This is a genomic window from Paenisporosarcina sp. P5_A11, from assembly GCF_056400705.1.
This window is the reverse complement of the sequence record NZ_JBFUKT010000008.1, coordinates 1-47,083: the sequence shown is the minus strand read 5'-3', so window position 1 is coordinate 47,083 and position 47,083 is coordinate 1. Positions and strand designations below refer to the sequence as shown.

The following is a 47,083-nucleotide window of genomic DNA, read 5'->3' as shown; positions in this document are numbered from 1 at the left end:
GTATTCAGTTGTCTTATGTCATTCTTCGAATTGAAAAATACGCCTTGAGAATCATCTTTTGAATTATATTCTCTTTGTTGTTCCTGCATGTAAATCCCTCCAATTTTTAATATACTTTTTTATTAAATGATCCATGGTCTAATTTTTCGCATACAAACGATTCTTATACTCTTGGCGACGACGATGGAGAATAGGCTCAGTGTAGCCACTTGGTTGATTTTTCCCTTGAAAAATAAGTTCACAGGCAGCTTGGAAAGCAATAGATCGTTCAAAATCTGAAGACATTGGGTGATACGCTGGGTCTTCACTGTTTTGTTCGTCCACGACTTTGGCCATTCTCTTTAATGTTTCCAATAGTTGATTTTCTGTGCAAATCCCGTGATGAAGCCAATTTGTCATATGCTGGCTTGAAATCCGTAGCGTTGCTCGATCTTCCATTAACCCTACGTTGTGAATATCAGGCACTTTTGAACAGCCAATGCCATGCTCAACCCAACGAACCACGTATCCCAGTAGTCCTTGCGCATTATTGTCGAGCTCTTGTTGGATATCACTTGTAGACCATTTTTCAGTGGATATTGGTAGTGTTAAGATTTCAGTACTTCTGTCTCGAGTTTCGTGTTTCAGAATTTCTTGCACTTTCAAAACAGACAATTGATGGTAATGAAGAGCATGTAAAGTTGCCGCTGTTGGGGATGGTACCCACGCTGTATTTCCGCCCGCTTTCAAATGACCTACTTTTTGCTCCATCATATCCTTCATACGATCCGGCATTGCCCACATACCTTTACCGATTTGAGCAAGACCAGGTAGACCACAAATTAATCCTGTATCAACATTTGATTTTTCATAGGCCTGAAGCCAATTTGAATGTTTCATTTCATTTTTACGAATGACAGGACCTGCTAGCATCGAGGTGTGGATTTCGTCACCTGTTCGGTCTAAAAAGCCTGTATTAATAAAAACAATCCTATCTTTTACTTCCCGAATACAATTTTCAAGATTAAGAGAAGTTCTTCGTTCTTCATCCATGACACCAATTTTCAATGTATAACGTTCTAGTCCAAGTATATCCTCCACTCGGTTAAACAACTCATTAGCAAAAGCTACTTCTACTGAACCATGCATTTTGGGTTTTACAATATATACAGAACCCTTCTTAGAGTTACGTATATTTCCTTTTCCTAAAAGGTCATGCTTTGCAAGTAAACTGGTCATTACTGTATCAATAATTCCTTCTGGTACTTCCTGATTATACTGGTCTATTATCATATTAGATGTCATTAAATGACCAACATTTCGTACAAGTAAAAGCGATCGACCTCGTAAAGTAAGCTCTTCTCCACTTACCGTTTGATATTTTCTGTCTCTGTTTAACGTTCTTACTACTTCATGTTGACCTTTTTTAAAAGTCGCCTTGAGAGTTCCTTTCATCAAACCAAGCCAATTTCGATAGACGACTACTTTGTCCTCTGCATCAACCGCAGTCACTGAATCCTCGCAATCCATAATCGTCGATAAAGCAGATTCAACAAGTAAGTCTTTTATTCCCGCTAAATCAGTCATGCCAATCGGATGATGTCGATCAAACTGAATTTCCACATGCAACCCATTGTTTTGAAGGAGAATCGCAGTTGGCGAGGAATGATCTCCAATGAATCCAATAAATTTCGACGGCTCACGCAAAACGGTCTGATTGCTTCCTTGAACGATGATAAGTTGATTTTGTTCAAATCGATATGCAGTCGCAAGAGCATGCGAGCCCAGTTCTAATGGTGCAATTTGATCTAAAAAATTTCGTGCATACTCAACAACCTTGTTCCCTCTTTGCGGATTGTAAGTCGTTCCTCTTTCAGTACCGTGATGTTCTTCGATTACATCTGTACCATAAAGTGCATCATATAAACTTCCCCATCGTGCATTTGCTGCATTAATTGCGTAACGAGCATTATTGACTGGTACGACTAGCTGTGGCCCTGGTTGAATGGCAACTTCATCATCTACATTTGAAGTTGTAATGCTAAAAGGTTTCGCTGTTGGTTCCCAGTAGCCAATGTCTTTTAAAAACGTTTCATATTTCACTCGATTTTCTGACCAGTTGTTCTGTTCATGCCACTGATCAATTATTTCTTGAAGCTGATTTCTTCGGCTTAACAAATCTCTATTTTTTGGAACCATTACTGAGATCAGTTGACTGAACCCTTTCCAAAAATCCTCACTTGAAACATCACTACCTGGTAAAGCTTCATCTTCAACAAATTGATACAGGTCATTGGCAATTTTCAAACCGTTAAGTTCAATCACTTAATCACCCTTCCGTTGTTATATAACAGATATTATATTGTATATTGTATTAGAACACAACGTTTTTTGTGTAGTTTTTTAAAAAATTTTTTTTTAAAAAAACCCTTATATTTTCTGGATTTATTACAGGATTCAAATTAACAAAATTCTCTTATGCAGAATAAAAAAATGAATTAAGTCCATCCTAAATCAATCATCAAAAAATGGAGGGATTTAAACTAATGAAAAAAATATGGATGTTACTGTCAGCTACTCTTCTATGTATTGCATTAACGGGATGTGGCAATAAAGATAATAATGATACCGCTACTAACACAGATAATAATGATACAGCCACTAACACAGATAATAATGGAGATGTAGCTGAAAAAGATAAGGATATCGCAACAGATGATAAGAATTTAGAACTTGCTCAAGATGCTTCGGCTAAGATTGATGAATTAGAAGAAGTGGATAGCTCCACTGTTATAGTTACAGAAAACAACGCCTATGTAGCAATTGTATTAAACAAAAACCCAGACGGATCAGAAATAGCAGAGGGTTCAAAAGAGCTCGAACAAATCGAAGATAAAATTGGAGAAAAAGTAAAAGAGGTAAACGCCAATGTTGATAACGTTTATGTTTCTATAAACCCTGATTTCGTCAGTCGTATGGACGAATATCGTAAGAAGGTTGAACAAGGTAAACCTGTAGAAGGATTATTTGAAGAATTTGGCGAACTAACTAAACGAATATTCCCTGACGCAAAATAATCACACAACGAAAAAACCTACAAATAATTGTAGGTTTTTTCTTCGTTATAATGTTGCTACCTAAGGGAAGTATTCTTCGGTAAGTGAACGAGTCGTTCTTTCATTTGATCTATTTGTTCTGAAAGGTTCACAAAATGGCTACATTATTCAAGTGTACCGAAATCAGTGAATGGGAAATATCGAAACTTAACTTCACCCACTACTTCATCTTCAGTAATACAACCGATGTCCCGGCTATCACTACTTTTCTTCCGATTATCCCCCATCACATATAAAGACCCTTCTGGAACCTTCACTTTAAGATCGTCCGTTAATTGCTCTTGAGTTGAAAGTAATTTTTTATTCGCTTTCAAGTAAGGTTCTTCATAAATAATATTATTAATATGTAACACATCATTTTTCACTTCGACGATATCTCCAGGGAGACCGATGACTCGTTTAATATAATCTTCGTTGGATACGGGAGAATGGAACACGATCATATCAAAACGATCTACCTTACTCATTTTGGAAACAATAACGCGATTATTATCTTCAAAAGTTGGTGTCATGGACTTCCCCTCCACCTTAACAGGGGTAACCATAAACTCACGACAAATAAAGACGATGGCTACACCTAATACAATCGCTTTAATCCAAGACCATATTTCTTTTTTAAGGCTTTCATTCATAAGAATTTCCCCTCAACTTAAACAACAAATTCTTGAATATCGTTTATTAAGCTTTTCAATACATCTATAGATTCGACCATATTGTGGTCGTACTCCAAACTATGGTTAACATTTGGAAGCAACGTTGCCCTAATATTTGGTTTGGCTTTCAATTCGTTAAATCTCTCTTTAACATAACAGCGGTCATTATCTCCAATAATACATAATCCTCGATTTTCACAATTAACCATTGCTGCGAAAACATCATCTCTGTGTAGTAATGGGGTTAACCAAATGGTATTAGCCTCTTTAAACATGTTCCGATCTATTATCGAACTCATTGCAATGGTTCCGAGTGACTTACCTACCAAATAAAATTTCTCATATGATGTGTCTTTCAAAGCCTCATCTAACACTGTTTTTATATCGAATTTAATAGCTTCACTTAGCTCCTCCATAGTGAATTCATCATAAACTTTATCGTTATATCGATAATTAACCTGAAGTACATCAAAAGCTTTATCTAAAAAAATCTTTTGTGAATAATGAAACGCAGGGCTTTGCACGGTATAAGCTGCGCCGGGTAAAAACACAACTAAATTCTTCGAGTCCACTTCTTTACTTACTAAAGTAAACGGAACAGACATATTTTTATATCCCTCAACGCTACCTTTGCTTTCTTTCATTGAAAACCCCTCCACTCACTTAATTATACATAATATCCCAATATTTTAATAGCAAAATAATGGATATATTTAGAATTATTTATTTTCACTTTTACTTTAATATTACTTATGTATAATTGTAATAAATTGGATGAAATAAGCAAGAATTAATTCTTGTTTTGGGAGAACAAAATAATAGCCACCCCCACATAGAAAAGGCGGCTGAAAATACCAAATTTCAGCCGCTCCAACCTTACATTCAATTTTCACTATTTAACCCATACGGACCCTAATGTAAAAGAAGCAAATTCAGGAGGCAATTAAATAGCTTGGAGATACAATTTCAAGGTCAATTTTGAAGCCCCTTAGCTTCTTTTTAATCTCATTCGTCTAAATAAAACATCTTTCCTGGATTCATCAAATTAAGAGGATCTAGTGTCTTTTTCAGCAGCTGCATTACCTGTAGTGATTTTCCATGTTCCATAGATTGATACTTCATTTTGCCTATACCAACACCATGTTCACCTGTACATGATCCACCCTTACTTAAGGCAAATTCTACGATGTGTCTGTTAAAACTCTCCGCTTTCTTCATTTCGTCCTCATCCTCTACATCTACCATTAAAAGAACGTGATAATTACCATCTCCAACATGTCCGACGATACCACCTGGTAACTCAGATTTTTCCATCTCGGATTTTGCAGACTCAATGCCGTTTGCTAACTCAGAAATTGGTAGGCACACATCTGTTACCATCAACTTTTTTCCTGGATGAGCTCGCATAACCGCATACGCTAAATTATGACGTGCTTCCCACAGTTGGTTTCGTGATTCCGAGTCTTTTTCGAATTCAAATTCACAGCACTTGTTATCAGCTAATATCTCTTTTGCAAACTCCATATCTTGCATTAAGCCTGCTTCATTGCCATGGAATTCTAAAAATAGTGTTGGTGCGACAAGATAGTCTGTCCCACTATAGATATTGACCATTGCAATAGAATGCTGGTCCACCAATTCAATACGTGCAACTTGAATGCCAGCAGAAAGAATACCGACTACTGACTCCACTGCTTGTTCAATGGTTTCGAAGGATGCCCTTGCAGCAACAGTCATTTCAGGAATCCCAAACACGCGTAAAGTTAGTTCTGTAAAACATCCTAAAGTCCCTTCTGACCCTACGAATAACCCGTTTAAGTTATATCCTGAAGATGACTTAGCTGCTAAATTCCCAGTATGGATGATGGTTCCATTAGCGAGGACGACTTCCAAATCTCTAACTTGATCACGCATCACGCCGTATCGTACAGACGTAGTTCCACTAGCATTTGTCGCCGCCATGCCACCTAGAGTTGCATCCGCTCCTGGATCAACTGAAAAGAATAAGCCATGTTTTTTCAGTTCTTGATTTAACTTGGAGCGAGTAACCCCTGGCTGAACCCTTACTAAAAAATCATTTGGAGAAACTTCTAGAATCTTATCCATTAAAGAGAAATCGACTGTGATTCCCCCACTATAAGGAATCACATGTCCTTCTAAGCTGGTCCCTAATCCAAAAGGAATAATAGGAACCTTGAATTTTTCGGAAATTTTCATAACATGACTAACTTCTTCAGCACTGACTGGGAAAACGACTGCATCTGGTAAAAACGGCTTATGGTAAGATTCGTCTTTACTATGCTGATCCAATATCACTTCATTTGTAGAAACCCTCTCAGGAGAAAGAAATTTTCTTAGTTCATCTAAATAACTCACTTTACTCCCCCACTCTTCATCCCTAATTTATCTATTCAAAAAGTCAGTAACAGCCCCTTTTGATGAACACGAAACATTGTGTGCATATTTCCCAAGCACACCTTTTTTATATAGTGGAGGGGCTACCCACTCTTTCGCTCTCTCTTCAAGTTCTGCATCCGATACATTCATGGAAATCTCTTGTTTATCAGAATCAATTGTGACGATATCGCCATCTTTCAATAACGCGATAGGTCCGCCAACTTGAGCTTCTGGCGCAATATGACCTACTACCAGTCCGTGCGTTCCACCAGAAAATCTACCATCAGTTATTAAGGCAACTTTTTCACCCATCCCTTTTCCTACAAGAATGGCGGAAATGGACAGCATTTCAGGCATTCCTGGCCCACCTTTTGGTCCTACGTAGCGGATGACTAACACATCCCCTTCGTTAATTTCATTGGCCATAACCGCAGCAGTTGCTTCTTTTTCTGTATTGAATACTCTAGCTGGTCCCGTATGTTGTTTTACTTTTACACCAGATACTTTTGCAACCGCGCCACTTGGAGATAAATTACCTTTTATCACAATCAGAGGTCCGTCTGCTCTGTATGGCTTATCAAACGGTAGAATGACTTGTTGTCCTTCTGTCAGGCTTGGTGCATCCTTTAAGTTTTCGGCCATTGTTTTTCCAGTAACAGTCATGCAATCACCGTGTAGATACCCAGCTTCCAACAACACTTTCATCACTGCTTGAACTCCGCCAGCCCTGTGCAAATCTTCCATGACGTATTTACCGCTTGGCTTCAAATCTGCAATATGAGGTATTTTCTTTTGAATACGGTTAAAATCATCGATGTCCAATTCTACTTCAATAGCGTGTGCGATGGACAGAAGATGCAGAACCGCATTTGTTGATCCACCGAGAGCCATAACAACGGTAATCGCATTTTCAAAAGCTTCTTTTGTCATAATATCTTTCGGATAAATCTCTTTCTCTAGCAAGTTATAAACAGCGGCGCCGGCAGCTGCACAATCTTCTAATTTCAACTCCGACTCTGCAGGATTCGAAGAACTGCCCGGGAGACTAATACCCATTGCCTCAGCAGCCGATGCCATTGTATTTGCCGTATACATACCGCCGCACGAACCTGCTCCAGGACATGCATTACATTCTATTTTTCGAAGCGTATCATCATTTATGTCTCCATTATTGTGACGGCCTACGCCTTCAAAAACGGAGACGATATCAATATTTTGTCCATTATGTAATCCTGGAGAAATGGTTCCCCCATAAACAAATACGGACGGTACATCAGCATTCGCAATTGCAATTAAACAGCCTGGAATATTTTTATCACAGCCTCCAATTGCGACGAGCCCATCCAGACTTTCTGCTCCGACTACCGTTTCAATAGAATCTGCGATAACATCTCGACTAGGAAGCGAATAACGCATACCTTCTGTCCCCATCGAAATCCCATCCGATACCGTGATTGTATTAAAGATGAAAGGGACTCCTCCTGCTTCTCTAGCACCTTTTTTCGCACTGACTGCTAAATCATGAATATGTATATTGCACGGTGTTACTTCACTCCAAGTGCTAGCGACACCAATCATCGGTTTCTTAAAATCTTCATCTGTTACGCCAACTGCTCGCAACATGGCCCGATTTGGAGCCTTCATTGCCCCCTCACTAAATACCTTGCTATTAATCCTCAAATCCTTTTTCATTAAGCATCCTGTCCTTTCGTTTTTACCATTATACTGGTATTATTTCATAATTCAATGAATTCTATATTTTATATTCAAATAAATATTTATAAAAAAATAGTACTTTTCGGCTAATTTTAACCAATCTCTCTCCTTTAAACGACTTTTACTAATGATTAATAGGTTAATTTCTACATGTTTAATCAACAAAAGAATCCAGCAAACTATTGTCTACTGAATTCTGGAATTTTTTTTGTTAAATAATTCTGAAAAGATGTATAATACTGTTTATATTATTGTGGGTTATCTAGATCCCCGTAAATATAAAGCAAGGAGATGGAATTATGACGACTTACAATATCGACATTACTTTAAGCACAATGAAGAAGGAAAAACCGCAAGCGGATAAACTACAGTTTGGTAAAACTTTTACTGATCATATGTTTATAATGGATTATGCTTTAGGACATGGATGGCACGACGCTCGTATCATTCCATATCAAAGTCTTTCTTTAGATCCAGCTTCGATGATTTTCCACTACGGACAGTCCGTTTTCGAAGGTTTGAAGGCTTATTTGACAGAAAAAGATCAAGTGCTTTTATTTAGACCCGATCAAAACTTTAAGAGGTTTAATATTTCAAATGACCGTTTATGCATTCCCCATCTCGATGAAGACTTTGCATTAGAGGCACTTAAGCAACTCATCCAAATTGATCGTGAATGGATTCCTACAGCTGTAGGTACATCCTTATATATTCGACCATTTATTATTTCAACTGAACCCTATTTAGGAGTTGCACCTTCTACTAATTATCAATTTATTATCATTTTGTCTCCTGTAGGTTCTTATTACAAAGAGGGACTTGCACCTATTAAGATTTCTGTCGAAAGTGAATATGTTCGCGCCGTTGCTGGAGGCACTGGAACAGCAAAAACGGGTGGTAATTATGCTTCTAGTTTAAAAGCTCAGCAACAATCTGGTGACAAAGGCTATTCCCAAGTCCTATGGCTTGATGGTGTTAACCGTAAATATATTGAAGAAGTTGGCAGTATGAATATCTTCTTTAAAATTGATGGAGAAGTGGTTACTCCTATGGTAAACGGCAGCATTTTAGAAGGAATCACGCGTAAATCCATTCTTCAATTACTCCGATACTGGGATATACCAGTTTCAGAGCGTCTTATTTCAATTGATGAAATTAAACAAGCCTATGCTGATGGAAAACTTGAAGAAGCGTTTGGTACAGGTACCGCAGCAGTGATTGCACCCGTAGGCGAATTATTCTGGAACGATGAAAAAATGACAATTAACAATGGTCAAACTGGCCAAGTCTCACAAAAATTATATGACACGTTAACAGGTATTCAATCAGGTACACTTGAAGATCCATTTGGGTGGGTTGTAGAAGTACCTAGTGAGGTTGAATCTTTGCTCCATTCCAATGTAATCACTCGATAGTAAAGATAAAGGCTCTCTATTTCCAAATGGAAATGGAGAGCCTTTTAGTTTGGGATAAAGTAAGAATCGCATTACGACTTATCCAAATATGATACCTACTTTCATACTTAGATAAAAAAATCTAGCAACTGTTACGTTGCTAGATTCTTCATGTTCATTTATCCCGCCACTTTTTCAGTGAATTGGCTATTATATAGGTCTGCGTAAAAACCATCTTTCTCAATTAGTTCTGAGTGTGTACCTTGCTCAATCACTTGACCTTGATCCATTACAAGAATCAAATCAGCATCTTTGATGGTCGATAAACGATGGRCAATAACAAAACTAGTTCTTCCTTCCATTAAGCGATTCATCGCCTTCTGAATGAATACTTCCGTTCTTGTATCTACGCTAGACGTTGCTTCATCCAAAATCATAATTGGAGGATCTGCTAAAACCGCTCGAGCGATTGTCAGAAGCTGTTTTTGTCCTTGAGAAATATTAGAGGCTTCTTCGTTTAAGATTGTATCGTAACTATCTGGAAGAGTTCGAATGAAATGATCAGCATGAGCCGTGCGAGCAGCTTCGAAAATTTCTTCATCTGTTGCTCCATTTTTCCCATAGGCGATATTGTCTTTAATCGTGCCATTAAAGAGCCAAGTATCTTGAAKTACCATTCCAAAATTCTTTCGAAGATCGCTTCGAGACATATCTCGTGTATCTAGATCATCAATCTTAATTTTCCCTCCATTTAGTTCATAGAATCTCATCAACAAGTTGATCATAGTCGTTTTACCTGCGCCAGTGGGACCAACTATTGCGACCGTCTGTCCAGGTAAGACATTTATGTTCATATTTTGTATCAACAGATTTTCTTCATAGCCAAAGTCTACTTGTTCGAAAGTGACCGTACCTACTGCTCTATTTAAACTAACTGAGGTATTTTCTTTCATTTCCTCTTCTTCATCAAGTAGTTCAAAGACACGTTCTGCTGCTGCAACTGTTGACTGAATAATATTAGCGATATTCGCAGTTTGTGTAATTGGTTGAGTGAATTGTTTTGAATACGTGATAAATGCTTGAATATCACCTATTGAGATAGCGCGTTGCGTTACTAATATTCCTCCAACAACACTAATCAGAACATAGCTCAAATTCCCGATAAAGAACATCATCGGCATGATGATTCCCGAAATAAACTGAGCTTTCGTACCAGCATCATACAATTCTTCATTAACCACATCAAACTGAGCGCCAGATTTTTTCTCATGTCCAAAGGCTTTTACAATCTGATGACCTGTATACATTTCTTCAATGTGCCCATTTAACTCGCCCAATGTTCTTTGTTGATCAGCGAAATGTTTTTGAGATCTTTTTAAAATGGGTCCAATAGCAAAAATTGAAACGGGTAAGCTCACAATTGAGATTAGCGTCAATATTGGGCTAATAGAAAGCATCATAATGATGATTCCTACAATTGTAATGATGGATGTGATGAACTGCGTTAAGCTTTGTTGAAGCGTACTACCAATTGTATCGATGTCATTGGTCATCCTGCTAAGTGTATCCCCATTTGAACGACCATCAAAAAATTTCAAAGGCAATTTCTCAAGCTTTTGATTTACATCTTCTCGTAAATCGAACACTGTATCTTGTGCAACACTAGACATAATATATTGTTGGATATAACTGAAAAGACTGCTTAAGACATACAGTCCTGCAAGTAATAGAAGGATTTGCCCAATTTTATCAAAGTCAATGGCAGCTCCAGGTACTCCTGAAAATTTCCCGTATGCTCCTTCAAATAACTCTGTAATGGCATTTCCCATAATTTTTGGACCAACTATCGTAAAAATAGTACTTAAGATTGCTGCAAAAAACACAGCGATTAATTGGTTCCTGCGTGGTTTTAAATAGGATAAAAGGCGTTTCAAAGTTCCTTTGAAATCTTTCGCTTTTTGTCCCATCATCATCATGTTACCGCCACCTGGCCCCATCTGCCCAGCATTTTGAGGTGGTTTCTTTTTCTTACTCATGCGATTTCCTCCTCTGAAAGCTGTGATAGGGCGATTTCACGGTATACATCATTAGACTTAAGTAACTCTTGGTGTGTACCCATACCTACAATTTCCCCTTCGTCTAATACGATGATTCTGTCAGCGTCTACAACCGTACTCACACGTTGTGCCACGAGTAAAACAGTCGCATTTTTTGTTTCAGCTTTTAGTGCTGCACGAAGCTTAGCATCTGTCTTGAAATCAAGAGCAGAAAAACTATCATCAAAAATATACACATCAGGCTTTCGAATGAGTGCTCGCGCTATCGAAAGACGTTGTTTTTGCCCTCCAGATAAGTTCGAGCCACCTTGTTCGATTTCAGAATTATAGCCGTCCGTCATTCTATCAATAAAATCTTCTGCTTGAGCAGTACGAGCCGCATGTTCAATTTCACTTTGGGAAGCATCTTGCTTTCCAAAAAGAATATTTTCAGCAATGGTTCCTGTGAAAAGTATGGATTTTTGTGGTACAAAGCCAAGCTTTGAACGAACTTCATCTGCAGGCATTTTACGAATATCAACGCCATTAACACGAATAACACCACTTGAAATATCATAAAAGCGAGGTATCAAATTGACCAGTGTAGATTTCCCAGATCCTGTTCCACCAATAATCGCCGTGATTTCTCCAGGCCTTGCTTTAAAACTAATATCGGATAATGCAGGTTTTTCTGCTCCAGGATAACTAAACGAGACATTTTCAAACTCAAGCGTACCTTGTTCAATATTTGCCTTTTCCGTACCTTCGTCTTGAAATGATGGTTTCATTTCAAGTACTTCATTTATCCGTTTTGCCGAAACGGCTGCACGTGGAACCATCACGAACATCATAGAGGCCATTACAAGAGCAAACATGATTTGCATAACATATTGGATAAAAGCCATTAAGTCACCAATCTGCATGCCTCCGTTATTAATTCGGATACCTCCGAACCAAATAATGCCGACAACCGTCAAGTTCATGACGAGCATCATGACAGGCATTAAAAATGCCATAATTTTATTTACTTTGATCGAGACATCTGTTAATTCTCTATTCGCTTGTTTAAGTCGCACTTTCTCTTCATCTTCACGGTTGAATGCACGAACAACTCGAATTCCTGTAAGATTTTCACGTAGTACAAGATTTAACCGGTCCAATTTGTTTTGAACCGTTTGGAAAAGAGGAACCCCTTTTTTTAGGATTAGTAATATGGTACCAATCAGTATTGGCATCGTAAGGAAAATAACAAGAGATAGTTTGGCATCTTTCGATAGCGCCATGATGAGTCCACCCACTAACATGATAGGTGCGCTAACAACCATACGGAGCATCATAATAACCACTTGTTGAACTTGAGTAATGTCATTAGTAGTCCGTGTAATGAGTGAAGCCGTTCCAACTTCATCAAATTCTTGTAATGAAAACTTCCCTACATGGTTAAAGACTTTTCTACGAATATCGCGTCCAAGGCCCATCGCAGCTTTAGAAGAATAATAGCTGGCAATAATGGAGGCAATCGCGCCAATTACTGAAATCAACAACATAAATCCGCCAAGCTTCCAAATATATGGGACGTCTCCTTTTACAACACCCTTGTCAATAATGTCAGCCATTAGAGTAGGTAGAAAAAGATCAGCCATCGATTGAATAAAAACAAGGCCAATAACTGCTAAAACAAACCACTTATAAACAGATAGGTTTTTCAGTAACTTAATCATTTCATACACTCTCCTATTTCTTGAGCTTCTGTCTCCAAAAAAGTTGTAATTTGAAGATGTCCTCTAAGCAGTTCATCATATTGGCTTTCACTCATGTCTTCAACTACAGATTGAAATACTTGATGAATACCACCTTCTTGCAGATAAATATCTTTTATAAGTGCATCGCCTTTTTCAGTAATTGACAACATGATTTCCCGACGATTGCCTTCTACTTGTTGACGATTAATAATGCCTTCACGAACGAGTCCATCAACCGCTTGGCTAAGGGTACTTTTGGGAAGAAAGGTTACTTCTCCAACATTTTTTTGGATCATTTCCTTATTAAGTTTCATTGCCATCAAAATGGAATACTGTGGAACAGATAAACCATTTTCGACCGCGGACTTTTGAGCGAGTTTAATTAAATTCTTTTGCACGTTCCAAAATGAATGTAATAGTTGTATTGATTTCAACATCTTTTCATTTTCCAATTGCACATCACCGTTTCTTCGTATTAGAACAGTTCTATATTGAACAGTTCCAGCTGAACCTATTTAAAATACAACTTTTCCCCTTCTTTGTCAATCTGGTATTTTGTTGCATAAAAAAAGCATCCATTTCGGATGCTCATTTCTTACTATAGGAAATTTCTTATGAGGGTGAAGGTGGCGTTTCGGTTGCCCCATTATCATAAGCAACAAGTGTAACTCCAATCTTAACTTCAAGTTCACTAATTTCTTGTAATTGTTCACGGTCAAGTTGTGCTAATTTATTTTCATCCATGCTATCAGACATCCTTTCTATAAAGGTTAATATGCCCAGCAGGTAAATGAATATACAAAATTGCATCGTTCAAAACTAGTATTTTTATATCTTCACTTTCTTGATATCACGCACAAAAAGTCACCATTACTTATACATCAAATATTCTTTCCGGACCTCTTTAAATTCATCCTGCTCATTCTGATACTCATACATGATTTCCGCAACAGATGCTCCTTCTAGAATCATAGGTCTGACCCAATCGTTGCCAATCAACAAGCTGAAGTTGTTCGCAGCCAAGAATTGAAAGTCGTTCGGATACATGTCATGAATCGTTTTAATAATGTGAAGACCAGTTGGAACCGCATTAAATTCTTCCCGATCTGTTACATAAACTTCTACCCCATGACTGAGTTTTCCAGTATGCTTTGAGAAAGTTGGCGTAAAGGAAGCTGCTCTGAATTTCACACCAGGCAGGCTGAGTGAGTTCAGTTTTTCTGCAAGGTTTGCACTGTTGATGTATGGTGCACCAATCAGTTCAAACGGTTTGGTTGTTCCTCTTCCTTCTGACACATTCGTCCCTTCAATTAATCCTGTTGCCGGATAGACAAATGTTGTTGAAACCGTCGGCATGTTTGGTGATGCCAGCACAAATGGTAGGCCTGTATCATCATAATCCATGGAACGCTTCCAGCCTTTCATTTTAACCACAGTCAAATCTGCTCCAATTTCAAATTCCTCATTGAAGAACGAAGCAATCTCTCCTACTGTCATACCATGTTTAAGCGGAATCGGGTACAATCCGACAAAGGATGAAAATTCAGGCTCAAGCACTGGTCCGTCTACTGACAGTCCCCCCTGCGGATTTGGACGGTCAAGCACGATAAATGGAATGTCATTTTCTTGTGCTGCTTCCATTGCATATGCCATTGTATAGATGTACGTGTAATAGCGTGTGCCGACGTCCTGGATATCAAATAATAGAACGTCTACATTTTCAAGCATTTCAGGTGTTGGTTTTTTCGTTTTTCCGTATAAGCTGTATACAGGCAAGCCTGTTTTTTCATCGATATAAAATCCAACGCTTGATCCTGCCTGCGCATCTCCGCGAACTCCATGCTCAGGGCCATATAAAGCAGTTAGTTCAATATCCGGATCATCATTCAGCAGGTCGACTATACTATTTAACTCCGAGTCAATGCCTGTTGGATTTGTAATTAAACCCACTTTCTTACCTTTTAAAAGCTCTTTCTGATCTTTTAAAAGAACCTCAACTCCAGGCGACACCGTATTCTTTTTCTTATCCTTGTGTGCTGAAATATCTTTTGCTGCTGGGATTGCGGTTAAAGCAAGCATTAGAATCAAAATAATAAATAGAATTCGTTTCATGATAACTCCTCCCCTTCAGATTATTTAAGCTGCTTGCCGGAACGGATATCTAAACCATGGCCGAATTTATAAAGAATTTCTTCCGGATGTGTAACTGATGGAATGTCTACCGGTAATTTGCCTTTTGGCTTTGATTCTCCAAAGATTGTTTTAATGCCAGCCGGTATATTCGGCTGTCTGTAGGCACCGTTTGAATAGCCTTTAAATCCGTAAACAGCAAGGACAGCCTTTGCTTCCTCAAAATTTGCAGCATCATAAGGATTGCGCAAGCTCATTAATACAAACTCTTTATTTTTGGCTTCTGCGTCTTTCATAACAGCTCTCGGGAAGGTAGTTGCCCATTTGCTTGAGTCCTGAACGCTGTCATCAATCACACCATCATTAACCGCTGGATCGTTTTTTACGACATACGAACCAGTGATAACATAATCAGCTTCATCAATCATAGCAGCCACTTCTTCATTAAATGATTTTCCTGAAAAAGCATATCCCGTGACCTTGACTGCTTTTTTCTTGCCCTTTAATTCCTGAATGCTTCTTGTCATTGCTTCTACTTGATCAGCGAATGGAGCAAGGACAAGGACTTTGTCATTTTTCTTCGGTTTAAAAGGCAATGTTTTATCTTCATTTTTCAAAAGAGTAACAGCATCTTCAGCCATTTTCTTTTCTTTTTTCAAATGATCTTGATTTCCAACAACGTTTAAAGCATTTCCAACTTTTTCATCGATTGGTGTGTTGTCTGGAGTTAAAATTCCACGCTTCTCTTTTAGCTCTAGAATTCTTTGAACTGAATTATTTACTTGTTCGATTGGAAGATCACCTATTTCTATTGCTTCCTTAACAGCATTAAAAACAGAGCTTAAATTCCCCTCCATTTGGAGTGAGTTGACCTGAGCAGGCATTAACGCAATATCAACGCCTGATTTTAAGGCTAAAACAACAGCTTCTTCTTGTCCAAAATTATCCGCAATAGCTTTCATGTTAAGCGCATCTGTAACGATAACACCTTTAAATCCCATTTCCTCACGGAGAAGGCCTGTTAGCACTTTTTTTGAAAGAGTGGCTGGAACCATAATTTCCTGACCATCTTTTTTGCTGGTATAAGTTGTATCATCAAAGGCAGGGAACTGGACATGAGCTGTCATGACCATATCTACGCCTTCATCGATTGCTTTTTGGAAAGGAACAAGCTCGACCAAACGCAATCTTTCCTTATCATGAGACACTAAAGGCAAACCATAATGACTGTCTACTGCTGTATCACCATGTCCTGGGAAATGCTTAGTTGTTGCAGCCATATTCTGACTTTGGAGACCTTTGATTGTCTGGATCCCAAGCTTTGAAACAAGCTCAGGATTTGAGCTGAATGAACGGACACCGATTACAGGATTTCCTGGATTATTATTTACATCAAGAGCTGGACCGAAGTTTACACTAACGCCGAGAGATGATAATTCTTTGCCGATGATCTCGCCAGTCTGATAAGCATACTTTTTACTTCTTGCTGCACCAAGCGCCATATTGCCCGGCAAGTTTGTCCCTGTTTGCAGGCGTGTAACGATACCACCTTCTTGATCAATGGTGATGAAAAGCGGAAGTTCTGGGCTCGCCTTTTGCAGACCATCTGTCAATCGGGCAGTTTGCTCCGTCCCCACAACATTTTCGGCAAATAGAATGACGCCACCTAAATGATATTTTTTAATGATGCTTCCCACTTCATCATTCATCACTGTAAAGCCAGTTGCTTTGCTTTCCCCTTGCTTTTGCCAGTTCCGAAAATCCGGCATAAGCATTTGACCGACTTTTTCATCGACTGACATGCCCTCAACAATTGCTTTCACATCTGTTTCAGCTGAAACCTTAGCAGGTTTGCTACCTGCTAATACGGAAACTGACAGTACTGCAGCTAAGGTAGCACATACCCATTTCTTTTTAATCATCACCATCTTCTCATCCCCCTCTACTTATTTTGATTCTAAAGCTTCGTAAACAGCTGTTACTACACTTCCATAGCTTCCAGTTGTAAAAAGATCCCCGAAAAATTGATTGGAGTTAACCGCAGGATTCACAAGCGGCGAATGCTTTTTATTAGTCAGCAAGATAATTCCCAAGTCTTTTTCAGGATCAATGATTGTCACTGTTCCCGTCCAGCCAGTATGACCGTATGCGCTGTCGCTTGCATAAGGACTGAACATCCATTCCATACTGTCATTGCCATTTCGTCTCCAGCCAAGCCCGTAAGTGGAATTCATATCTGAAGGTGCAACGAATTCATCGATTGTTTCTTGATCAAACAATGTATGATTTCCATAGCCTCCACCGTTTAACATCACCTGAAGAAGGACAGCGAGATCACTTGTAGTCGAGAACAGACCGGCATGACCTGAAACACCTTCCATCGAATAAAAAGCCTTTTCATCATGAACTTCCCCTTGAAGCGTATACTTTCTAATATTTGGGAAGTCAATGACTCCGTCACGTGTATTTCCAAGCAATTCTGTTGCTGCGATATCCTTTTGCTTAAAGCCTTTTTGAAGCGGATTATATACGGTATCTTTTAATTTCAAAGGCTTGTACATCTCATTTTCAACGTACTCGTCCAGCTTTTTACCTGTGATTTTTTCTATAATTGTACCCAGCAGCATATAGTCGACATCACTGTAAACATTTTGCGTTCCAGGTACATAAGTGAGTGGAGTTTTATTAATGAATTCAATCGTTTTCTCACGCTCCTGTGAGTAAAGCTCTTTTGACACCTTAGGGTTATGATATTGCGGATCTGGTTTAAAACCTGCTGTGTGATGAAGCACATCGATAATCTTCATAGTATCTTTTCCTTTGATTACATCTAACTCTGTGTCTTTAAACTCAGGAATGTATTCCTGAACTCTTGCATGCACATCAAGCTTGCCTTCGCTAACTAATTTTTGAAGAGCAAAATTTACTGCATACATTTTGGTATTTGAAGCAAGATCAAACAGGGTATCGTTTTCCATCTCCAAAAAATTCTTAAGTGGTGTATGTCCATCAAACTTCTTTTTGTAGCCGTAACTTTCATTTTTAACGATTTTCCCATCTTTTATGACAATTAAAGCAGCACCCGGAAAACCTGCTGCCACTTCTTTTTCAATTAATTGATCCACTTTTTCAAGCTTCTCTGAGGAAAAGCCGACATCTTCTGGTTTTTTCACTTTTGTTAACACCGGATATTGAAAGGACTCCTTTTTCGCTGCTTGAGGACTTTCATTTGTTTGAGCAAAGGATGCGGAAGGTATAAATAACGAGAGTGCCAGAACAGAAATTAGTGTACAATTTGTCCATTTTTTCATCTTGTTTCTCCTTCGAATTCGTATTTTACTCTCTCTTTAACCAGTGAGAATGTGATCAGCAGTTGCAACTCTTCTGCTGAAACGTGTCCAGTGACATCCACCGAATAACTGCTTCTAGACTTTATTAAACATCACCTCACTCCACTTTTAGTTAACCTTATTTGGTTGATTCTGACTGAAAGCAGTTTACATAACCAATGATATTATTTAAATAGTCAGACTACTATAGAGTGAGGACCATATTTACATCTTAATTATTTGCATTTTTTGTCCTATAATACAAAAAACACCCTTAAAATCAGGGTGCCGACTTACTTTTTTGCTAAAATGCTAAACGCTGTGTACATCATCGTTAAATCGTTCTTATTATTTAAATCTATCCCAAGCATCATTTCAATCTTATTTAAACGATATTTTAATGTGTTTTTATGTATATGTAATTCTTCAGCGATTTCTTGAAGAGCACCTTTCTTATGAAGCCATACTTCAAGACTGTGCATTAATTCTTCTTCTGCAAGAAGTGGAGCAATCGTGCGTCTTAAAAATTCCTCGCGAATCTCTTTCGGAATTGAATGATAGAGTAATTCGAGTTTTAAATCTTCCTCGAAAATAATATTTCCTTTTCTCGCAGAAACATCGACTGCCATTTCAGCTTGTGATAATGATTCAGGCAGCTGGTAAAAAGATTTTATTTCTCCAACTCCGATATTTACTTTTTGTTTAGTTATTCTCAGAATTTTCGATGATAAACTTTCTAATCCTATTTGTAATTGTTCTTTGGAAATATTGGGGATTAACAGAACAAGTTTTTCCATTCCCCAACGTACGATTTTTAAATTAGGGTGGATGGTTTGAATATGTAACAAGTTCTCAATATCCGTAATTTCAAACTGTTTAAAAGATTGAATGACAGCTACACGCGTGTAAATTGATGTATCAATATCCAATAATGTGGCTCGTTTTTCTATCGAATCAATACTAGCTTCTGTCATAAATAAATCAAAAACAAATAATTCAATTTCACGAATAACACGTTCTCTTTGTTCGCGCATAATAAACTCTGTAACAAAAAGCTCCGATACTTTACTAACTAACTTCGCATACTTTTCAATCTCCAATGGTTTCCCCGTAATCCCTATAACTCCAATAGCCTTATCTGAAATGACAATCGGCAAAACAATTCCTGGTCTTACTCCTTGAAGTTCGTCACACATCTCTTTCGTTATATGAAGTTCCTTTCTATTTTCCATCGAAATAAACGCACCTTCATGATACGAATTTAAACGTGATGGATCCTTACTTGCAATCACAATCCCATTTTTATCAGTAACAATTACGCTCTGCTCAATTAAACTTGCAAGCTCAATCACGATTTGTTTCCCCAGTACTTGTAAATCATACAAAATCTCACCCCCGTGAATGCTTTAATAACAGAAATAGTTCGCCTGAAATACTTTTTTTGAAAGAATTCAGGCAAACTATTTAACTAAATTTTCTTCTCCTTTAATTCATCCTCAGCAAGGCCTGCTCCGATCATTGAATAGCAGCTTTTTCGGCTACTCCAGTTAGGAAATACATATTTAACAAGTTAAATCTTTCCATAATTAAAACACCCAATTAATAAATCATCAATAGTTCTTTGAATCTATAAAATATTTAGTTAATTTGATGGATGTTTTAGGAGCAGAGTAGTGTTCTACATAGAAACATACAAAAAAAGACCTTTCAAAAGTTCAATTGAACTCTCGAAAGGTCTATTATTTTACAAATATTTTCATTTCACAAACCGATAGTTGTTATTTCCAATTCGTATGGAAAGAACCTTCAATATCAGTGCGCTCATATGTATGCGCTCCGAAATAATCACGTTGTGCTTGTAATAGATTCGCACTAGAATCACCTGTACGATAACTATCATAGTAAGTTAATGCAGCACTTAATCCTGGAGACGACAAACCAGAGATCATGCTTTCTGCTACGACTTTTCTCATTCCTAGCTGATACTCCTTCGTTTTTTCAACAAAGGTTGGAGCAATCAATAAATTAGCGATTTTTTCTTGTGCTTCATACGCTTCACTAATAGTGTTTAAGAACTCCGCTCGAATAATACAGCCTCCACGGAAAATAAGCGCGATATCTTGTAACGGCAAATTCCATCCATTAAGTTCAGAAGTAATTTTATATTGAGTAAACCCTTGAGCATATGCACAAATTTTACCCATGTATAATCCTTGGCGGACATACTCAATCCACAACTCACGATCTAAGTCCTCAAGTTGAGCCTCTGGTCCTGCAAGTATTGTTGATGCATGAACTCGCTCGTCTTTAACAGAAGAAATGTTACGAGCAAATAACGATTCGGTAATAATAGATACGGGGATTCCATTATCGATTGCTTGAATGCTTGTCCATTTACCTGTCCCGTTTTGACCCGTTTTATCAAGAATTACGTCAACAAGTGGTTGGCCTGTTTTGTCATCCATTTTTCTTAAAATGTCCGCAGTGATTTCAATTAAATAACTTTTCAGTTCCCCTTGATTCCAAGTTTCAAAGATATCAGCAATTTCATGTAACGGCAGATGAAGTCTGTTTCTTAAAAAAGTATAGGCTTCAGCAATAAGTTGCATATCGGCATATTCAATTCCGTTATGCACCATTTTCACAAAATGACCTGCTCCTTTAGGACCCATGTATGCACAGCAAGGGGTTCCCTCAACTTGAGCAGCAATCTTCGTGAAAATAGGTGCCACTTTGTCATATACTTCTTTTTCTCCACCGATCATGATGGAAGGACCTTTCAAAGCTCCTTCTTCTCCACCAGAAACACCGATACCTAAATAATCGATTCCTTGCGCTTTTAATTCTTCAAATCGACGGGCAGTGTCTTGATAATTTGAATTCCCACCGTCCATGATAATATCGCCTGACTCAAGATAAGGAACGAGTGATTGAATAACTGCATCTACCACTGGACCTGCTGTGACCATGACAAAGATTTTTCGTGGTGATGGTAAAGACTGCACAAATTCTTCAAGTGTATAGTAAGGATACATTTCTTCGTATTCATTTTTTTGCATAAGTAAGTCAGTTAAATCTCTCGTGTAATTATAGACCGAAACTTTTTCACCTTTACTCGCCATGTTTAAAGCAATACTACTACCCATGACACCTAAACCCATAACACCAATTGTATTACTCATATTAGTTCAAACTCCTTTTTATACGAATAAACTTAATAATAGAATAAACCCTAATCCAGATATGGAAATAATCGTTTCAAGTAATGTCCATGTTGCAAATGTTTCTTTCATCGTTAAACCGAAAAACTCTTTAAACATCCAGAAGCCTGCATCATTTACATGTGAAGCAATTAAACTTCCTGCTCCTGTTGCCAGTACGACTAAGGCTAGGTTAACATCTGTTGCACCTAACAAAGGTATAACCAAACCAGCTGTAGTTAATGCAGCAACTGTAGCCGAACCTAAAGCGATACGTAATATAGCGGCGATCGTCCAAGCAAGTAGGATAGGTGATAGTGTCGTGCCGCTGAATAATTCGGCAACGTAGTCACCAACTCCACCATCAATTAGTACTTGTTTGAAAGCCCCACCACCACCGATAATCAGTAGCATCATTCCAATACTCGCTATTGCTTTCGAACATGTATTCATAACTGTTTTCATTGGAATATTTCTAGCTAGACCCATTGTATATATAGCAAGCAGTAAAGATAACAACATAGCAGTTGAAGCATTACCTACAAAACGAACAACTTCGAAAAAAACATTATCATTTAAAGCATTTGTTTTTTGAATCATTGTAATAATTGTCGCTATCGCCATTAAAATAACTGGGAACATAGCTGTAAATACACTGATACCAAAACCAGGTGTATCTTCAATTTTAAACGTTTTTTGTTCACCTAAAGATGCAATGTCTCCTGTACGAGTGAATGAATCAGGTACAAGTTTTTTAGCAAGTTTCGTAAACAAAGGACCCGCTATGATAACAGTTGGAATAGCAATAATAAATCCGTAAAGTAATACTTCCCCAATATTAGCCCCGTACTCTCCAGCTATTACTGTAGGACCCGGGTGAGGTGGTAAGAAACCATGTGTCACTGACAGTGCAGCAGCCATTGGAATTCCTAAGTATAGTATAGAAACTCGTAATTGTTTTGAAATCGAAAATACAATCGGAATTAATAATACTAATCCTACTTCAAAGAATAACGCTACTCCGATAATAAATGAAGCAACTACAACTGCCCATTGAATATTTTTTTCTCCGAACTTATCGATTAGAGTCATCGCAATACGTTGCGCGCCCCCTGAATCTGCAATTAAACTACCTAGCATTGCACCAAGACCAAAGATTAAAGCTAAATGGCCAAGTGTTCCACCTAATCCAGCTTCAATTGAACCTACAATACTATCTAGTGGCATACCTAAACCTAAAGCGACACAGAAAGCGACAATAATTAAAGAAACAAACGTGTTTAATTTGAACCCCATGATTAAAACAAGTAACGCGACAATTCCAATCGCAACAATAACTAACGGCATGACAATTCCCCCAATACTTTATTTTTTATTTATTAATCTTCTTTGATAATTTGCGATACTCGAATATTCTTTTTCCAATACTCTCGATAAATTAATAAATATCGGCAATAACTCACGGTATTCTTGTACATCAGATTCGATAGGTGTGTGTTTGAATGTGCTACCAATCATCTCAGAAACCACATCAAATGAATCGACTTTTCCAGTAGCATATAATCCTAAAATACAAGCACCTAGACATGAACTTTCATAACTTTCTGGAACAACCACTTCCAGATCAAAAATATCTGCCATCATTTGGCGCCACACATCCGACCGTGCGAAGCCGCCTGTAGCTTGAATACGAACAACAGGTTCATCCATCACTTCTAGTAAGGCTAAAAATACGGTGTATAAATTGTAAATAACACCTTCCAAAGCAGCACGAATCATGTGTTCTTTCTTATGAGACATCGTCAAACCAAAGAATGAACCTCGTACGTCAGGATTCCATAATGGTGCACGTTCACCGGCTAGGTAAGGATGGAATAACAACCCATCAGCCCCTGGTCGAACACGTTCAGCAATCTTGGTTAACACTTCATATGGGTCAATGCCCAGTCTCTTGGCTGTCTCTACTTCTGAAGATGCAAATTCATCTCGAATCCAGCGGAGAACCATCCCACCATTGTTGACTGGCCCGCCAATAACCCAATGTTTCTCAGTCAATGCATAACAGAAGATCCGACCTTTTTCGTCCGTTTGAGGACGGCCAATAATCGTCCGGATAGCGCCACTCGTTCCAATGGTTACCGCTACTTCACCTTTGCCAATGGCATTCACACCGATATTCGAAAGCACTCCGTCACTAGCACCTATAACAAATGCCGTTTCAGTATTTATGCCAAGCTTACGTGCAATGTCCGGGTTGCAATTAGTGAAAACTTCAGTGGTCGGCACAAGCTCAGATAGCTGTTCAGGTGTTACACCTGCAATTTGCAATGCTTCTTCATCCCAGTCCAAATTTTTGAGATTCATCATACCCATTGCTGAAGCCAAAGAATGATCCACAACATATCGGTCAAAGAACTTTTTGAATATGAATTCTTTAATGCCAATATATTTCTTTGCTTTGGTAGCTATTTCAGGTCGATCGTTCACTATCCAAGTAATTTTGCTTAACGGCGACATGGGATGAATAGGTGTCCCCGTCCGTTTGTACACTTCATGACCATTTAACTCGTCTTTAATTTTCCGAGTCCAAGCTTCACTTCGATTATCCGCCCAAGTAATACACTGCGTTAGAGGTTGATCATGTTCATCTATCACAATCACGCTATGCATCGCACTACTAAATGCTATAAACAATAACTTTTCCGGGGATATATGAGAATGTGCCATTATATTTTTAATGGCTAGTAAGACAGCCTGATAGATTTCTTCCGGATTCTGTTCTGCCGTCGAAATATCTGGTGTATGAAGGGGGTAACCAATATTCTCTTGTTGAATAATTTCACCTTTTTCGGTAAATAGAACAGCTTTCGTACTCGTCGTTCCTATATCTACGCCTAACATATAGTTCGTCATTTTATCGCTCCCTTTCTGTCGTGAGCATTTGTTGCGACATCCAAAGGTCTTCTACTGTCCCTTGCACGTCTTCAAAGTTTTGCTGTAAAGCTTGAATCATAATCTCTCTATCCTTTGTTTCAATCGCTTTAATATAAATCTCATGATTTTTCAAGATACGTAAAAAATCATCCAACTTTTCCTCTAAACGCACCCGCATCGATAACAGAATCAAACTCTCCATCACTGGTTTTGTGTTATTCCAAATCAGCAAGATATAGGAATGATTTATCGAACGAATAATTGTTTCGTGAAACAACACATCTTGATAGGAAAACTCATCTGCATCTTTATATTTAATGGCGACTTCCATCATTTCGCGTATTTTACTTAGTTCTCTCACTAACTCACTCGTATCTATTTTCAAAATCCGTTCATATACAAACGTTTCTATAAGTAAGCGAACATCATAAATTTCCTTAATGTCTTGATCGGATAAACCAACAACAACTGCGCCCATTCTCTCTAAACGAATAATGTTTTCAGATGCCAATATCTTAAGCGCTTCCCTAATTGGGGATCGGCTAACTTCAAAATCTGCTGCTAATTTATTCTCTGATAATACGCTGCCTTGTTGAATTACGCCTGAAATGATCCGAAGTCTCAGCTCACATGCTAAACGAACTCCGGTGGAAGCGTTTGCATTCCATTTAGAAGGATACATAAATTCACTTGATTTAGACATGATCTCACTTCCTCAATTAACATTCTGCATACTTGTATACAAGTATGATAGTCCACATAAACGAAATTGTAAACGCTTTAATCTTTTTGCCCATAAGAAAAGACGGCTCAAATACAATTTTAGCCGTCTACCTTATTTTGACTATTAAGCCACAGGAAATTCTATTGTAAAAGATGTCCATTTGCCAACTTCACTTTGAACAGTAATTTGACCATGCATGCTCTTAATTAGGCTGAACGATACCATCATTCCAAGTCCGGTTCCATGGTCCTTCATTGTGAAATAAGGCTCACCTAAACGATTGATTTGTTGTTGAGTCATACCCTTGCCTTCATCGCGTATTTCGATACGAACCACAGGATAGTCAACAACAGTGTTGATTTCCAATTTCCCGCCTTCGGGCATCGATTCAATTCCATTTTTCACGATATTGATTAAGGATTGTTCGAGTTTTCTTCGATCGCTCAAAATAAAGGTATTATCACTCTCATCCAGATTGGTGAAAATCTGCACATCTTGCATATTTGCCAATGGCGTCAGTACTTTTACGACCCTTTGGACTTCTTCGAAAATGAAGACTTTTTCCACTTTCCCTGGTGCGGGTTTCGCAAACGTTAAATAATCATTGACGATATCCGATGCCCGGTCGAGCTCTTTAATTGCTGTTCCCAAGTATTGTTTAATCTCAGGTGATTTTTCGCCTTCATAAGAAAGTTGCAAAAAACCTTTGCACGTAGTCAAGGGATTTCTCACTTCATGGGATATGCTTGCAGCGAGATGACTAACCACTTCCAACTTCTCTGCTTTCATAAGCTTCTCCAACAAATCTGAGTTCATTCGAATCACTTCAATCAAAAGAGTTGCCAAAAGAGACCCCACAGTAGCGATGGCAAAAAATTCAATCCACATTTCAGCATTCAAATTCACATTGAAAATCACGGTTGCAGTTACAAACGTGATTTGCGTCGATAATAAGACCAATAAACTACTCACCCATAACTTGTTCCCTAATGACATTTTCGAATAAAAGCTGGATACATAGCTCACGATAATCGCCATGATGGTGAAAGTGATAACAGCTATATAAAACCCTACATTTTCTCCCCACAGGAAAAAACGGATGACAAGAATAGATGACAGGAGAATGAGGGCAGTTTTTCGTCCGCCATACAAAATGCCAATGACGAATGGAATTCTCCGCAAGTCCCAGAATAGCCCCTCCCCTACCGAAAAAGGAAACAGCATACAAAGGATGATTGATACAAGACAAAGAATCGTGAAAATGGTATCTTTCAACTTATCGATACTATATACAAACTTCAGCGAATAAAACATTTGCAGTAAAAATAAAGGAAGAAGGATGAATAGAAAATTTATAAGCAAATCTTTTGTGATTAGTTCCATTCAGCACCCTACCTTTTTTACTCTTTTGATAAAAAGACAAAAATATTTAACAATATATAATTGAAAATTCTAACTTTTATATTCGCGACTTTTAATATTATTGTAACCAAATTTCCACTTCTTACTTTAATTTCAGAAAATATTAATAAGGACCTATACTAGGACAGTAAAAAATAAACACCAGAATCCGAAGATTTTGGTGTTTAGATGTCCTATTCTATTCAATCGAGAACACTTCTTGTTCTAATAATTCTTCTGGTCTTTCACCAATTGGATCTTGATGGAAGTACTCACGAATTACCCCATCTTTTAGGTAATTCGCAATTGATACCATGATCATCCCTTGGTCAAGTGCGAGATATGCTTTTGCGACTTCCCCAGTCACGACGTTAACAGAGTCATAAAAACCATACTTGCCATATAAGTCGAACTCTTTTAATGCTTTTATGTTTTTCTGAACTTCTCGTGGTGCATAATCTAGAGCTAAAAATGTAGCATGTGCAGTCACGGTTGCTCCATCTTTATAGCCAGATGTCCCAAGTGGAGTAGCAGCAAATTCACTATATCCGTCAGGTGTAGCAGAAGGCGAGAAGCCCCAAGCTTTATACCCTCTTTCCTTTGCATAAGCAATCTGAACATCAACATGACGTTGATTGTTTAATCCTAATGCTTTTGTGCCAAGGTCTTTTTCCTTTAATACGATACCTGGCATAAGACCTTCAAACATACTCCCGCCCCAGCTCGGAACATACTTAATTCCGCTATATTCATAGTGTCCTTCAAATACAGAAATACCATCATATTGTGTGGGATATCCGTTTGGAATTTGTGCTTGCCAATCCCACTCTTGCGGCAGAGTTCTGTACATCTTCCACCAATGTTCTTTGGGCACATCTCCTTTACCTATCGAAATATAACTTCCTACACGTGGCTCTGTGTAAAACATTCCATAATGATGATCAGTTAGTTTTCCTGCTGCAACATCATAACCACCTCGGAACTGACCAACCTCTGCATCATATAGTGTTGAATAATCCATATTTTCAACGAGTTTACTAGTTTGTCCATTCAATTCTTTATACGCTTGTCCGACAACAATTAATCCTGCTGAAAGCCAACCATTATCAACTTGGGAAATAAATTGTCCCCAGTCTTTTTTAAGTGATCCATCTTTCGTGTAGTACCAGTTATAATAAAGACCGTTCCATTTATCTAGCTTTTCTAACGTATTTATCGATATGTGAAGGCGTTTAACAGCATCCTTTCTTGTAATAATTCCCATCTGCTCCGCTGATACTGTACTCATCATATACATCGCAATATTCGTTGGAGATGTATGAGTTGCTTCTGTCTTTCCTTCATCAGTAAAACGAACCTCATCGTAAGTCATTCCTGTATTTGGGTCTGTATGGTCCTGAAAATATTTATATGTCTTCTTTGCAATCGCTTTCAATTCTGCTTGTAAAGCAACCTCTTTTCCAACATCACTTGCAGAAGCACTCGGCGTAAGTACTAAGTTGGTAAAAAAACTAAATACGATAAGAAAACTTACAAACTTCACTTTATTCATGATTTTCTCCTCTCAAACTTAAGTATTGGATTATTTGTCGAAACGTTTCAACAACAGTTTAACATGAAAGAAGAAGGGAATTTAAGTTTATTTCTTAATATTCTGCTAATTAGTTAATTATTCACATTGCTCTTTAGGTACAAATGCTTGTGATTAAGTTTGAAATGGAATCACATTGATCCAAAGAAATTTCATTCTATCAAATCTCCTAGTTAAGAATGGGAACAGGCCAAATTCGACTTTGGACATAGGAACCTGTGTCTTTCTCTAGAGGAATGGTGTCTTTCTCCAAGCGAATGGATGAAAACGTTACGCGAGTGGATGAAAATCCAAGTTTAATGGACGAAATGCTCAAATGAGTGGATGGAAACCCAAGTTGAACAGATGAAAACCTAAAGTGAATGGATGAAAAATAATCCCAATGTTCGAAGGTTTAATATTTTCAAAAGGCATGTTGTTTATCGTACAATTGCGCTCGCCGCTCGTTTCCCATAAGCCAACAAGTATGTAAACCACATACTTTGTGGGTCTCATTCTTGGGCCCACAGGAAGTGGGTCATGAAGGTGTTGCCACAGGACGTGGCGTTTTTAACCTTCGTTCCTTGGCATGTTCGGCGCAAATGTACTCTTTTGTTTGCTCTTCAATATCAACAGCATTCTTTAACACAGGCTTTCAAAAAAGACTCTAAAAGCCCGAAGTTGGGCTAATAGAGTCCTTACACGTTACTATGAAATTCAAAACAACTATTCTGCACTACCTGTCTTAAATATTGTAGAAACAAGCTCTGCTACATAAGCACTGCCACCGTTATCTTCTACACTTTCGATCATCATCGCTAGTATAAAGGTAGGATTTTCGGAGTTATAAGTAACAAAAAATCCATTCTCCTTACCTCTATCTTCTCCGGCTGCTTTTAATTCAGCTGTACCGGTCTTTCCTGCTAGTGGAATGGACGGAAGATTGGCAGCTGGGGCAAAGCCATCTACGACAACATTACGTAAACTCTTTCGTAGAATCGCCGCATTTTCTGGACTGACAAGTCCCTCTTTCCACACTTGGCTCTTTTCATCTTCCATTAACAACGTCGGCTTGTACATTACACCGTCCGTTATAAAGACTTCATACATCGAAGTAAGATGTAAAATATTCGTCAACATCTCCCCTTGTCCGAACGATGTATCCGCAAGTTGTCCTTGAGAATCAATTTTGCCGTCATTTGAAATTTGCGAATCCTTCACGTTATAAAAGAAAGGAGTTTCTTCTCCAAAACTAAAGCCTCTTAGCCCCTCAACGAATGTCTTACTTCCCATATCAAGCGCTTCCTGAGCAAAATAAATATTGTCAGAATAGACAAGTGCTTTATTCAAATCAATCGGATTCGGTGCCTCAGCATGGACACGCGTCACTTTGTAATTAACCCAGTTATCCTTTGCCCATGTCTCTCCATTAATTGTTAACCCTTCCGTTGGGTCGAGGGTTCCCGCTTCCATTCCAATCGCTGCCGTCATTGGCTTCAATGTTGAACCTGGTGCATACGAATGTTCAAACCGCGTCAACAGTGGATTCAAAGGATTTTCCTGCAATTTCTTATAACTATCTCCACTCATACCAAGCATCAATTTGCTCGGATCAAATCCTGGAGAACTAACAAGCGCAAGCGTTTCACCAGTTTTCGGGTCAACAGCAGCACTTGTTCCCGCTTCACCCTTCATAGCTTGATACGTTTTTTTTTGCAACTCTGCATCAATCGTCAACGAAACCGTTTCCCCATCTATAGCAGGTTTCTCAGCAACCGTAATCGTCTCAGCACCTTTTTCAGACGGCTTGATATAAATACGTGTTCCGCTCGTACCACGAAGTCTATCTTCCAATAACCGCTCCATGCCTTGACGACCGATAAAGTCAGTTTCTGTATATCCTTTGTCTTTTAGCTTCTCTAATTGTTCTCCTGTAATAGTTCCTATATAACCCGATAAATGAGACAATGCTTCTCCATACGGATACTCACGCATCGATGTTTTCTGGTACGTTACTCCCGGGATTTCAATCGCCTGTTTTAACAATGCGGTTTCTTTCTTAGCTACTTTTTCAATCGGTACAAAAACATCTGGCCTTACCCATTTCTGATTTAACTGACGATCAATATACTCAACGGATGTACCTAACAGCTCTGCCAGCTTCGTCTTACTTGCTTCATCAGTGAATTTTTCTGGCACGACGCCTATTTCTTCCCCTTCACCATTTTTCGCAATGGGCATCCCATTTCGGTCCAGAATCTCTCCACGTGCCGGCTTGCTAGTAGAAATTCCTATCGTATCCTTCTCTCCAAGTTCAGGAAAAATGAACGATGTATCCCACTTCACATACCAATTTTCTTCCTTATCACGCGATTCATTCACCAACGTGATTGTTTTCTCAAATTCCACTGGACCTGCAGCTGTATCCATGGACACTTTTATCGGAAAATCTGCTGGTTTCTCTGTATCCCATTTCGTATCCTTAGCTGACTTGTTATAAGTTACTTTGACGTTTTTAATGCCTAAATCCTTATGTAGACCTTCTTGTCTCTCTACAAAATTTCCGGTCCCAAACACTTCTTTCGTCCCTTTGTTTAAGTAGTCTTTGTACATGGTTGCAAAATCACCTTTATTCCAGTGATCTACATATTCCGCCAAACGCTCCTCTGGCGTTGCTTTCTCCTGACAACCCGTTAAGAGAATGACAAGCAGAAGAGACAAAACGCCAATTAATCCTTTTTTCATTTTATAACCTCCTTTTCATTCCTTACTCCATATGTGTCAGATAGTCTGCTCAAAAAGTTCTCCATTTTGGCATTCAATAATCATAACCGGAAAAATGATTTATATAACGACCATTCAAAGCCATGTATCTTCTGGGATAGATTAGGAAACACAGTTATATTTCTCCATCTATAGTAACATATTTCCATTTAAATTTATTTGAATCATCTGATCTTAGGATTCACCACGTGTTTGATTGCAAACAAATAGCCACCTCCATAATGAGAGGTGACTACTTCTGTTTAATGTGCCACGGGGAATTCAATCGAAAAGGATGTCCAATTGCCAATTTCGCTATCCACATTGATTTGTCCACCCATGCCTTTGATAATACTGTAGGACACCATCATTCCAAGTCCCGTTCCATCTTCCTTCGTCGTGAAATAAGGTTCACCCAATCGATTAATTTGATGTTGAGTCATCCCTTTGCCTTCGTCACGAATCTCAACACGGACCAATGGGTACTGATAGTCGATTTTAATTTCCAACCGCCCTCCATTACCCATCGACTCTATCCCATTTTTCACAATATTGATTAACGACTGTTCGAGTTTTTTTCGATCTCCTAAAATATATGCTTGATCTCTTTTTTCAATATTAACGAGCATTTGAACATTATTCATATTTGCTAAGGGCGTGAGAATATTCACTACATTTCGAACTTCTTGGTAAATCGAAATTTGCTCAATTTTCTCCGGTGCAGGTCTCGCAAAAGTTAAATAATCATTAATGATGTCCGATGCCCTGTCCAGTTCTTGTATCGCTGTAGCAAGGTATTGTTTTATGTAGGGAGAAGGCTCTTCCTGTTGGGAAAGTTGCAAGAATCCTTTGCACGTAGTAAGTGGATTTCTCACTTCATGGGAAATACTTGCAGCAAGATGGCTTACAACTTCCAGTTTCTCTGCTTTCATCAGCTTTTTTAACATGTCCGAGTTTATTCGAATTACTTCAATAAGAAGCGTTGCCATTAGAATCGCCAGAATATTAATCACGAAGTATTCAGACCACATGTTTGCAGGAAAACCTTCATTACCTAAATTTATCGAAGCAAAAAATGCGATTTGAGTGTATAAGATAACCAATAAACCACTCATAAAAATCTTTTGCCCTAACGGCATCTTTAAATAATATTTAGACAAAAGACTTAAAATAATTGCCATGATGCTGCAAGTAATAACAGAAATATAAAAACCGGGATCTCCTCCTATAAAAAAACGTGTCACAAGAAGGAATGTAAATAATATTACTCCGTTTTTGGGACCTCCGTATAAAATCCCAATAATAAATGGAATTCTGCGTAAATCCCAATTAAGACCGTCTCCCATCGAAAATGGAAAAAGCATACAAAGGCCGATTGAAACCATGAATAGAATCGTGAACAAAATATTTTTCAACTTATCGATTCGATACACGAACTTCAGCGAGTAAAACATTTGTAATAAAAATAAGGGAAAAAGGATAAACAAAAAATTGATAAGTAAGTCTTTCGTGATAAGCTCCATTTTGACACCAAGCCTTTTATATGATCATTCTAGTTGCATCGCAAATATAATATTTGAATATTCCAACTTAATACTACCTATTTTTTCCTATATATACAAGACCGTTTTCATATTTTAAAAGCTAGTCTACAATTTAATTTTAACCATTGTATTTTCCCATTAAGAAAACCAGTGCCTTGGATACTAGTTTATTGCGGAAATCAAGTCAATTGATACCACTATTAAAAGCAATACGATGTTCAAAAGCTTGTTGTAAAGTTCGGGTAACAAGACCAGGTTTACCGTTCCCTATTAACGTATGATCGATTTGAATAACCGGACATATTTCAAGCGCGGTACTAGTGACAAAAACTTCGTCCGTTTCAAGTAGTTCGTTAACGGTAAACGCTTCTTCAACGACTCTGAAACCATTCTCTCTTGCCATTTGAAGTACTCCGATTCTAGTAATCCCGTTCAAAATCAGATTATTTATTGGATGAGTGTAGATGACATTTCTTTCTACAATATACACATTGGTTGAACTTCCTTCTGATACAGTCGAGCCACGATGCATGATCGCTTCTTCACATCCATGCTTTTTTGCCAGTTGTTTCGCTAGAACATTTGGCAGTAGGTTTAAACTTTTAATATCGCATCTCTTCCAGCGAATATCCTCAGTAAGAATAGCATGAATTCCGTACTTAGTTTTTTCCACTGGACGCTCCGCATGTTGAACATATGCAACCAGCACAGAAGAAACGCTTCCTGGGAAATGGTGAACTCTTTGAGCTACGCCACGTGTAATCTGAACATAAATATATCCATTCAACAAACCATTTTTTTCAGCAAGCTGCTTTAAATTCCGTGCGATATCCTCCAATGGATATGGCAGTGCCAATTCGATTTTTAATGAGCTAAGTTTTAGACGTTGCACATGTCCTTCCATTTCAAAACAGACACCGTCATAAACACGAATGAGCTCGTATACTCCATCCCCAAACTGATAACCGCGATCTTCAATATCCACAATCGCATCATCCCGTTCCATAAAATCTCTATTTAGTAAAATCATTCTCTTTCCTCCCTTTTCAAGTTAGTAAAGACACATATAAAACACCCCAAATCTTGAATCGATGTGAGGTGTCATGACCATCCCTTACAAAACATTGCTTAAAAATTCCTGTGTTCTTTCTTTTAAAGGGTATTCAAATATCTCTTTTGGCGTCCCCCGTTCAACAATGTAACCGTCATGCATATAGATGACCTCATCAGCGACTTCCCGAGCAAATCCCATTTCATGAGTCACGACAACCATCGTCATTCCCTCTTTGGCTAGCTGCTTCATGGTTAACAGGACCTCTCCAACTAACTCTGGATCGAGAGCGGACGTTGGCTCATCAAACAGCATGACTTCTGGCTTCATTGCTAATGCGCGGGCGATTGCTACTCGCTGCTTTTGACCACCCGAAAGCTTTGAGGGATACACATCACTTTTGTCACTGAGTCCTACTTTTACAAGCAACTCCTTACCTTCTTTAATTGCTTGCTCCTTCGGCATCTTTTTCACTTTTAACAAGGCTTCAATTACATTACCGAGCACGGTTTTATGTGGAAATAGATTAAAATGTTGGAACACCATTCCCACGCGTTCACGCACTTTGTTTAAGTCATGAGTCTTCGCTTCAATTTTTTCTCCATCGAGCATTATCGTTCCGCTTTCTTTAATTTCAAGAAAATTAAGGCAGCGTAACAACGTACTTTTCCCTGAACCGCTTGCACCAATTAACACAACTACTTCACTTTCACATACTGTCATATCAAAATCCTTTAATACATGGAGATCCCCAAAATACTTATTGAGTTTTTCTACTATGATTATTTTGTTTTGTTCGACCATGGTTAGCCCCCTAATCACTCACGGACAGTTTGTTCTCTAAGATTCTGACGAACACCGTAAGTACATATACAATTACCAGATAGTAGACCGCTACTACCAATAAATAGGTCATAAAATCAAAATTGGTTGATCCCTCCAGATTCGCCACACCAAACAACTCTTGCATGCCAATAAATGAAGCAAGTGACGAGTCTTTCAACGTAATAATGAATTGATTTCCAAGTGAAGGAATGGAGCGTCTAAATGCTTGCGGCAAAATAATTCTTCTCATGGTTAACGAAGCAGTCATTCCTAAAGATCGACCAGCTTCCTGCTGACCTTTATCTATTGAACTAACTGAACCTCGGATAATTTCAGACAAGTAGCCTCCAACATGAACAGCAAGACCAATCGTCACTGCCCAAAAAGTTGGAATCAAAATAATTTTCGTTAAGCCATAGAACAAAACAAAAATTTGCACGATAAGAGGAGTACCTCGAACAATCCAAACATAGAAGTCTGAAATCCACACAAGTATTTTAATGTTAGTGATTTTTAAAAAACCAAAAAACATTCCTAAAACAAGTGCAATCAAAAATGCGCAAACTGTAACAGCTAAAGTCCAATACATTCCTACGATAAATAAGTCAAAACTTGTGATAAACGTTTCAAAAAAATGATGGATTGAGTTCAAGCGTTTCACTCCCTACAGTAGAAAGATGGCCATGACTTAATTTGAGGAAAGTCCTATTCAACTACATCTTCTGGTGGTTGGGTCACATCAAAACCAATCCATTTAATAGAAAGTTCTTTTAATTTTCCATTCGCTTTCAACTCATCCATAGCTTCATTGATTGCTTTGAGCAATTTCTCATTGTCTTTTGCCATCGGTATCGCTTGTTCAGTTTTGCTGAATTGTTGTTGCGCCTCAAGCTTCAACCCATTAGCTATCGCTTGTTGTCCAGATATCGCATCCGTGATTCCAGCATCGCCATGTCCTTCAGCAACAGCCTGCAACGCCCGAAGGTCGTCATCATAAAAATCGAATTTATTCGTATACGCTTGAGCTTCAACATAATAATTTGAGCTTCTATTCAAGGCTACTGTTGCACCATTTAAATCATCTACGGTCTTGATACTGCTGTCTGGTGCTGAAAAAATCATGGAACCAGAGTAGTAATAAGGCTGAGTGAAACTCACTTGTTTTTTGCGTTCATCTGTAATGGTATGGCTATTAATCGCAATGTCGTAACGACCAGTTTGGATTCCTGTAATCATTCCGCTAAAATCGGCTTTTTCAAACTTCGGTTCTAAACCTAGTATTTTCGCAATTTCAGTCCCAACATCGATGTCGTAACCTACCATTTTACCGTCTTCCATGTCGGTGAAAGGCACAAATCCCCCTGAAGAAACAATTGTTAATTTTCCAGGATTCACAAGATTATATTCTGCACCTGCCCCAGTGTTCGCGTCTCTTGAACTATTATTTGCCCACCAAGCAGCCACTGCAACTAATACAACAGCGATTGATATTAATCCAATTATCCATTTTGTCTTCATAAAATTACCTCCTTTTACTTCTTTTGTTTTGGTGAATACTTGTCCATTTTCAAACGGTGATTTTACTTTTTCGAATTACGTCTGCTTGTCTCTTCTCTTCTAAAAGTCCAAAATATCTCTTATAGTGGCGTTCTTTTCAACCAAACTATTAATATAAGATTTACAACAGTATCATCTTCTCGCTAAATAATATGGGTTTAACACCCCTATTATTCCTGAAGTTGATTCTCTATCGAAAATAAACCACAAATTGATAAGGATTTTGAAATCCGAAATCATTTTGTGGTATTAATCGCTATTGTCATTCAAAAAAGAGAGTAAAAGTTCAACTTGTCCTAAATAAAAATGCCCTGCCCACTCGCAAGTTGCGAATGAACAGAGCATTTTCCTACTAATGATATTTATTTCTTTGTTAGTAAATAGATAAAATATGGTGCACCGATCAATGCCACCATTACCCCTGCAGGAAGACCATTCGGTTCTACGATATTACGTCCGATTGTGTCCGCAATAAGTAAAAGCCATCCACCAATCAGCAAACAAAGGGGTAAAAATAACTGGTGGCGTGGGCCAATTAGTGTACGAGCAATATGCGGTGCCATCAATCCGATAAATGAAATACCACCTGTCACTGAAACAGCTGAAGCAGCTAATGCAACTGCAGCTAGTGTCAGAACAATACGTTCTTTTTGTACCGACAGGCCAACGCCAATTGCTACCGGTTCACCTAACCCAAGAATGTTCAATCGATTCGCTTTCATCAAAGCAAATGGCACGAGCACAAGCAACCAAGGCAAGATTGCTAAGACAAACGGCCAATCCGTTCCCCAGATATCACCAGCAAGCCAGCGTGCAATGAAATCCACTTTGACACGATCCGCGGATGATATCATCACAATCATGACACCCGATAAAGCCATTGACATACCTACACCCACTAATACTAGTCGCACTGGTTGCATGCCAGTCGTTCGACTGTAAGAAAAAACATAAATAATGACTGCCGTCAGTAATGCGCCAAGGAAGGCAACAAATGGCAACATGTAAATGAATGAACCCGCCTCTGCAGGAAAGTACAAAAAGAATATCGCGACTGCAACTCCTGCGCCCGAATTAATACCAATAATTCCGGGATCAGCTAATTCATTGCGTGTGATCCCTTGTAACAAGGCGCCTGACAATGCAAGGGCCATTCCTGCTAAAAGCGTAATGACAATACGTGGCAAACGCACTGAAAATAGCACAAACTCTTCTTTAAATTCTCCTTGTCCAAGCAAGGTCGGAATAATGCGACTGTAAGAAACCGATGAGTACCCTAGGCCAAGGCCTACCCCAGCAGTTGCAATAATCAATAAAGAAAAGACGACGAGCAGTAAGCGTTGCTTTCGAATAATGGAGGCATCAATCATGAGAAGCTTTGCCCTCCTTTACGCACAATGTATAAGAAGAACGGCAAGCCCATAATGGCAACTACAGCCGCAACAGGAGTTTCATATGGAGCATTAATGGTCCGTGCTAACGTATCTGCTAGCAACATAAATGCAGCACCTAAGAAAGCTGACATCGGCAGTACATGGCGATAATCTGTGCCCACAATAGCCCTCACAATATGTGGAATCATCAGACCGAAAAAGGCAAGATTTCCAACAAGGGCAACAGATGCACCCGTTAATACAATGACAAGGACAAACAAAATCGATTTGATTAATCGAACACGTTGTCCGAGACCAACCGCCATTTCTTCACTTAGCGACAAGATGGTTAGTTGCCGTGAGCACATCAATGAAATGATAATCCCTACCAAAACAATAGGCGCAATTAACAGTACTTGATTCCAAGTAGTGCCAATCATGCCTCCTGCAGTCCACATTGAAACTTGCTGAGAAATTTTAAAATAGATACCGATTCCTTCTGCAATGGCATATAGAAAAGCTGAAATGGTAGCGCCTGCAAGAACGATTCGTAGAGTTGTGAATCCTTCTGGATGAAATGAACTGAAGCCAAATACGAGAATAGCACCTACTGCAGCCCCCACAAAACACGTCAGCATGACACCAAAATAATTAACTGACGGCCAAAAAGCGACGGTAATAGCTAGTGCTGCATTTGCTCCAGCAGTCAAACCCAGTAGCCCAGGATCGGCAAGTGGATTTCGAGTCATGCCCTGAATAATGGCACCTGAAACGGCAAGAGCCGCGCCTACAAGGGCAGCGGCTACTTCTCGCGGAAAACGTATTTCCCGCAACATGATGGCTTGGTCATTCGGTGCAGTTGATAGTAAGGCAGATAACACATCTTTTACACTCGTATCGGCTGCTCCGAAAGCTAAAGCCATACCGAAAAGTACCATCATCAGAATCACGCTCATTCCAAGTTTAATTGAATAAGGAATGCGTTGAATCCGATAATTTAACATGCTTTAGTTCCCCAAGAAAGATTCCTTAAAGAATTCCAATTGATAATCAAGTGTCAATGGATCATTGAAATAGAATTCCATCGCATCCACTGTAAACAATTGGTCGTTTTTCACTGCAGGGATATTTTTAAATGTTTCAGTTTCTTCAAATGAATTGTCTGCATCTTTATGCTTGCTGAAAATTAAATAGTCACCAGTATATTCAGGTAGTACTTCTGCTGACAAAGCATAATAACCATCTTTAAGTGCCATTTCTTTCACTTTCTCTGGCATGCCTAGACCCATTTCTTGATAAAGAATTTCTGTACCACGACCCCAGTTATCGCCGAATACATATAGTTGCTTATCAAAACTTTCAATTACAGTAACTGTTGCATCTTCGCCTATTTCAACTTTGATGTCGTCCCCTACTTGTTTTGTGCGAGTTTCAAAGTCGTCCACCCAAGCTTGTGCTTCTTTTTCTTTATTAAGTAATTTCCCGATTTCTACGTGTTGTGTTAAATAGTCAACTGCACCATACGTAAATGTAACAGTCGGCGCAATTTCTTTCAGTTTATCAACATTTTTGATATTAGACAGACCAACTATCAAATCCGGATCTAGTTCAATGATTTTTTCAAGATTTTCATCCGTTACTTCTTCTACACCTTCAAGTTTTTCTTCAAAACGAGGATTCATTTTCGACCAAGAGTCAACTCCTACTAGAGGAACATCTAGTGCCATGACGTTACCGGCAAATGAAGATAATACTAATACTCGTTGCGGATCAGCTGGTACTTCAATTGGTCCGTTTTCAGATTCATATGTAATCGTTGTTGGTTCTGAACTTTTTTCTTTCTTGCTACTAGATGTACCTTCTTCTTTATTGCTCCCGCATGCTGCTAGAACAAACATCACAAGTAGCGATATTAATAATAATGATAATTTTTTCATTTTGGTCAATCTCCTCTTACTAAATTATAGGTAATGCAAATCGGTTTTCCTGTACGTGGATCTTCACCAATTTCAGCATCAATTTGAAACAACTCGCGTAATACTGGTTTTGTGATAATTTCTTCACTTGGTCCAGACTTCACGATTTTTCCAAACTTCATGCCGATAATATAATCAGCAAAACGAGCTGCGTGGTTTAAATCATGTAGAACCATCACAATTGTGCGTTTTTCCGTGGCATTCAAATGCTGAAGTAATTCTAATATTTCGAGCTGATGCGCCATGTCGAGATAAGTTGTCGGCTCGTCCAAGAAAATCATATCTGTTTCCTGTGCAAGGGCTAAGGCAATCCATACACGTTGACGCTGTCCACCCGAGAGGGAATCTACCGGATGTGACTTGAAGAATTTAGTTCCTGTCACATCAAGTGCCCAGTCAATTATTTCTAAATCTCTTTTGGTTAATCGACCAAACCGATTTTGATGTGGAAACCGTCCGTAAGAAACTAGTTCGCCAACAGTTAGCGCACCTGCGCTTTCAGGAGTTTGAGGCAGTACGGCAATTTTCTTTGCAAGACCTTTTGTTGGTTCTTTAACAATACTTTCACCGTCAAGAACAATAGAGCCGTTTTGATGTGGAATAATACGAGTTAAAGCTTTCAACAAAGTTGATTTGCCACAACCATTAGGTCCAATAATGACCGTTATTTTTTCATCTGGAATGGAAACAGACAGGTTTTCAACAATTGTTCGATCACCATATCGGATTTGCAATTCCTTTGCTTGAAGCCGAACCATTTGCTACCTCCTCTCTATTTTTAATTCTATTTTTAAGTGATAACGATTCTCAATTTCATTTACAATGTAACTATAATAGGGTAAGCTAAAACTGTCAAGATTATCGGAATTAGTAGTAATATTCAGATTTTAAAGCCGGTTGGGGAAGGATTGAAGAATGAATGAATCATTCAGAACTGTATGATGTAACGATTATTGGCGGAGGCCCTGCAGGCTTATATGCCAGTTTTTATAGTGGGCTACGGGGATTAAAAACGAAAATTATTGAGTTCCAACCTCAACTTGGTGGTAAAATTCACGTCTATCCCGAGAAAATGATTTGGGATGTTGGTGGACACCCTCCACTTCCGGGTGCCATGCTAATCGATAAACTGGTTGAACAAGGACTGACCTTCCAACCAACCGTCGTGCTAAATACGAAAGTGGAAGCAATTCACCAGGGCGACGATCAAATTTTCGAATTGGTCACTGATTCGTATGAGCATCATTTTTCTAAAACGATTATCGTGGCAATCGGCAGCGGTATTCTTACCCCTCAAAAACTTCAAATTGAAGGCGCGGATCGATTTGAAGTAAGCAACTTGAATTACACCATTAAATCCTTAATGCACTTTAAAGATAAAACCGTTGTGATTTCTGGTGGCGGAAATTCAGCAATTGACTGGGCCAACGAACTCTCACCTATTGCCAAACAAGTGATTGTGATTTACAGAAAAGGCGATTTCACTGGACATGAAGCACAGGTCACCAAGCTTTTTGAAAGCAATGCCATCTGCATGTTCCACTCGTCGATTTCTAAATTGATTGCTTCTGGGGATAATTCAAAAATTGAGACTGTTGAAGTGACACACGCTACGACTGGTGAAATCCAGTACTTGTCAGTGGATGAGATTGTGATTAACCACGGATACGAACGTGATATCGCTTTGCTTGAAAACAGCCCTGTACAATTGGAATTATCGGATGGTTCCTTTATCGCAGGTAGCATTAATAGTGAAGCTTCGATTCAAGGTATTTTTGCAGCAGGCGATATCCTTAAGCATGATGCCAAACTGAATTTGATTGCAGGCACTTTCCAAGATGCTGCAAATGCTGTGAATAAAGCAAAGCAATTCATAGAACCATCTGCTGACAGTTTTGCAATGGTGTCCTCTCACAACGACGTTTTCAAGAAACGCAATAAAGAAATCGTGAAGCAAATGGTCAAAGAAACCATAGCAACTCATTGAAGAAATCTTTCTATATACACCAATACAAAAAAGGGGACTGAAACATTTCAGCCCCCTTTTTCTATTTTCTGTCCACCTAGATGACTACCTTTATCTTACTGAAGCTAAACATTTCGGATTTTGTACAACCTGTAGAGCTCTTCCGTCAACCTGGAGCGACACTTCGTCAACCTGGAGCCGCACTCCGTCAACCTGCAGCACCACTCCGTCAACCTGGAGAAACATACATACGTCCATGAATTTGCTAACAGAACAAAAAAGAAGCGTTGCTTTAAAAAGAACTTTGGACACTTTATTAACGTCAATGGTTGAAGGAATCGGCATGCCTAGAAGCAACATTTTTGGCAAATCCCCACCTCCTGATAACGTGCTTTTTTTGTTATTACAATCTACAATTTTTTATTGTCATATCTTGTCGAGCATTATCAAAACATAATATTTTGTGGAATATTTTAAGAAATTTCAAGAAAAATAGCCTATTTTTATTTCCTGTAAAATCGTACATTGTAATCTATTATTTTTTTTTCAAAATTAATACAATTAAATTACATCTAGAAGCGGCTTAAACAATAATTTGAGGAGGGAGAACGTGGAAAACTTTGTACGCTTAATCCCATACGAATTAGTAGAGCAGCTAGAAATGGTAAATGAAATACCCAAAGGGGTCGAGATTATACAAGCCCCTGAAATTTGGTCGGAAACAAAAGGAAAAGGAATTACCGTCGCGGTTTTGGATACAGGCTGTGATACCGATCATCCTGATTTAGTGGATCGTATCATTGGAGGATACAATTTCACAAAGGATGATGGAGGAGATTCTTTAAAATTCGAAGATTATAATGGTCATGGGACACATGTAGCGGGAACTATTGCCGGAAATTTAAATAATAGTGGTGTAGTAGGGGTCGCACCAGAGGCAAACTTATTAATTTTGAAGGTACTTGGAAAAAATGGTTCAGGGCAATATGACTGGATTATTAACGCTATCCGCTACGCTATTGAGCAAAAAGTAGACATAATCTCGATGTCTCTTGGCGGTCCGACTGATAAACAAGAACTTCATGATGCAATCATTGAAGCGGTAGATCAAAAAATTCTTGTTGTATGTGCAGCTGGCAATGATGGCGATGGGAAAGATTCAACTGATGAATTTGGGTATCCGGGATGCTACAACGAAGTAATTAGCGTAGGCGCCGTTAATCTAGAGCGGAAGTCCTCCGGATTTACCAACTCGAATAATCAAGTGGATTTAGTTGCACCTGGAGAGAAAGTGATTTCATGCTATCTCAATGGAACTTATGCCACATTAAGTGGAACATCTATGGCAACTCCACATGTTTCAGGGGCATTGGCATTATTAAAAATACTATCTAATACTGCCTTTGAAAGAGAATTAACCGTTCCTGAGTTGTATTCCCAACTCATAAAAAGAACAGTGCCACTTGGGAACTCACCAAATATTGAAGGTAACGGTCTGATTTATTTAACCCTTTTGGATTATGTGAAAAAAGTGTTCGATCAACCAACTGTACGAGCATTGATAAGTATATAGAGAAAAAACAGATGCCAGTACGTTCTTATAAGGCATCTGTTTTTTCATATATTTGACTATCAAAGCAAAAGAGGTTCTATTCATTTTGTTCCCTTCCTACCTTCCCTATTCGCATCTATTTTTTATATGTTAGAAAGCATTTTTTAGAACCAATTTATTGATAAAAAAAATTTTTTAAAATTGTCCTCTAGACGTTGTGAAATATTTCAATCGTTCTTCTTTAATAAATAACACCAAAAAAAAGAAGGAGTGGATATTTTATGAATGGATTAGATGTACCTGTATGGACAGCCATTGTAGGGAATTTTGGATTTCCGATTGCGATTACTATTTATCTATTTTATCGCTTCGAGAAAAAAATCGAAAAATTAGAAGTTATTATATTTGAGCTAAATGAAGTTATAAAAGACGGATACCACAAAATGAGTTAAAGAGTTGGAGATTCGTACCCAAGTAAGATTATATCTTTTTTTTACCGCTTAACCGAACTAACGTTCTTTAAGAGGGGGTTGCAATATGGGAGATGTATACAGTAGTTCCAGTATCAATCAAAGTGTTGAAAACTATCTAACTAAATTCGAAAAACATCTTCAAAATCCTGTAATAAAATCATTTTTAGATATACAGGAAAATATGGATTTATTAGTAGATGTAATCAACAATCCAACGAACGTATCAAAGAAAAAACTAGATGATACGTTCAGAGAATATTACTTCAAAATCCGTTTTACTAACTATTTGTCTAAAGCTATATACTTTAATGCAATAAATTTTGATAAGAAAGTAAACTTGTTTTTAGATAGGAATAAGTCAATTTTAGATTCCCAGCTAAAAGAAGGTGATAATTTAACATTAATTGACTATTTAGTTTCAAAAGAATGGCAAGAAGGACAAGAAGTGTGGATCGATTCCTCCAATATTGCGGATCATTTAACAAGTTATTCCTTATATAAAGCAATTCATCTATTAACAGAAAATCAGCGTCAACTTCTAAATTTAGCTTATATTTATGATTTAAATGATTCTGAAATTGCTATTTATCTAAATAAATCCCAACAAGCAGTTTCGAGAAGTCATAAAAAAGCATTAAAAAAACTAAGAGAAATAATTGAAAACGGATAGAGAAAGAAGGGGTAGAAATGAGTGAAAGCTTGTATACTCTCGTAAAGCAATCTAAAACGGATAACAACTCACTCGAAATCGTTATTGACTTATTTTCACCAAAAATCGATCGATCTTTGCAGCAAACTAAATTGCAATACAGAGAAGATTTATCTCAAGAATTAAAAATGAAATTATTGGATTGCATCAGAAATTATGAGGTTGAGAACACGCCCGGATATTTTCAAATGTTAGATATCCTTGAAGAACAAGGAATTCAATATTACCAGGGTGGATAAGCATTTATCCGACACGGTGACATAGCCAAGTTGCAAGGAAAAGGTGAAGACAGCCTTTGTCCTAAGTTCGACTCCGAGTGTCACCTTCTTACGAAATGTAGATTATCAAACTAAACCGAATGATACATTTCGCAACAAATCTTGTCCCTATTCCATAGTATTAGGAGTCAAATTATCATTCCGTTTATTCGTGATAACGCATACGTTCGTCATTTCCCCGATGTAAATTTATTAATGATCAAGGTTCTGTGAGTCTAACAACCACCGCCAATGTCCCTTCTTGAATAACAACATTACTTCAACTAGACTCGAAACCTACTGTAAGTAGTTAAGTGGACGGATGTGCGAACAAAGTAACTCCACATCCGTTTGTTCATGATTAAATTAGATTTGTTATACTCTACTCTACTCCACTCCACTCCAATAACTCCACTAAGGGCTCATTCATCTCTTAATGAATCTTTCAATTCTAAATGGAGAGATGTCAAGTTCGCATTTCCCTTCGGTAATCAAATCACTCAATATTTGTCCCACCACACTGCTGAATTTAAAGCCATGTCCCGAAAAACCAGCTGCAATGGCAACATGTGAATAGTTCGGATGCAAGTCGATGATAAAATCTTTATCCGGAGTCAATGTGTACATGCATGGTTCACCATATTTAAACTGTCCGTGTTGTGGCATGTATTGCTGCAGAAAGTTAAGTAAATCTCCTTTATCATCTTCACCAAAAGTTCTTCTTGGATCGTCCGGGCTTATTGTCTCTCCACCATCATGTCTACCTACTTTTAAACCAACGCTATCAATACTAGGGAACCCATAATAAAATCCTTGTGGTGTCTCAAAACTAAAGGCAGGATAATCCTGTTGACCGTAAAGCATATCATCAGCTTCAAACCAAGCAAAGGTCTTTCTAACAGGTGCAAGAGGAAGTTCTAAATCTACCATAGAAAGGAGATTCCCTGCCCAAGCACCAGCTGAAATGACTAAAGAATTTCCTGTAAACGTATGTTCATCCGTCTTAATTGTTACACTATCATCATGAATCTCAATATCTTTCACTCTACTATTCATTACAATCGTAGCTCCATGCAACTCAGCTAATTCCCTATATGCTTCAATACATTCTCCACATTTCAACACGCCCGAAGTAGACTCAAAACAACCCATCATATCGGTCGGTAAAGACATCCCAGGCCATTTCTGATTCACTTCAGCAGAATCCATCACTTCTACTGGTAAAGCGAACTTCTCAGCACTAGACAAAACACTCTTGATGAACTCCGATTCTGCCACACCGACATTAAGCACGCCTGTTTGAAGGAAAATGTCCCTATCCGTCTCTTTCGCTAAATCATCCCATAACTCTTTAGCCTTCAACGCTAAAGGGACATACTCTTCCCCTTCACCATAGGCATATCGAATAATTCTCGTATCGCCATGATGACTCCCTTTGTCATGAGGTGGGTTAAAGGAATCTACTAATAACGTTCGCTTCCCACTCTTCGCTAAAAAATACCCTGCTACCATGCCCATCGAACCTGCACCCACGATAATCACATCATAATGCATTTTGTCTAACCTCCAGATCCAATCAGTTTTATGTTGTAGTGCTCTTTGATTTTGAATTTAATACTGCTACGAATCAGATCATTTTTATTATTTCCGTATTGCACCATGAGGTAAGATGGCATGGACACCTTTCACACCATTTACCACTTGAGTAATTCGCAGGTCTACAGAAACGCTTGCTAGAGCTGTCACCTCTACCTTTTGAATTCCGTAAAACTTTTGCATCAACCATTTCGTCGAGTGCCATAGCTGCAACCTCATTTAAATCCTCATAAATCCAAAAGTAATCCAACCTGCTGGTGTATTTGCTCTTGGCATAGTTAGCTTCATATCATCTCTAACACGCAATGTGATATCCACTACATCCATCGGATATTCAATAGCAGTTCCAGAACTTTCGCCATCCCCTTGCAATACATGACCGTCACAAATGGAAAATAAAGCTCCCTCCACCGAAATTGGCAAGAAGAGACTACCCCCTCTCACCAATTCTTTACAGTCAATATTTCCTCCACAATAGCGAGGTGGAGAAGTGGAATGAGTACCAGATTCAACTGGTGCAACCACCCATTCCCCCCATAAATGGAGATAAACCTACATGAAATGTCTGATTTCCTATTATTCCACTACCTGTCATAGTGGTTGCGTCTAGCTCCCCGTTTACCTGTAACCTCTCCGAATCTATCAGTCCTAGTTTTTCGTTTTGCCAGCTTGGAATTCCACCCGCCCAATTTCGCCCATACCGTACAGGTATCACTTCATTTACTCTTACTTCTAACACCATTCCCGGTTTTGCCTTTCGAATTGAAATAGGTCCAATTATCGGATGTCCAGGCTTCTCTTCCTTCTCCCTTGAATCAAAGATACTTCTTACTCATGCTTAGAGCTTGAATATCCCCATTGAATATCAAGGGTTTTTAATTGAATCGAATCTCCTGAATCAATGGTTAAGATAGATTCATATCCATTATTAAAAGAACCATGGAAGTTTTTCGTTTCAAGTTCTAGTTTATGTATCATAAATACCCACTCCTTCAGGAAATCGCCTTAATTAATGCCATGAACAAGTTACTGAGTGCGTACTTCCTATCATCATAGTATCAAATTAGTAGTTTTATTTTCATCTCGGGGTATTGTCACTAATTATCTGTCACTTGTTATG

42 protein-coding genes are annotated in these 47,083 nt (G+C 38.4%); 7 read left to right on the top strand and 35 right to left on the bottom strand.

The window, feature by feature from the left end; all coding sequences use genetic code 11:
• Positions 1-138: 138 nt before the first annotated feature.
• Positions 139-2,304 carry a malate synthase G gene (locus AC1DOS_RS03620; protein WP_477536435.1) on the bottom strand — a complete coding sequence of 722 codons (2,166 nt, stop codon included), beginning with the start codon at positions 2,302-2,304 and terminating at the stop codon, positions 139-141.
• Between the two features lie 221 nt (positions 2,305-2,525).
• Between AC1DOS_RS03620 and AC1DOS_RS03615 the strand changes: the two genes are divergently transcribed.
• Positions 2,526-3,056, top strand: a complete 531-nt coding sequence (locus AC1DOS_RS03615) for a YhcN/YlaJ family sporulation lipoprotein (RefSeq protein ID WP_477536434.1) — start codon at positions 2,526-2,528, stop codon at positions 3,054-3,056.
• A gap of 143 nt (positions 3,057-3,199) precedes the next feature.
• On the opposite strand, the gene lepB is transcribed toward AC1DOS_RS03615, so the two are convergent.
• From lepB to ilvD, 4 genes are all read right to left on the bottom strand, one after another.
• Positions 3,200-3,727: a signal peptidase I gene (gene lepB, locus AC1DOS_RS03610; RefSeq protein WP_108584797.1), complete on the bottom strand. Its 528-nt coding sequence runs from the start codon at positions 3,725-3,727 to the stop codon at positions 3,200-3,202.
• Positions 3,728-3,744: 17 nt separating this feature from the next.
• Positions 3,745-4,392 (bottom strand): alpha/beta hydrolase, encoded by a 648-nt coding sequence (locus AC1DOS_RS03605; protein WP_477536433.1) that lies wholly within the window; start codon positions 4,390-4,392, stop codon positions 3,745-3,747.
• A gap of 361 nt (positions 4,393-4,753) precedes the next feature.
• On the bottom strand, positions 4,754-6,124 hold the full coding sequence (locus tag AC1DOS_RS03600; protein ID WP_477536432.1) for an FAD-binding oxidoreductase: 1,371 nt from the start codon (positions 6,122-6,124) through the stop codon (positions 4,754-4,756).
• Between the two features lie 27 nt (positions 6,125-6,151).
• On the bottom strand, positions 6,152-7,837 hold the full coding sequence (ilvD, locus tag AC1DOS_RS03595) for a dihydroxy-acid dehydratase (RefSeq protein ID WP_477536431.1): 1,686 nt from the start codon (positions 7,835-7,837) through the stop codon (positions 6,152-6,154).
• Positions 7,838-8,160: 323 nt separating this feature from the next.
• Between ilvD and AC1DOS_RS03590 the strand changes: the two genes are divergently transcribed.
• Positions 8,161-9,276: a branched-chain amino acid aminotransferase gene (locus tag AC1DOS_RS03590; protein ID WP_477536430.1), complete on the top strand. Its 1,116-nt coding sequence runs from the start codon at positions 8,161-8,163 to the stop codon at positions 9,274-9,276.
• 158 nt (positions 9,277-9,434) lie between these two features.
• Here AC1DOS_RS03590 and AC1DOS_RS03585 read toward each other — a convergent pair whose 3' ends face one another.
• The 24 genes from AC1DOS_RS03585 to AC1DOS_RS03470 form a co-directional block, all read right to left on the bottom strand.
• Positions 9,435-11,291 (bottom strand): ABC transporter ATP-binding protein, encoded by a 1,857-nt coding sequence (locus AC1DOS_RS03585; protein WP_477536429.1) that lies wholly within the window; start codon positions 11,289-11,291, stop codon positions 9,435-9,437.
• Positions 11,288-13,012 (bottom strand): ABC transporter ATP-binding protein, encoded by a 1,725-nt coding sequence (locus tag AC1DOS_RS03580; RefSeq protein WP_108584787.1) that lies wholly within the window; start codon positions 13,010-13,012, stop codon positions 11,288-11,290. Before AC1DOS_RS03580 ends, AC1DOS_RS03585 begins: the two co-directional genes overlap by 4 nt.
• Positions 13,009-13,491, bottom strand: coding sequence for a MarR family winged helix-turn-helix transcriptional regulator (locus AC1DOS_RS03575; RefSeq protein WP_477536428.1), 483 nt, complete (start codon positions 13,489-13,491; stop codon positions 13,009-13,011). Before AC1DOS_RS03575 ends, AC1DOS_RS03580 begins: the two co-directional genes overlap by 4 nt.
• A gap of 154 nt (positions 13,492-13,645) precedes the next feature.
• Entirely contained in the window at positions 13,646-13,777 is a 132-nt protein-coding gene (locus tag AC1DOS_RS03570; RefSeq protein WP_255421020.1) for a hypothetical protein, read from the bottom strand.
• 126 nt (positions 13,778-13,903) lie between these two features.
• Positions 13,904-15,112, bottom strand: a complete 1,209-nt coding sequence (locus AC1DOS_RS03565; RefSeq protein ID WP_477536438.1) for an exo-beta-N-acetylmuramidase NamZ family protein — start codon at positions 15,110-15,112, stop codon at positions 13,904-13,906.
• A gap of 53 nt (positions 15,113-15,165) precedes the next feature.
• Complete coding sequence (locus tag AC1DOS_RS03560) at positions 15,166-17,085, bottom strand: glycoside hydrolase family 3 protein (protein ID WP_477536437.1); 1,920 nt, start codon at positions 17,083-17,085, stop codon at positions 15,166-15,168.
• Between the two features lie 24 nt (positions 17,086-17,109).
• Positions 17,110-18,474 carry a penicillin binding protein PBP4B gene (gene pbp4b, locus AC1DOS_RS03555; RefSeq protein WP_477536427.1) on the bottom strand — a complete coding sequence of 455 codons (1,365 nt, stop codon included), beginning with the start codon at positions 18,472-18,474 and terminating at the stop codon, positions 17,110-17,112.
• Between the two features lie 311 nt (positions 18,475-18,785).
• The gene (locus tag AC1DOS_RS03550; RefSeq protein ID WP_477536426.1) at positions 18,786-19,877 is read right to left on the bottom strand and encodes a CdaR family transcriptional regulator; all 1,092 of its coding nucleotides are present in this window, start codon (positions 19,875-19,877) and stop codon (positions 18,786-18,788) included.
• 393 nt (positions 19,878-20,270) lie between these two features.
• Complete coding sequence (gene gnd, locus AC1DOS_RS03545) at positions 20,271-21,674, bottom strand: decarboxylating NADP(+)-dependent phosphogluconate dehydrogenase (protein ID WP_477536425.1); 1,404 nt, start codon at positions 21,672-21,674, stop codon at positions 20,271-20,273.
• Between the two features lie 18 nt (positions 21,675-21,692).
• Positions 21,693-23,039: a GntP family permease gene (locus AC1DOS_RS03540; RefSeq protein WP_477536424.1), complete on the bottom strand. Its 1,347-nt coding sequence runs from the start codon at positions 23,037-23,039 to the stop codon at positions 21,693-21,695.
• A gap of 18 nt (positions 23,040-23,057) precedes the next feature.
• Positions 23,058-24,605 carry a gluconokinase gene (gene gntK, locus AC1DOS_RS03535; RefSeq protein ID WP_477536423.1) on the bottom strand — a complete coding sequence of 516 codons (1,548 nt, stop codon included), beginning with the start codon at positions 24,603-24,605 and terminating at the stop codon, positions 23,058-23,060.
• 1 nt (position 24,606) lies between these two features.
• Positions 24,607-25,329 carry a GntR family transcriptional regulator gene (locus tag AC1DOS_RS03530; RefSeq protein WP_477536422.1) on the bottom strand — a complete coding sequence of 241 codons (723 nt, stop codon included), beginning with the start codon at positions 25,327-25,329 and terminating at the stop codon, positions 24,607-24,609.
• A 144-nt stretch (positions 25,330-25,473) separates the two neighbouring features.
• Positions 25,474-26,733 carry an ATP-binding protein gene (locus AC1DOS_RS03525; protein WP_477536421.1) on the bottom strand — a complete coding sequence of 420 codons (1,260 nt, stop codon included), beginning with the start codon at positions 26,731-26,733 and terminating at the stop codon, positions 25,474-25,476.
• 217 nt (positions 26,734-26,950) lie between these two features.
• Positions 26,951-28,303, bottom strand: coding sequence for a glucoamylase family protein (locus AC1DOS_RS03520; RefSeq protein WP_477536420.1), 1,353 nt, complete (start codon positions 28,301-28,303; stop codon positions 26,951-26,953).
• Between the two features lie 744 nt (positions 28,304-29,047).
• Positions 29,048-31,066, bottom strand: coding sequence for a penicillin-binding transpeptidase domain-containing protein (locus AC1DOS_RS03515; RefSeq protein ID WP_477536419.1), 2,019 nt, complete (start codon positions 31,064-31,066; stop codon positions 29,048-29,050).
• 281 nt (positions 31,067-31,347) lie between these two features.
• On the bottom strand, positions 31,348-32,538 hold the full coding sequence (locus AC1DOS_RS03510; RefSeq protein WP_477536436.1) for an ATP-binding protein: 1,191 nt from the start codon (positions 32,536-32,538) through the stop codon (positions 31,348-31,350).
• A 274-nt stretch (positions 32,539-32,812) separates the two neighbouring features.
• A complete protein-coding gene (dat, locus tag AC1DOS_RS03505) occupies positions 32,813-33,658 on the bottom strand; it encodes a D-amino-acid transaminase (RefSeq protein WP_477536418.1) in 846 nt (281 codons plus the stop codon).
• An 84-nt stretch (positions 33,659-33,742) separates the two neighbouring features.
• On the bottom strand, positions 33,743-34,483 hold the full coding sequence (locus AC1DOS_RS03500) for an amino acid ABC transporter ATP-binding protein (RefSeq protein WP_477536417.1): 741 nt from the start codon (positions 34,481-34,483) through the stop codon (positions 33,743-33,745).
• Positions 34,484-34,493: 10 nt separating this feature from the next.
• Positions 34,494-35,156 carry an amino acid ABC transporter permease gene (locus AC1DOS_RS03495; protein ID WP_108586482.1) on the bottom strand — a complete coding sequence of 221 codons (663 nt, stop codon included), beginning with the start codon at positions 35,154-35,156 and terminating at the stop codon, positions 34,494-34,496.
• 53 nt (positions 35,157-35,209) lie between these two features.
• The gene (locus AC1DOS_RS03490; RefSeq protein WP_477536416.1) at positions 35,210-36,022 is read right to left on the bottom strand and encodes a transporter substrate-binding domain-containing protein; all 813 of its coding nucleotides are present in this window, start codon (positions 36,020-36,022) and stop codon (positions 35,210-35,212) included.
• A gap of 401 nt (positions 36,023-36,423) precedes the next feature.
• Positions 36,424-37,431 carry a FecCD family ABC transporter permease gene (locus tag AC1DOS_RS03485; RefSeq protein WP_477536415.1) on the bottom strand — a complete coding sequence of 336 codons (1,008 nt, stop codon included), beginning with the start codon at positions 37,429-37,431 and terminating at the stop codon, positions 36,424-36,426.
• Positions 37,428-38,438: a FecCD family ABC transporter permease gene (locus tag AC1DOS_RS03480; RefSeq protein ID WP_108586485.1), complete on the bottom strand. Its 1,011-nt coding sequence runs from the start codon at positions 38,436-38,438 to the stop codon at positions 37,428-37,430. Before AC1DOS_RS03480 ends, AC1DOS_RS03485 begins: the two co-directional genes overlap by 4 nt.
• Positions 38,439-38,441: 3 nt before the next feature.
• A complete protein-coding gene (locus tag AC1DOS_RS03475) occupies positions 38,442-39,371 on the bottom strand; it encodes an iron-hydroxamate ABC transporter substrate-binding protein (RefSeq protein ID WP_477536414.1) in 930 nt (309 codons plus the stop codon).
• A 5-nt stretch (positions 39,372-39,376) separates the two neighbouring features.
• Positions 39,377-40,168, bottom strand: coding sequence for an ABC transporter ATP-binding protein (locus tag AC1DOS_RS03470; protein ID WP_108586487.1), 792 nt, complete (start codon positions 40,166-40,168; stop codon positions 39,377-39,379).
• Positions 40,169-40,329: 161 nt separating this feature from the next.
• Between AC1DOS_RS03470 and AC1DOS_RS03465 the strand changes: the two genes are divergently transcribed.
• A complete protein-coding gene (locus tag AC1DOS_RS03465; protein WP_477536413.1) occupies positions 40,330-41,397 on the top strand; it encodes an NAD(P)/FAD-dependent oxidoreductase in 1,068 nt (355 codons plus the stop codon).
• Between the two features lie 90 nt (positions 41,398-41,487).
• Here AC1DOS_RS03465 and AC1DOS_RS03460 read toward each other — a convergent pair whose 3' ends face one another.
• Positions 41,488-41,745, bottom strand: coding sequence for a hypothetical protein (locus AC1DOS_RS03460; protein WP_477536412.1), 258 nt, complete (start codon positions 41,743-41,745; stop codon positions 41,488-41,490).
• Between the two features lie 241 nt (positions 41,746-41,986).
• On the opposite strand from AC1DOS_RS03460, the gene AC1DOS_RS03455 reads away from it, so the two are divergent.
• From AC1DOS_RS03455 to AC1DOS_RS03440, 4 genes are all read left to right on the top strand, one after another.
• Positions 41,987-42,949, top strand: coding sequence for a S8 family peptidase (locus AC1DOS_RS03455; RefSeq protein WP_108586490.1), 963 nt, complete (start codon positions 41,987-41,989; stop codon positions 42,947-42,949).
• A gap of 260 nt (positions 42,950-43,209) precedes the next feature.
• A complete protein-coding gene (locus AC1DOS_RS03450) occupies positions 43,210-43,380 on the top strand; it encodes a YvrJ family protein (protein ID WP_108586491.1) in 171 nt (56 codons plus the stop codon).
• An 85-nt stretch (positions 43,381-43,465) separates the two neighbouring features.
• Positions 43,466-44,071, top strand: a complete 606-nt coding sequence (locus AC1DOS_RS03445; RefSeq protein WP_108586492.1) for a sigma factor-like helix-turn-helix DNA-binding protein — start codon at positions 43,466-43,468, stop codon at positions 44,069-44,071.
• A 17-nt stretch (positions 44,072-44,088) separates the two neighbouring features.
• Positions 44,089-44,349, top strand: a complete 261-nt coding sequence (locus AC1DOS_RS03440) for a helix-turn-helix domain-containing protein (RefSeq protein ID WP_108586493.1) — start codon at positions 44,089-44,091, stop codon at positions 44,347-44,349.
• A gap of 444 nt (positions 44,350-44,793) precedes the next feature.
• Here AC1DOS_RS03440 and solA read toward each other — a convergent pair whose 3' ends face one another.
• The 5 genes from solA to AC1DOS_RS03415 form a co-directional block, all read right to left on the bottom strand.
• On the bottom strand, positions 44,794-45,921 hold the full coding sequence (gene solA / locus AC1DOS_RS03435) for an N-methyl-L-tryptophan oxidase (RefSeq protein WP_477536411.1): 1,128 nt from the start codon (positions 45,919-45,921) through the stop codon (positions 44,794-44,796).
• A gap of 87 nt (positions 45,922-46,008) precedes the next feature.
• Complete coding sequence (locus tag AC1DOS_RS03430; protein ID WP_477536410.1) at positions 46,009-46,182, bottom strand: hypothetical protein; 174 nt, start codon at positions 46,180-46,182, stop codon at positions 46,009-46,011.
• Complete coding sequence (locus AC1DOS_RS03425) at positions 46,183-46,488, bottom strand: acetamidase/formamidase family protein (protein WP_477536409.1); 306 nt, start codon at positions 46,486-46,488, stop codon at positions 46,183-46,185.
• Entirely contained in the window at positions 46,472-46,678 is a 207-nt protein-coding gene (locus tag AC1DOS_RS03420) for a hypothetical protein (RefSeq protein WP_477536408.1), read from the bottom strand. Before AC1DOS_RS03420 ends, AC1DOS_RS03425 begins: the two co-directional genes overlap by 17 nt.
• 113 nt (positions 46,679-46,791) lie before the next feature.
• Positions 46,792-46,941: a hypothetical protein gene (locus AC1DOS_RS03415; protein ID WP_477536407.1), complete on the bottom strand. Its 150-nt coding sequence runs from the start codon at positions 46,939-46,941 to the stop codon at positions 46,792-46,794.
• Positions 46,942-47,083: the final 142 nt, after the last annotated feature.

What these genes read in the sequence shown, in the direction of transcription:
- AC1DOS_RS03615 (WP_477536434.1), top strand. Translation starts at nt 2,526, where the DNA reads ATGAAAAAAATATGGATGTTACTGTCAGCTACTCTTCTATGTATTGCA.
- lepB (WP_108584797.1), bottom strand. Translation starts at nt 3,727, where the DNA reads ATGAATGAAAGCCTTAAAAAAGAAATATGGTCTTGGATTAAAGCGATT.
- AC1DOS_RS03605 (WP_477536433.1), bottom strand. Translation starts at nt 4,392, where the DNA reads ATGAAAGAAAGCAAAGGTAGCGTTGAGGGATATAAAAATATGTCTGTT.
- ilvD (WP_477536431.1), bottom strand. Translation starts at nt 7,837, where the DNA reads ATGAAAAAGGATTTGAGGATTAATAGCAAGGTATTTAGTGAGGGGGCA.
- AC1DOS_RS03590 (WP_477536430.1), top strand. Translation starts at nt 8,161, where the DNA reads ATGACGACTTACAATATCGACATTACTTTAAGCACAATGAAGAAGGAA.
- AC1DOS_RS03580 (WP_108584787.1), bottom strand. Translation starts at nt 13,012, where the DNA reads ATGATTAAGTTACTGAAAAACCTATCTGTTTATAAGTGGTTTGTTTTA.
- AC1DOS_RS03570 (WP_255421020.1), bottom strand. Translation starts at nt 13,777, where the DNA reads ATGGATGAAAATAAATTAGCACAACTTGACCGTGAACAATTACAAGAA.
- AC1DOS_RS03565 (WP_477536438.1), bottom strand. Translation starts at nt 15,112, where the DNA reads ATGCTTGCTTTAACCGCAATCCCAGCAGCAAAAGATATTTCAGCACAC.
- AC1DOS_RS03560 (WP_477536437.1), bottom strand. Translation starts at nt 17,085, where the DNA reads ATGATTAAAAAGAAATGGGTATGTGCTACCTTAGCTGCAGTACTGTCA.
- pbp4b (WP_477536427.1), bottom strand. Translation starts at nt 18,474, where the DNA reads ATGAAAAAATGGACAAATTGTACACTAATTTCTGTTCTGGCACTCTCG.
- gnd (WP_477536425.1), bottom strand. Translation starts at nt 21,674, where the DNA reads ATGAGTAATACAATTGGTGTTATGGGTTTAGGTGTCATGGGTAGTAGT.
- AC1DOS_RS03540 (WP_477536424.1), bottom strand. Translation starts at nt 23,039, where the DNA reads ATGCCGTTAGTTATTGTTGCGATTGGAATTGTCGCGTTACTTGTTTTA.
- gntK (WP_477536423.1), bottom strand. Translation starts at nt 24,605, where the DNA reads ATGACGAACTATATGTTAGGCGTAGATATAGGAACGACGAGTACGAAA.
- AC1DOS_RS03530 (WP_477536422.1), bottom strand. Translation starts at nt 25,329, where the DNA reads ATGTCTAAATCAAGTGAATTTATGTATCCTTCTAAATGGAATGCAAAC.
- AC1DOS_RS03525 (WP_477536421.1), bottom strand. Translation starts at nt 26,733, where the DNA reads ATGGAACTAATCACAAAAGATTTGCTTATAAATTTTCTATTCATCCTT.
- AC1DOS_RS03520 (WP_477536420.1), bottom strand. Translation starts at nt 28,303, where the DNA reads ATGAATAAAGTGAAGTTTGTAAGTTTTCTTATCGTATTTAGTTTTTTT.
- AC1DOS_RS03515 (WP_477536419.1), bottom strand. Translation starts at nt 31,066, where the DNA reads ATGAAAAAAGGATTAATTGGCGTTTTGTCTCTTCTGCTTGTCATTCTC.
- AC1DOS_RS03510 (WP_477536436.1), bottom strand. Translation starts at nt 32,538, where the DNA reads ATGTTTTACTCGCTGAAGTTCGTGTATCGAATCGATAAGTTGAAAAAT.
- dat (WP_477536418.1), bottom strand. Translation starts at nt 33,658, where the DNA reads ATGATTTTACTAAATAGAGATTTTATGGAACGGGATGATGCGATTGTG.
- AC1DOS_RS03500 (WP_477536417.1), bottom strand. Translation starts at nt 34,483, where the DNA reads ATGGTCGAACAAAACAAAATAATCATAGTAGAAAAACTCAATAAGTAT.
- AC1DOS_RS03490 (WP_477536416.1), bottom strand. Translation starts at nt 36,022, where the DNA reads ATGAAGACAAAATGGATAATTGGATTAATATCAATCGCTGTTGTATTA.
- AC1DOS_RS03485 (WP_477536415.1), bottom strand. Translation starts at nt 37,431, where the DNA reads ATGATTGATGCCTCCATTATTCGAAAGCAACGCTTACTGCTCGTCGTC.
- AC1DOS_RS03480 (WP_108586485.1), bottom strand. Translation starts at nt 38,438, where the DNA reads ATGTTAAATTATCGGATTCAACGCATTCCTTATTCAATTAAACTTGGA.
- AC1DOS_RS03475 (WP_477536414.1), bottom strand. Translation starts at nt 39,371, where the DNA reads ATGAAAAAATTATCATTATTATTAATATCGCTACTTGTGATGTTTGTT.
- AC1DOS_RS03470 (WP_108586487.1), bottom strand. Translation starts at nt 40,168, where the DNA reads ATGGTTCGGCTTCAAGCAAAGGAATTGCAAATCCGATATGGTGATCGA.
- AC1DOS_RS03465 (WP_477536413.1), top strand. Translation starts at nt 40,330, where the DNA reads ATGAATCATTCAGAACTGTATGATGTAACGATTATTGGCGGAGGCCCT.
- AC1DOS_RS03450 (WP_108586491.1), top strand. Translation starts at nt 43,210, where the DNA reads ATGAATGGATTAGATGTACCTGTATGGACAGCCATTGTAGGGAATTTT.
- AC1DOS_RS03445 (WP_108586492.1), top strand. Translation starts at nt 43,466, where the DNA reads ATGGGAGATGTATACAGTAGTTCCAGTATCAATCAAAGTGTTGAAAAC.
- AC1DOS_RS03440 (WP_108586493.1), top strand. Translation starts at nt 44,089, where the DNA reads ATGAGTGAAAGCTTGTATACTCTCGTAAAGCAATCTAAAACGGATAAC.
- solA (WP_477536411.1), bottom strand. Translation starts at nt 45,921, where the DNA reads ATGCATTATGATGTGATTATCGTGGGTGCAGGTTCGATGGGCATGGTA.
- AC1DOS_RS03430 (WP_477536410.1), bottom strand. Translation starts at nt 46,182, where the DNA reads ATGAGGTTGCAGCTATGGCACTCGACGAAATGGTTGATGCAAAAGTTT.
- AC1DOS_RS03415 (WP_477536407.1), bottom strand. Translation starts at nt 46,941, where the DNA reads ATGATACATAAACTAGAACTTGAAACGAAAAACTTCCATGGTTCTTTT.